Source organism: Floridaenema flaviceps BLCC-F50, from assembly GCF_041929275.2.
Lineage (GTDB): Bacteria > Cyanobacteriota > Cyanobacteriia > Cyanobacteriales > Aerosakkonemataceae > Floridanema > Floridanema flaviceps.
The window spans coordinates 230687-288357 of sequence record NZ_JBHFNR020000003.1; the positions used below are offsets into that span (position 1 = coordinate 230687).

The 57671-nt window shown below is 41.0% G+C and carries 44 protein-coding genes, 5 pseudogenes and 1 riboswitch (2 of these 50 running past the window's edge); of the genes and pseudogenes, 23 read left to right on the plus strand and 26 right to left on the minus strand.

Going from position 1 to position 57671, the window contains the following annotated elements; genetic code table 11:
* Positions 1 to 313, plus strand: partial view of an anti-sigma factor family protein gene (locus tag ACE1CI_RS30115; RefSeq protein ID WP_413262442.1) — the 3' portion only. Its footprint begins 239 nt before the window's first position; 313 of the gene's 552 nt are visible here — the last part of the coding sequence; the start codon falls outside the window, past its left edge; its stop codon occupies positions 311 to 313.
* A gap of 65 nt (positions 314 to 378) precedes the next feature.
* On the opposite strand, the gene ACE1CI_RS30120 is transcribed toward ACE1CI_RS30115, so the two are convergent.
* Positions 379 to 798, minus strand: coding sequence for a gamma-glutamylcyclotransferase family protein (locus tag ACE1CI_RS30120; protein WP_413262443.1), 420 nt, complete (start codon positions 796 to 798; stop codon positions 379 to 381).
* 43 nt (positions 799 to 841) lie between these two features.
* Positions 842 to 1342: a DUF29 domain-containing protein gene (locus tag ACE1CI_RS30125; RefSeq protein WP_413262444.1), complete on the minus strand. Its 501-nt coding sequence runs from the start codon at positions 1340 to 1342 to the stop codon at positions 842 to 844.
* Between the two features lie 137 nt (positions 1343 to 1479).
* Here ACE1CI_RS30125 and leuS point away from each other — a divergent pair, with 137 nt between their 5' ends.
* Positions 1480 to 4041: a leucine--tRNA ligase gene (gene leuS, locus ACE1CI_RS30130; protein WP_413262445.1), complete on the plus strand. Its 2562-nt coding sequence runs from the start codon at positions 1480 to 1482 to the stop codon at positions 4039 to 4041.
* Positions 4042 to 4116: 75 nt separating this feature from the next.
* Positions 4117 to 4758, plus strand: a complete 642-nt coding sequence (locus ACE1CI_RS30135) for a Uma2 family endonuclease (protein ID WP_413262446.1) — start codon at positions 4117 to 4119, stop codon at positions 4756 to 4758.
* Positions 4759 to 5101: 343 nt separating this feature from the next.
* Here ACE1CI_RS30135 and ACE1CI_RS30140 read toward each other — a convergent pair whose 3' ends face one another.
* The 5 genes and pseudogenes from ACE1CI_RS30140 to ACE1CI_RS30160 all read right to left on the minus strand — a co-directional run bounded on the left by ACE1CI_RS30140 (position 5102) and on the right by ACE1CI_RS30160 (position 13507).
* Positions 5102 to 6631 (minus strand): glycoside hydrolase family protein, encoded by a 1530-nt coding sequence (locus ACE1CI_RS30140; RefSeq protein WP_413262447.1) that lies wholly within the window; start codon positions 6629 to 6631, stop codon positions 5102 to 5104.
* A gap of 136 nt (positions 6632 to 6767) precedes the next feature.
* A complete protein-coding gene (locus tag ACE1CI_RS30145; protein ID WP_413262448.1) occupies positions 6768 to 6908 on the minus strand; it encodes a plasmid mobilization protein in 141 nt (46 codons plus the stop codon).
* 619 nt (positions 6909 to 7527) lie between these two features.
* Positions 7528 to 7908 (minus strand): annotated as a pseudogene (locus tag ACE1CI_RS30150) (DUF4912 domain-containing protein); the annotation flags it as partial.
* Between the two features lie 1686 nt (positions 7909 to 9594).
* Positions 9595 to 10590, minus strand: a pseudogene (locus ACE1CI_RS30155) (DUF4912 domain-containing protein); the annotation flags it as partial.
* A gap of 604 nt (positions 10591 to 11194) precedes the next feature.
* Complete coding sequence (locus ACE1CI_RS30160) at positions 11195 to 13507, minus strand: IMS domain-containing protein (RefSeq protein ID WP_413266627.1); 2313 nt, start codon at positions 13505 to 13507, stop codon at positions 11195 to 11197.
* A 314-nt stretch (positions 13508 to 13821) separates the two neighbouring features.
* On the opposite strand from ACE1CI_RS30160, the gene pdhA reads away from it, so the two are divergent.
* A complete protein-coding gene (gene pdhA / locus ACE1CI_RS30165) occupies positions 13822 to 14856 on the plus strand; it encodes a pyruvate dehydrogenase (acetyl-transferring) E1 component subunit alpha (RefSeq protein WP_413266626.1) in 1035 nt (344 codons plus the stop codon).
* Between the two features lie 184 nt (positions 14857 to 15040).
* Here pdhA and ACE1CI_RS30170 read toward each other — a convergent pair whose 3' ends face one another.
* Both ACE1CI_RS30170 and ACE1CI_RS30175 read right to left on the minus strand, forming a co-directional pair.
* The gene (locus tag ACE1CI_RS30170; protein WP_413266625.1) at positions 15041 to 17611 is read right to left on the minus strand and encodes an alkaline phosphatase family protein; all 2571 of its coding nucleotides are present in this window, start codon (positions 17609 to 17611) and stop codon (positions 15041 to 15043) included.
* A 34-nt stretch (positions 17612 to 17645) separates the two neighbouring features.
* Positions 17646 to 17828: pseudogene (locus tag ACE1CI_RS30175) on the minus strand (Uma2 family endonuclease); the annotation flags it as partial.
* 138 nt (positions 17829 to 17966) lie between these two features.
* On the opposite strand from ACE1CI_RS30175, the gene ACE1CI_RS30180 reads away from it, so the two are divergent.
* The 4 genes from ACE1CI_RS30180 to ACE1CI_RS30195 all read left to right on the plus strand — a co-directional run bounded on the left by ACE1CI_RS30180 (position 17967) and on the right by ACE1CI_RS30195 (position 22327).
* Positions 17967 to 18950, plus strand: coding sequence for an alpha-ketoacid dehydrogenase subunit beta (locus ACE1CI_RS30180; protein WP_413266623.1), 984 nt, complete (start codon positions 17967 to 17969; stop codon positions 18948 to 18950).
* A gap of 455 nt (positions 18951 to 19405) precedes the next feature.
* On the plus strand, positions 19406 to 20815 hold the full coding sequence (secD, locus tag ACE1CI_RS30185; RefSeq protein WP_413266622.1) for a protein translocase subunit SecD: 1410 nt from the start codon (positions 19406 to 19408) through the stop codon (positions 20813 to 20815).
* Entirely contained in the window at positions 20812 to 21798 is a 987-nt protein-coding gene (gene secF, locus ACE1CI_RS30190; protein WP_413266621.1) for a protein translocase subunit SecF, read from the plus strand. Before secD ends, secF begins: the two co-directional genes overlap by 4 nt.
* A 103-nt stretch (positions 21799 to 21901) precedes the next feature.
* A complete protein-coding gene (locus tag ACE1CI_RS30195) occupies positions 21902 to 22327 on the plus strand; it encodes a hypothetical protein (RefSeq protein WP_413266620.1) in 426 nt (141 codons plus the stop codon).
* Here ACE1CI_RS30195 and ACE1CI_RS30200 read toward each other — a convergent pair.
* The gene (locus ACE1CI_RS30200) at positions 22311 to 22952 is read right to left on the minus strand and encodes a PEP-CTERM sorting domain-containing protein (protein ID WP_413266619.1); all 642 of its coding nucleotides are present in this window, start codon (positions 22950 to 22952) and stop codon (positions 22311 to 22313) included. The genes ACE1CI_RS30195 and ACE1CI_RS30200 overlap by 17 nt on opposite strands.
* Positions 22953 to 23061: 109 nt before the next feature.
* Between ACE1CI_RS30200 and ACE1CI_RS30205 the strand changes: the two genes are divergently transcribed.
* Positions 23062 to 23598 (plus strand): class I SAM-dependent methyltransferase, encoded by a 537-nt coding sequence (locus ACE1CI_RS30205; protein ID WP_413266618.1) that lies wholly within the window; start codon positions 23062 to 23064, stop codon positions 23596 to 23598.
* On the opposite strand, the gene ACE1CI_RS30210 is transcribed toward ACE1CI_RS30205, so the two are convergent.
* From ACE1CI_RS30210 to ACE1CI_RS30225, 4 genes are all read right to left on the minus strand, one after another.
* Positions 23586 to 24392, minus strand: coding sequence for a Nif3-like dinuclear metal center hexameric protein (locus ACE1CI_RS30210; protein ID WP_459564123.1), 807 nt, complete (start codon positions 24390 to 24392; stop codon positions 23586 to 23588). The genes ACE1CI_RS30205 and ACE1CI_RS30210 overlap by 13 nt on opposite strands.
* A 98-nt stretch (positions 24393 to 24490) precedes the next feature.
* Positions 24491 to 25663 (minus strand): PAS domain-containing protein, encoded by a 1173-nt coding sequence (locus ACE1CI_RS30215; protein WP_413266616.1) that lies wholly within the window; start codon positions 25661 to 25663, stop codon positions 24491 to 24493.
* 287 nt (positions 25664 to 25950) lie between these two features.
* Entirely contained in the window at positions 25951 to 27903 is a 1953-nt protein-coding gene (locus ACE1CI_RS30220; RefSeq protein WP_413266615.1) for an ATP-binding protein, read from the minus strand.
* A gap of 658 nt (positions 27904 to 28561) precedes the next feature.
* Positions 28562 to 31720, minus strand: coding sequence for an MFS transporter (locus tag ACE1CI_RS30225; RefSeq protein ID WP_413266614.1), 3159 nt, complete (start codon positions 31718 to 31720; stop codon positions 28562 to 28564).
* Between the two features lie 384 nt (positions 31721 to 32104).
* Between ACE1CI_RS30225 and ACE1CI_RS30230 the strand changes: the two genes are divergently transcribed.
* Positions 32105 to 32308 carry a chlorophyll a/b-binding protein gene (locus ACE1CI_RS30230; protein ID WP_413266613.1) on the plus strand — a complete coding sequence of 68 codons (204 nt, stop codon included), beginning with the start codon at positions 32105 to 32107 and terminating at the stop codon, positions 32306 to 32308.
* 267 nt (positions 32309 to 32575) lie between these two features.
* Entirely contained in the window at positions 32576 to 32836 is a 261-nt protein-coding gene (locus ACE1CI_RS30235; RefSeq protein WP_413266612.1) for a hypothetical protein, read from the plus strand.
* Here ACE1CI_RS30235 and ACE1CI_RS30240 read toward each other — a convergent pair.
* The 5 genes from ACE1CI_RS30240 to ntrB all read right to left on the minus strand — a co-directional run bounded on the left by ACE1CI_RS30240 (position 32792) and on the right by ntrB (position 38240).
* On the minus strand, positions 32792 to 34129 hold the full coding sequence (locus tag ACE1CI_RS30240) for an ArsB/NhaD family transporter (RefSeq protein ID WP_413266611.1): 1338 nt from the start codon (positions 34127 to 34129) through the stop codon (positions 32792 to 32794). The genes ACE1CI_RS30235 and ACE1CI_RS30240 overlap by 45 nt on opposite strands.
* A 97-nt stretch (positions 34130 to 34226) precedes the next feature.
* Positions 34227 to 34931, minus strand: a complete 705-nt coding sequence (locus ACE1CI_RS30245; RefSeq protein ID WP_413268303.1) for a universal stress protein — start codon at positions 34929 to 34931, stop codon at positions 34227 to 34229.
* A 25-nt stretch (positions 34932 to 34956) separates the two neighbouring features.
* Entirely contained in the window at positions 34957 to 35796 is an 840-nt protein-coding gene (locus ACE1CI_RS30250) for a nitrate ABC transporter ATP-binding protein (RefSeq protein WP_496615926.1), read from the minus strand.
* A gap of 23 nt (positions 35797 to 35819) precedes the next feature.
* Entirely contained in the window at positions 35820 to 37250 is a 1431-nt protein-coding gene (locus ACE1CI_RS30255; protein WP_413268305.1) for an ABC transporter substrate-binding protein, read from the minus strand.
* Positions 37251 to 37391: 141 nt separating this feature from the next.
* On the minus strand, positions 37392 to 38240 hold the full coding sequence (ntrB, locus tag ACE1CI_RS30260) for a nitrate ABC transporter permease (RefSeq protein ID WP_413268306.1): 849 nt from the start codon (positions 38238 to 38240) through the stop codon (positions 37392 to 37394).
* Between the two features lie 85 nt (positions 38241 to 38325).
* Positions 38326 to 38481: riboswitch (cyclic di-AMP (ydaO/yuaA leader) on the minus strand.
* A gap of 253 nt (positions 38482 to 38734) precedes the next feature.
* Here ntrB and ACE1CI_RS30265 point away from each other — a divergent pair.
* The gene (locus tag ACE1CI_RS30265; RefSeq protein ID WP_413268307.1) at positions 38735 to 38992 is read left to right on the plus strand and encodes a DUF1830 domain-containing protein; all 258 of its coding nucleotides are present in this window, start codon (positions 38735 to 38737) and stop codon (positions 38990 to 38992) included.
* On the opposite strand, the pseudogene ACE1CI_RS30270 reads toward ACE1CI_RS30265, so the two are convergent.
* Positions 38975 to 39124 (minus strand): annotated as a pseudogene (locus ACE1CI_RS30270) (RNA-guided endonuclease TnpB family protein); the annotation flags it as partial. The gene ACE1CI_RS30265 and the pseudogene ACE1CI_RS30270 sit on opposite strands and share 18 nt — an antisense overlap.
* On the opposite strand from ACE1CI_RS30270, the pseudogene ACE1CI_RS30275 reads away from it, so the two are divergent.
* Positions 39121 to 39333: pseudogene (locus tag ACE1CI_RS30275) on the plus strand (IS200/IS605 family transposase); the annotation flags it as partial. The pseudogenes ACE1CI_RS30270 and ACE1CI_RS30275 overlap by 4 nt on opposite strands.
* Before the next feature lie 173 nt (positions 39334 to 39506).
* Here the strand turns inward: ACE1CI_RS30275 and ACE1CI_RS30280 are convergent.
* The 5 genes from ACE1CI_RS30280 to ACE1CI_RS30300 all read right to left on the minus strand — a co-directional run bounded on the left by ACE1CI_RS30280 (position 39507) and on the right by ACE1CI_RS30300 (position 46778).
* Complete coding sequence (locus tag ACE1CI_RS30280) at positions 39507 to 42230, minus strand: HAD-IC family P-type ATPase (protein WP_496615927.1); 2724 nt, start codon at positions 42228 to 42230, stop codon at positions 39507 to 39509.
* A gap of 544 nt (positions 42231 to 42774) precedes the next feature.
* A complete protein-coding gene (locus ACE1CI_RS30285; RefSeq protein ID WP_496615928.1) occupies positions 42775 to 43443 on the minus strand; it encodes a response regulator in 669 nt (222 codons plus the stop codon).
* Positions 43436 to 44638, minus strand: a complete 1203-nt coding sequence (gene rnc / locus ACE1CI_RS30290; protein WP_413265221.1) for a ribonuclease III — start codon at positions 44636 to 44638, stop codon at positions 43436 to 43438. Before rnc ends, ACE1CI_RS30285 begins: the two co-directional genes overlap by 8 nt.
* A gap of 101 nt (positions 44639 to 44739) precedes the next feature.
* Positions 44740 to 45318, minus strand: a complete 579-nt coding sequence (locus ACE1CI_RS30295; protein ID WP_413265220.1) for a Uma2 family endonuclease — start codon at positions 45316 to 45318, stop codon at positions 44740 to 44742.
* Positions 45319 to 45350: 32 nt separating this feature from the next.
* Entirely contained in the window at positions 45351 to 46778 is a 1428-nt protein-coding gene (locus ACE1CI_RS30300) for a sensor histidine kinase (protein ID WP_413265219.1), read from the minus strand.
* Between the two features lie 122 nt (positions 46779 to 46900).
* Here ACE1CI_RS30300 and bchD point away from each other — a divergent pair, with 122 nt between their 5' ends.
* The 5 genes from bchD (at position 46901) to ACE1CI_RS30325 (ending at position 52829) form a co-directional block, all read left to right on the plus strand.
* Positions 46901 to 48877 (plus strand): magnesium chelatase ATPase subunit D, encoded by a 1977-nt coding sequence (gene bchD, locus ACE1CI_RS30305; protein WP_413265218.1) that lies wholly within the window; start codon positions 46901 to 46903, stop codon positions 48875 to 48877.
* Between the two features lie 60 nt (positions 48878 to 48937).
* Positions 48938 to 49438 (plus strand): GNAT family N-acetyltransferase, encoded by a 501-nt coding sequence (locus ACE1CI_RS30310; RefSeq protein ID WP_413265217.1) that lies wholly within the window; start codon positions 48938 to 48940, stop codon positions 49436 to 49438.
* On the plus strand, positions 49413 to 50438 hold the full coding sequence (locus ACE1CI_RS30315) for a DNA cytosine methyltransferase (RefSeq protein ID WP_413265216.1): 1026 nt from the start codon (positions 49413 to 49415) through the stop codon (positions 50436 to 50438). The genes ACE1CI_RS30310 and ACE1CI_RS30315 overlap by 26 nt, the downstream gene beginning before the upstream one ends.
* Before the next feature lie 251 nt (positions 50439 to 50689).
* Positions 50690 to 51688, plus strand: a complete 999-nt coding sequence (locus ACE1CI_RS30320; protein ID WP_413265215.1) for a coiled-coil domain-containing protein — start codon at positions 50690 to 50692, stop codon at positions 51686 to 51688.
* A gap of 40 nt (positions 51689 to 51728) precedes the next feature.
* Complete coding sequence (locus ACE1CI_RS30325) at positions 51729 to 52829, plus strand: coiled-coil domain-containing protein (protein ID WP_413265214.1); 1101 nt, start codon at positions 51729 to 51731, stop codon at positions 52827 to 52829.
* A 38-nt stretch (positions 52830 to 52867) separates the two neighbouring features.
* Here the strand turns inward: ACE1CI_RS30325 and ACE1CI_RS30330 are convergent, their stop codons facing one another.
* Complete coding sequence (locus tag ACE1CI_RS30330) at positions 52868 to 53653, minus strand: RNA polymerase sigma factor SigF (protein WP_413265213.1); 786 nt, start codon at positions 53651 to 53653, stop codon at positions 52868 to 52870.
* A 333-nt stretch (positions 53654 to 53986) separates the two neighbouring features.
* Between ACE1CI_RS30330 and ACE1CI_RS30335 the strand changes: the two genes are divergently transcribed.
* The 5 genes from ACE1CI_RS30335 to ACE1CI_RS30355 form a co-directional block, all read left to right on the plus strand.
* The gene (locus ACE1CI_RS30335; protein ID WP_413265212.1) at positions 53987 to 54715 is read left to right on the plus strand and encodes a Bax inhibitor-1/YccA family protein; all 729 of its coding nucleotides are present in this window, start codon (positions 53987 to 53989) and stop codon (positions 54713 to 54715) included.
* 154 nt (positions 54716 to 54869) lie between these two features.
* Positions 54870 to 55995, plus strand: a protein-coding gene (gene prfB / locus ACE1CI_RS30340) for a peptide chain release factor 2 (protein ID WP_413265211.1) whose coding sequence is annotated in 2 segments (ribosomal slippage) — positions 54870 to 54944 and positions 54946 to 55995 — 1125 coding nt in all. Because the reading frame shifts where the segments join, the coding sequence is not laid out codon by codon here.
* Between the two features lie 394 nt (positions 55996 to 56389).
* Positions 56390 to 56605, plus strand: coding sequence for a DUF3285 domain-containing protein (locus ACE1CI_RS30345; RefSeq protein WP_413265210.1), 216 nt, complete (start codon positions 56390 to 56392; stop codon positions 56603 to 56605).
* 45 nt (positions 56606 to 56650) lie between these two features.
* Positions 56651 to 57142: an rRNA maturation RNase YbeY gene (gene ybeY, locus ACE1CI_RS30350; RefSeq protein WP_413265209.1), complete on the plus strand. Its 492-nt coding sequence runs from the start codon at positions 56651 to 56653 to the stop codon at positions 57140 to 57142.
* A 234-nt stretch (positions 57143 to 57376) separates the two neighbouring features.
* Positions 57377 to 57671: the 5' portion of a diacylglycerol kinase gene (locus ACE1CI_RS30355; protein ID WP_459564077.1), read on the plus strand. 176 nt of this gene lie beyond the right edge of the window; 295 of the gene's 471 nt are visible here — the first part of the coding sequence; it begins with the start codon at positions 57377 to 57379; the stop codon falls past the right edge of the window.

Consider the following 57671-nt stretch of genomic DNA (forward strand, 5'->3'; position numbering starts at 1 on the left):
ACCAGTACCAGCTGCCACCCAACCTGTAGATCTCACCGTAGATCAAGTATTCTCTAAGTTAGAAAATCGTCGCCGCAAACCGATTTTAGTTTGGGGTGGAACAGCAATTGCAGCTGCTTTAATTGCTGCTGTATCAGGAGTTTTCGGCAACCAAAATGCTTGGTCGCCCCAACTCGCTAATTCTCCCACTAAACCTGATTCGGAAGCTTTGACGATCGCCTTAAGCGAACCAGTAATCCAAATTCCTCAAGGATCAGCTAGCGAATACAAATATCACAAATCCCCAGTAGCTTACCCACACTCGATTAAATAGGCACTGGGGACTGGGGACTGGGGACTGGGGACTGGGGACAAGGGGACAAGGGGACAAGGGGAGATTTAATGACCTGTCCACCAACCGGAAGGGATTAGTACCCCGCCAATTTGTTCAACTTGTTCTAAAGTCATAAAATAAGCCCAAGCTAGACCCAGAGGTTCTGCTTCGGGACTGTAAACTTCTAATTGCTTGCGATCGTAAAAATTTTCCTCTGGGGGACGCTGGGGGTTATATCCTTCCAATAGGTCGAGATGTTGGAGAATATTTGGTGTATTAAAGGTCAGCAAATAACCTTGAACTACACCTTTACCTAAAACCATTGCTGGATAACCTAGAGGTAAAGCAAACAATTGACCTTTAACAGTGGCTCTTGTGGCTGCAACTACTTTACCACCACAATAATATTGATAGTTGGACTCTCCCGGTTTGAGAGTTCCATAAACAAAAACTTTGACTAACTCTGAATCTAGTTGCTGAATCATTCAATTTTGGATTTTCGATTTTCGATTTTCGATTTGCCTCTGGTCAAGATTCAGTTGAGATGCCATAGATTGCCAGTAAATCTCTGTCTGAATCTGTAATATCACCTGGGAAAAAGTTCGGATTTTCTATTTCTTCCCATGAGTAAGGACAGAGTTTGGGAAAAATATCTATAAACATTCCTGTTTCATCAATAGCTAGGTCAACTCCAGATGAATAAGCTGCATTTTTGGCATCATTGAGAAAAGGTTTCAGACTGGGGTTTTCCCGAATTATATTTTTAATTTCATTTCGCTGTTCTCGAATTGTCCTAATCCAACTTCTCGATCGATGAGTAGGTTGATATTGCCACTTTAATAAGTGTCCAATGAGAATTTTTAACCGATTTACTAATTCTCTTTTTTCCTGTCTACCTAAAGATTCTATTTCCTCAATTAAATTCTCAATATCCAGATTGTCTATATCACGCTGACGCAACAACTGAACTTGTTTTTGAGTCCAAGCGTAAAAGTCAGTATTATACAGATCGATGAGTGGAAGGTTCATTATCTCTTCCTCTGATGGCTTGATACCTGTTTAATCTATATCACGATCGCTAAGTATTACAATTGTAATATAAGCGGATATGTCAAAATATTGAGGCAGACGCGATACGCCAAATAAATGCAGTTAGGAGAATTAAAGTGGAATCTCGATATAACCCGACAGCAATAGAGGAAAAATGGCAGAAAACTTGGGCTGAACAAGGTTTAGACAAAACCCCCACAGAGAAAGACAAACCCAAATTTTACGCATTATCCATGTTTCCCTATCCATCGGGCAACCTGCACATGGGGCACGTCCGTAACTATACAATAACGGATGTGATTGCCAGAGTATATCGGATGCAGGGTTATCGCGTACTACATCCGATGGGATGGGATGCTTTTGGACTTCCAGCGGAGAACGCCGCGATTAAAAAAGGGATTCATCCGGCGAAATGGACTTATAGTAATATTGCCCAAATGCGATCGGAATTAAAACGCCTTGGGTTATCTTACGATTGGGATTGCGAACTCGCCACCTGTTCCCCCGACTACTATAAATGGACACAGTGGATATTCTTACAATTTTTCCAAGCTGGATTAGCATATCAAAAAGAAGCCGCAGTTAACTGGGACCCAATCGATCAAACAGTTTTGGCAAACGAACAAGTTGACAGCGAAGGACGTTCTTGGCGTTCCGGCGCAATAGTAGAAAAGAAAAAATTGCGCCAATGGTTCCTCAAAATTACCGACTATGCCGAACAATTACTGCAAGATTTAGATAAATTGACAGGTTGGCCTGACAGAGTAAAATCAATGCAGGCGAACTGGATTGGTAAATCTGTTGGTGCTTATTTAGAATTTCCGATTGTGGGAATGGATGAGAAAATTGGTGTATTTACCACTCGTCCAGATACTGTTTATGGTGTTAGTTATGTAGTACTTGCACCAGAACATCCATTAACACCAAAAGTCACCACATCAGACAACAAAGAAAAAGTTGAAAGCTTCATCAAAGAAGTTGCCAGTCAAACCGAATTAGAACGCACTGCGGAAGATAAACCAAAACGAGGAATTCCCACAGGCGGAAAAGCAATTAATCCCTTTACAGGTGAAGAAATCCCCATTTGGATTGCGGATTACGTATTGTATGAATATGGCACAGGTGCGGTAATGGGTGTACCCGCCCATGATGTCCGAGATTTCAAATTTGCCAAAGAACAAAAGTTGCCAATCAAAGTAGTAATTACTCCAGCAGAAAGTGCCGAAGAACAAATCACTGAAGCATACACAGAACCGGGAATAATGATTAATTCCGGTGAGTTTAATGGGATGAATTCTACTGAAGGAAAACAGGCAATTATTGACTTTGCAGAAAAGCAAGGTTTTGGCAAAGCGAGAATCCAATATCGGTTAAGAGATTGGTTAATTTCGCGTCAACGTTATTGGGGTGCGCCAATTCCAGTAATTCACTGTCCGAATTGTGGAATTGTACCAGTTCCAGAAGCAGAATTGCCCGTAGTTTTGCCAGAAAACGTCGAATTTAGTGGTCGTGGCCCTTCGCCTTTGGCACAATTAGGAGAATGGGTAAATGTGTCATGTCCGAGTTGTGGAACTGCGGCGAAAAGAGAAACCGATACGATGGATACTTTTATCGATTCATCGTGGTATTATTTGCGCTTTACTGATGCGAAAAATGAGAAACAGGTGTTTGATTCTGCGAAAACAAATGATTGGATGGCAGTCGATCAATATGTGGGTGGAATTGAACACGCAATTTTACACTTACTTTATTCTCGCTTTTTTACTAAGGTGTTGCGCGATCGCAAACTCCTCAACTTCGACGAACCCTTCAACCGCCTATTAACACAAGGCATGGTACAGGGATTAACATATACAAATCCCAAAAAATCAGGAAATGCTAAATACATTCCTTCTGCTTTAGTTAATCCGAACGATCCAAAAGATCCAGAAACAGGAGAACCTTTAGAAATCTCCTATCAAACCATGTCTAAATCCAAATATAACGGCGTAGCGCCAGAAGATGTAATTAACAAATATGGTGCAGATACCGCCCGAATGTTTATCCTTTTCAAAGCACCACCGGAAAAAGATTTGGAATGGGATGATGCAGACGTTGAAGGACAATTCCGCTTTTTAAATCGTGTTTGGTCTTTAGTGACAGAGTATAGTGAAACTACACCTGCAAAAACCCAAAAAGGCGAATTAAGCAAAGCAGAAAAAGATTTACGTCGCGCCATTCATACTGCAATTGATGAAATTTCCAAAGATTTAAACGGAGATTATCAATTAAATACTGCGGTTTCTGAAATGATGAAATTGAGTAACGCACTCAAAGATTCGACTTGTAAAAATTCCGCAGTTTATACCGAAGGAATCGAAACTTTAATCTTGCTTTTGGCACCTTTCGCCCCTCACATTGCCGAAGAATTATGGCAGATAATTGGCAATAAAGAATCTGTCCATAAACAAACTTGGCCTAAACTTGATGAATCAGCTTTAGAAGTTGATGAAATTACCTTGGTAATTCAAATCAATGGCAAAACTCGCGGCACAATTGGAGCACCTGCTAACTTAGATAAACAGGAATTAGAAAAATATGCCCGTGAATCTGATGCTGCTAAGCGTTATCTTGAGGAAGGAAAGGAACCGAAAAAGGTAATTGTAGTACCTGGAAAATTGGTAAATTTCGTAGTGTAAAACCAGCAAAATCATTAGTCATTTGTTGTTAAGTCAGCAAATGGCTAATGATAAATAACCAAGGAAAATCAAGCCATGACTAGCTTATTAACTAAGTTTCAAACTAATACCTGGATAACAGTAAATTGGGAAGAATTTCAGCAATTAATTGACGAACCTGAGTTTCAAAAAGCCAAGTTTTACTATCACAATGGACAGTTGAGGATTGAAATGGTTCCTATTAGTAATGACCACTCATTAGACCACACAATTGTAATTGTAGCGGTTAGTTTATATGGTATGGTCAAACATATTGCCATGAATGGGAGAAATACCTGTAGTTACAGAAAACCAGGTATTCAAGAATGCCAACCTGATGCTTCTTATTACATTGGGGAAAATGCAGATATTGTTCCTTGGGGAACTTCTGTGATTAATTTAGAAACCTATCCACCGCCAGATTTAGTAATTGAAGTTGCGAATACTTCTTTAGCTGATGATATGGGAGGGAAAAGGTTACTTTATGAGGATTTGCAGGTTAAAGAATATTGGATTGTTGATGTTCAGAATGTGCGGATAATTGCTTTTGCGATCGCAGATGGTGGAAGTAGAAGAATTACTCAATCTCAAGTGTTAACAGGTTTAGAAATTGCTGTTTTAGAAGAAGCTTTGCGGCGTAGTCGTCAGGTGAATCAAAGTCAAGTTTGTTCTTGGTTAATGGCGGAGTTTCAAAAGTAATTTTTTTGAACCGCAAAGGACGCATTAGGCGAAATGCTTCCCGAAGGGTAGGACGCGAAGGAAGAAAGAAGAAACAAGAAAGAAAGAGTTTATTAGAGTTGCATCCCAACTAAAACTTATTTGTATTATTAAGTAGGTGCAAATAAATAAAGTGAAAATAGTTATCTATCAATGGGGCGGGCTCTCCTGCCCACCCCACAAGAAAGCTGAAAATATTGTGGGGTGGGCAGGAGAGCCCGACGAGAGTTTCACTTTATATAGATCTACCTACTTATCTGCTTTCATCTGTGGTTAAAAAAAGCCTTTGCTAATCATGATTAACAAAGACTTTCTCAACTAATAACTACTGCATTTTACAGAACTTTCTTTCTCGATCGCTCTCCGGTTCTTGCCAAGAATAAGCGAAATGACTCACAGTATTAATTTGGGGTGCGATTTGGCGAATTGCTTGCATTTGCACTTCTAATGAGGGACGATTACCAAAAGATTGACCCCAATTTCCGGCGATCGCAGGTCGAATATCAGTACTATAAGGAGCTAGATTGATTACCCTTTGCAACTCTTCCAAAATACAGCCAGTAGTCCCACAATCTGCATAAATCATCGGATGCCATTCAATATTAGTGGGAAACCTGTCCCAAGGTTGTACCCGCGAATCATAACCTTGACCAACAGCTTTATTTCCACCTGGGAAAAATACCGCACCAGAAGGTAAACCTAATCGTTGCACGGGTTCAACTGCTGCCGAGAGGAAGTCTATCACACCTTGGGCAGCATGAGCTACACTTAATTGCCAAAGTTCAGTTTGTAAATAAGGTTGACGTTGAGCAGGAGGCAGGATATCTTTACTTAAATCGGCAATGCGTCCTTGCCACATTGGTTCCGCTTCTTGGGGATAAAGTTCATCGATTTGAGCAATATCACCACTATTGACAAATCCCTTACTTAAAAACCTGCGAATTAATTCCAAACCTTTAGAGTTTAGCGCTCTTTGCAACAAAACTTGTTGAGCAGCATCACCATAAATCCACAAATCTTGCACCTTTGTTGCTACAGAAGCTTCTCCCATACCTCTGGGATAACGAATATAATCAAACAGCATTCCATCAGGTTTACGTTTGAGTATTGCCTGAACTAGCCGATTGTAATCCTGTCGAGCTTGTAAATTATAAGGATCGACAAAAGCCTTAGTAGCATCACCCTTGGTTAAATCAGTGTCTAGGCTAGTGTCATTTACTACATCCAAACTAGTTTGATTTCGACCATTCCTCGCCATTACTTGTCTGCGATCGGACCGTTGAGCATAAGCATAGCCGAAATTCATCGAAAATAGCCAAGCATAAACCTTTAATCCTCTTTCTCTACCTTTTTGAATTGCTTGTGCCAACAAATCAGCTTTTTCTGATCCTGGCAGTTGGACAACAGATTGCCAAGGAGTCGGGTTATCTGCTTGAGGTAATAATACTTGTGCGTCGTAAAAGACTTCTACATAAACTTGGTTGTAACCTTTATTGACAATGCGATCCATAATGTAATCTAAAGAACCTGGTCGCAAATCACAAGGGTACAAACGTAGCCAAATCGCTTGATTGCGGGGCCAATTTTGCTCCCGACACTCTTTTAATTGTTTTGCTTGTTTAGAAATTAAGTCTTTGTAACGTCTTTGTGCATCTTGATTCCCTGCTAAAGCCGTCTGTCGTAGGCTTTCTTTTTGCTTAATCGTTTCAGCTGATAATTGACAAGGTATTAGGCTTTGAGCCTCTGTTGGTTGAATTCCCAAATTCTGACTAACTAAGCCAGTGGTGAAAATTCCGGCTAAAAACCCACTACAGAAACGCATTTGGCGGCGTGTAATTTTTGGTAGAGATGTCATCAATCTGAAATAACCTTTCATGCTATCAAGCAAAAAGAAAATCAACTACAAAACTGAGAATCTTGCACCCATATTTGGTTCCTCATGCAGGATACTCCTTTTTTGACCAAAAAAATGGGATACAAGCCCCGTCTTTTTAGGACGGCTTTTTCTTCAGCTTCTTAATAAAATCTCGAATCACTTCGGATATCATTCTATCCGTCTGTTTAGCGTGTTGCTTTAGCGCTTCGTACTCATCGTCCGAAAGCCTTACTCTTATCGTCTTTTCTCTGGGCATTGTAGGCGTTTTTAGACTACAATGCTAATTGTAGTTCAGCACGGGCGAAAATTCGCGAGTATCGCCAATCGAGCAATCGAATTCTATCGCGTAAAGTGATGCTGATACATGAGGCGCGATTAACCTCAGCAAAACGCATGGACTCTAACGAGTGCCGATACCAGAAAAGTGCAGCAATGCGTAGTCGTAAGACTAGAACAATGTACGGCGGGGCACGCCGGAACATGGGGAAAGAGAGGGAACGCAAGTCTAAGACACTCTCAATAAGTACCCGAACGCTAAGGGAGACAAGCCCTCTGGGGTTATCTAAGTTAGACTCGATACTTGGTAGTTTTCTACGGGTATTTAGTTTAAGTATTGCCGCAAGGATAGATAGCTATAAGGTGTGTCTTTGAACTAAGAATCTCCGCCCTGGAAGTGCGGAGAGTGTCAACGAATAGGTAGAACTGAGATCTTGCATCAGGAGGCAGAGCCTCTATTTTTCGTTCCATTTGTTGAACCTGGGAACGAGATGTGGGAGGTTCCACCTCCATTGGTGCAAAAGTTGCCAAAATAAAACCCCGCTACTGGATAGCACATAGCGGGGAAAGATTAGCTTTTTTCGCTCAAAGTTTTACATTTACACTAGCCATTCTTCGATCGCTTCTTCCTTAGTATTAGTGTGCCGTGACGGAGTTTCGCGAGTAAACTTCATGTGAATCGCTCTAGTTTGCTCACCATCAGCCGCTACCGCCATAATCGGATAGTCAATCAAACCATCTTGGAACGACATCTGGAAGCGGAAAGTTCCATCTGGATTCAACTTAATCGGACGACCACCAATAGTAACAGTAGCATCCGGTTCAGTCGCACCGTAAACAATCAACTCCGCATCAGCAATCAACCAGAACTTGCGCGGACGAATCGGAGGCGCAGAAGCCGAAAAACCAAGTCCAGAAACCGTAGGCGCTGCCCACAATCCTACCCCAGAAGGAATGATATAGGAACTGAGTGCCTGTTCGTAAGAACTCACCGCATAAGAACTCACCGCGTAAGAACTTACTGGAATTTGATAGGAACTAACAGCGTAAGAACTCAATGCGTAAGAACTTACCGCTTGTTCGGCAGAACTTAACCCATAAGAACTAATCGCGTAAGAACTGACTGGGATTTGGTAGGAACTAACAGCGTAAGAACTCAATGCGTAAGAGCTCATCGCCTGTTCGTAAGAACTTAACCCGTAAGAACTAATCGCGTAAGAACTGACTGGGATTTGGTAGGAACTAACAGCGTAAGAACTCAATGCGTAAGAGCTAATCGCTTGTTCGTAAGAACTTAACCCATAAGAACTAATCGCGTAAGAACTGATGGGAATTTGGTAGGAACTAACAGCGTAAGAACTCAATGCGTAAGAGCTCATCGCTTGTTCGTAAGAACTGACTCCGTAAGAACTAATCGCGTAAGAACTGACTGGCATTTGATAGGAACTAACAGCGTAAGAACTCAATGCGTAAGAGCTCATCGCTTGTTCGTAAGAACTGACTCCGTAAGAACTAATTGCGTAAGAACTTACTGGAATTTGATAGGAACTAACAGCGTAAGAACTCAATGCGTAAGAGCTAATCGCTTGTTCGTAAGAACTGACTCCGTAAGAACTAATCGCGTAAGAACTGACTGGAATTTGATAGGAACTAACAGCGTAAGAACTCAATGCGTAAGAGCTTACCGCTTGTTCGTAAGAACTGACTCCGTAAGAACTAATTGCGTAAGAACTTACTGGAATTTGATAGGAACTAACAGCGTAAGAACTCAATGCGTAAGAGCTTACCGCTTGTTCGGCAGAACTTAACCCATAAGAACTAATTGCGTAAGAACTTACTGGAATTTGGTAGGAACTGACTGCGTAAGAACTCAAGGCATAAGAGCTAATTGCTTGTTCGGCAGAACTTAAGCCGTAAGAACTAATTGCGTAAGAACTGATGGGAATTTGGTAGGAACTTACTGCGTAAGAGCTAATTGCCTGTTCATAAGAACTTAACCCATAGGAACTAAGTGCGTAAGAACTGACGGCGTAAGAACTTACCGCTTGTTCGTAGGAACTTAGTCCATAAGAACTAATGGCGTAGGAACTAAGTGCGTAAGAACTTACCGCTTGTTCGTAGGAACTTAGTCCATAAGAACTAATGGCGTAGGAACTCAGAGCGTAAGAACTTACCGCTTGTTCGTAGGAACTCAGAGCGTAAGAACTGACGACTCCGTAGGAGCTCATTACTTCGTAGGAACTGACTACTCCGTAGGAGCTCATTACTTCGTATGAACTGATTACGCCATAAGAACTAATGGCGTAGGAACTCAGAGCGTAAGAACTGATCGCTTGTTCGTAAGAACTTAACCCATAAGAACTGATGGCGTAAGAACTTAAGGCGTAAGAACTGATTGCCTGTTCGTAAGAACTTACGCCATAAGAACTGATGGCGTAAGAACTGATTGCTTGTTCGTAGGAACTTAACCCATAAGAACTGATGGCGTAAGAACTCACGGCATAAGAACTCATTGCCTGTTCGTAGGAACTCATCGCGTATGAGCTTACGGCGTATGAGCTTACGGCGTATGAGCTTACGGCGTATGAGCTTACGGCGTAGGAACTCATCGCGTAAGAACTGACGGCGTAAGAGCTTACGGCGTATGAGCTTACACTGTAGGAACTCAGGGGTACGGCGTAAGAACTAACAGAAAAGGAACTAACTGCTGGTACGTAGGAACTGACGCTAAAGGAACTCAGTTGTACAGAGTAGGAACTGACAGCATAAGAGCTAACGGAGTATGAGCTAACAGCTTGTTCGTAAGAGCTAACTGCGTAGGAACTCACTGGCTGCATGGAGCCTGGTACTTGCTGCATGGAGCCAAAGACGGAGCCTGCGATGCGTTGTGCTTCGGCTTCTTCTGCTAATTCAAAAATTTCTTTGGTGGCAACGCTGGCAACTTCTAACGTGCGCTTTTCTGGGGGAACTAGTTCAAAGAAAGTTTTGCCTGTGAGTTCTTCATCCCAAGAAACGGTGATAAATTGGTCTTCAATCCAGTCTGAGGGATAGATGGGAGGGATGCGGATGGCAGCGGAACGAGCTAAGAGTAGCCAGTAACCGTCAGTGCGTCTGTAACCGATTTCTACTACGTAGTCGCGATCGCTCACTGGAATTGGCAAATACCATTCCCTTGCTAGCTCATCACAGGGATATTCCTGAATGCTATGTGGACTTTGGTAATCCAGGAGATCTGTAACATCGTACAATCGCAGCGCTAGCTGTTGTCCACCTTGGCGGCGCAATTCTTCTTTTGCTTCGTTGGGGATATCCCAGTAAGCATAAGCCCATTGTGGATCGCGTGGCATTAAAACTATCCGGCATTCCCCGTAACCAGCCGGAAGATCGGGCAGTCCATCGTCTACTGTGGAAAGAATTTCTTCGCTCATTTCTTCTTGACCCAGGTCATATTTTGCGGCTTCCACTACTTCTTGTGCCTCCATTTTTGTGATTATCAGTTGAGCCGGAGCTTCTTCTACTTGTAGGTGTTGTTGTACTTCTAAAATTGCTGCTAACAGTTGCGATTTCCGCATTCGGCTATAACGAGAAATGCCGTACTCACTGGCGACTTTTCGCAATTGCCGCAAGGTCATGTCTTCTAAAGGGGGGCGCTCTTTCGTCATCTGTTGTTTCTCCAGTGGTTGGGACGACTTTTAAATTTGCTACTTTTTGAGCAATTAAGTTTGTTCATTTTCAGCCTGTTAACACCTCAGAACTCTGGTTTTTCATCTGCTTTTCCTTAACTTATTCGTTGATACTCTCCGTTTTTTGTTAGTTGCAAATTTTTCTGTATTTCCGATGTATTTTTCTCAAACCAGCCACTCCTTGTTTGAACAAATTAGATTATTTTTTTGAGTTCCATTCCTAGTGCTGTCTCTGGTAGTTCACCTAAATAAGTCATTGGGAATTTGGGTAAGAAAACATTTTTTCAATCATTCATACCTAAAAAATCACTTTATTTTTGGGATCGTGGGGATCGCTTTCTTCACCTTATGTTGCAAAAACTTTTGCTTAAGGTCAAGGGGTTTCCACGATTATCCTGAGTATATTTACGTGATTATCGGGTGCTGACGAGATTTTTGTCAATATTTCATGACATTAGCTATTACTGCCTCTTCAAGTTATGTCAAAATTTCCTGACATTAGGTTTTTAGATAATTCAATTAACCATCAGGCACCAGCCAAGATGATCGTTAAACCCTATTTTTCGATAAGTTTTTTCGATAACTATCTTTTAATTGCCGTGATACTTCTAATTTTCCACTGACCATTTTGACGCACTAAATCATATCTCACGCGCAGGTTAGGACTCTTATAAGACTCTCTTGCAATTGCTTGATTTCCTTGGAGAGTTTCTACTGACTCACTTACTTGTGCTTCTACTCTGGCTTCGTTAGCCGTTGTTCTGACGACTTTGACTGAATCTTCCTTAACGTTGTGTTCATACCTGCGATATTTGTTTTGGCTTTGGGTTGCTTGTGCGAGTTTGCGCCAGCGGGATAAAGCTGGGTCAACTAAAATATTGTCGAGTGCATCAATTTCATGTTGGGGGCTAAAAGCTTTAGATTTGGTATCTAGCCAGGTGGCGATCGCAATTTGAGCCACTGCGGGAGTGAGCGGGCCTGCTGTGCTTAAAATGGCGGTATTATTTTCTGGGGTAGGTGCGGGAACAGGTTCTACTTGTTCCACTGGTTTTTGTACTTGTGGTGCAGGTTTGGGGTTCAGAGCTTGAATAATCCAACTCAGCAGTAGTATGGAGAGTCCGATTCCAAATAAGCCAATTAATGCTAAAACTACCAAAGGCACTTCTTGATCGATTGCGCCTCTACGTCTGAGTGGCAACCAATCTTGCCAATTTGCCCATCGGTTAGCTCGTTGAGCGCGTCTGTTACTTACGGGAACGGATACTCCCCGATGTGATGGCTCGGTTTCTGCTGTAGTTTGAGTGTTAGCTGTTCCGCTTCCTTGAATTACTGTTCGTTCGCTCACTTGGCTGATGGAAGGTTCTGGGCTACTGTTTCCCTGTACTACTCGCTCGGCGGTGGGTACAGCTTGTAAGTTGTAAGCGCTGGGATTTTCTAGATTAGTAGCGCTCTTCAAGCTTCTGACGTTGGTATTTTCTCTGTTTGCAGCCCGGTTAGATACTTCGCTTTGGTTTGTGGAGTAGGTTAAGGTGCTCCTTCCCCCAGCTGCGGTACTTGCGCCGAGAGTAGCGACTCTGGATAAGCGATCGGATGCGATCGCTTCCCAATCAGTTACGCTTTCTGTTTCCGGTGGTAATGCTTCTAAGCTACTTTGTAATTGTTCATCAGCAAAGTATTCTTTCAACGATACTTGTTGATTTACCAAGTCGCGGAAATGAGGGAAAACTTCTGACTGTAACCAATGTTCGCTATATAAACAAAGTCCGGGTAATAGATCGGGATCTCCTTGGGAATGTTCCCGAATAAAAGCGAGAGATTGGTGTTCGCCAGATAATTCTAAAGCTTGGGAAGCTTCTTCTGTTTGTCCCAATAATAACGCCGCTACCGCCATTTCCAAATAAACATCTTGGCGCTTCAATAGCCTGGTTAGCAATAATTTAGCACGGCGAATTAAGCCTGGTTCTCTTTCGGTAAATCCCCTTGCTAAAAGTGCGTAAACTGCCAAATAGGTGGCGACTGCGGAAGGACGACGCGCTTCTTGCTCAAATAAACCTTGTTGTTCTGCAACACTCAGATAGGCGCGTAATTGCTGAATGAATCGCAAGAATTCATCTACATTTAATCCTGACTGATCGTTGCCATTGCCATCTATTCCTCCCCGTTCTTGCAGCATTTCTCGTAATAACTGCAATCCTTGATTACGATATTCATTACTTTCTTCTGGCAAGGCTAATAATTCTAAAATTCTGTAGGGTCGCAGTTTATAAACATCTGCTTGAATTTCTCCCCTAATGTTAGGAAATAGCCCTTCTCGCAACAATAAATCTTGCCCAATATTTAAACTTGTAGCAGCATTTTCATAGCGCCGTTGTTTCCATTGTTCGCGTCCTAATTCTAAGCAAGCTTGAGCAACGGTTAAAACTATATCTGGTCGAACAATTTTAGCCTCGCCAAATCGACCGTTTTCAATGTCTGTATTGCTACTTGTCAGATAAGAACGTCCGAGTTTCAGGACTAGTTCATATTCTCCTAACTCTGCCAAAATTAGTAAAGCACCCAGAAATTGATCGTCGTTAATTTCAATACTAGGGGAGTTAGGGTCAATGTTAATATTAAGGCTTTCTGTGGAATCAGTAGTTACTGATTCAGTTGATGCCTCTGTTTCTGGTTCGTAGGATTTGGTAAGAAAGGTAGCGTCGTAAGATTGTCGCTGTTCTGGGTTAGCAAGAACGGCGTAGGCTTGATCAATAAGTTGTTTACGACTTGCGATCGCCATTTCCGAGTACTCCCGCCTTGGCAGTTGCATAATGCGATCGCGATACGCCTGTTGCAACTGTTCGGCTGAAGCCTGAATAGGCAAACCTAGAATTCGATAATAGTCTAGTGGAATACGCACAGGCCACTTCCCTACCAGCAAAGAACTTTAAGTTAGCTTATGTTATCTAAATTCACGCCACTAAGAAACAGTTTATTTACTTTTCGCAGCTTTGGTGGCGATCGAGTTTATGATATCTCTTCTGTCAAGACTCTGCATGAGTCAAGGGATTTTAGATTTCAGATTGCCGATTTTAGATTGGATTGGTTGATGATCCTATCAAATCTAAAATTGGTCAAGCCAATTCTACCAGTTTAGGGGGTTTACAGCGCTTATTATAAAAGATACTGCGAAAATATTAGTTTCGGGTTTTGCTGCGAGGATACAACAAATTTATGGTTCAGGAAAGAACTTTGCCCAATTTTGATACTGCTTCAGCGCAAATTGACAAGTCAGAGGGTTTGCGGCTCTATGAAGATATGGTTTTAGGCCGCTTTTTTGAAGATAAGTGTGCTGAAATGTACTATCGGGGTCGAATGTTTGGTTTTGTCCACTTGTACAACGGTCAGGAGGCTGTGTCTACTGGCGTTATTAAATCTTTACGTCAAGATGAGGATTATGTTTGCAGCACTTATCGCGATCACGTCCATGCTTTGAGTGCGGGTGTTCCGGCGCGAGAAGTAATGGCAGAGTTGTTCGGCAAGGCGACTGGCTGTTCTAAAGGTCGCGGTGGTTCGATGCACATGTTTTCCAGCGAGCATAATCTTTTAGGTGGTTATGCGTTTGTCGCGGAAGGTATTCCAGTGGCGACTGGTGCGGCTTTTCAATCTAAGTATCGTCGGGAAACGATGGGAGATGCCAATGCCGATCAAGTGACAGCTTGCTTTTTTGGCGATGGTGCTTGTAATAATGGTCAGTTTTATGAGTGCTTGAATATGGCGGCGCTGTGGAAACTGCCGATTCTTTATGTGGTAGAGAATAACAAGTGGGCGATCGGTATGGCTCACGATCGCGCCACTTCCGAACCAGAAATTTACAAGAAAGCCGCTGCTTTTGGTATGGCTGGTTACGAAGTTGATGGCATGGATGTGCTCGCAGTACGCCAAGTGGCACAAGAAGCAGTGGCGCGTGCTCGTGCTGGTGAAGGCCCAACTTTAATTGAAGCATTAACTTATCGTTTCCGGGGTCACTCTTTGGCTGACCCAGATGAACTTCGCACTAAGGAAGAGAAGGAGTTTTGGTTCCCTCGCGATCCCATTAAGAAGTTGGGAGCTTATTTAATTGAGCATAACTTGGCAAGTGAAGAGGAACTAAAGGCGATCGAACAAAAAATTCAAGCCGTTGTCGATGATTCCGTGAAGTTTGCTGAATCTAGTCCTGAACCAGATCCTAGCGAGTTACATCGTTTTGTATTTGCGGAAGATGAATAATTTGCTAATTACTAATTAGTGTTTAAGGAATGGGAAATTATTTAGTTTTCCCATTAGACATCTCCAAAAATAAAAGGTACATTACCTGAAAACCTTGTAGAGACGTTATATATAACGTCTCTACAAGGTTTTTTGGAGATGTCTATTCCTTTTTTCTTGACTAACGATCGCTTGATTTTCCCGCTTATTTTGCAAAACTAGCATATCTTTGCTTATCCGCATCCATGAGGTAATTAGAAGGAGTAGGTGGTAAGAAAGCAGAATTATTGGGTTTATCGCTAAATATGCCAAACATTGGTGCTGCTAGTGCATCATTCATGTTGAGGGGATCGAGACCTAAAATTAGCTCTATGGTACGTAGCATACTCAATTGGTCGTAGCGATCGCTCACTACTACCCCTCGTTTCACATAAGGACTAATTGCCAGTGCTACCGTCCGCGTTGCATCTACGTGATCTGGCCCATCCTGAGCATCATCTTCTACCACTAAAATCAAACTATTTTGCCAAATTGGACTGCGGGAAATAGTTTCCACAATTTTACCCAAAGCCGCATCATTTTGAGCCACTAACTGATAAGGATTAGGGTAATCTTGATTTTCCCCAGCCGTATGATCGTTAGGCAACCAAATATAATTAAATGATGCTACTTTTCCAGATTTTAACTGTTTGTCAAAATCGGTTTTCCAATCCTGAAATCGCTGTAGATCGGAATATTTCAAATCATAATAATGATAATTAAGGGGATAGTGATAGATAAATTCGCCAAACTTTTGCCTAAAGGCTGAATTTTTCTGCCATGCTTTAGCAAGGCTATCATCCCCTACAAATACTTTCGATAAAACATTAGCTATTTGTGAATTTGCCAATAAATTATTTGCGCTTTGGGGAGTATCAGCTTTGCCATAAAGACTTTGAAAAACTTCACTAGCTGCTTTACCTCGGTCTATTTGAGCAGCTAAAGCCTGGGTTTGAGTATAAAACTTTTTGGCTAATTCGCTATTTGCTCCGTAACTTTCAGTAATAATTTTGTAGGACTGAGTAAAAATGTAATATGGTTCGCCGTAAATTCGGTAATCTATATTTTTAGCTTCCAAAGCATTCCAAAGATAGGTAGGTGAATAGGTGGATGGTACAATGCCAAAAGGATAATCATTGTATCGTTTGGAATACTTCATATTACCTAGCCATTCTAGGAATGGACTGGCATAACCACTGGTGGTAAAACTATGTCCGAGAACGCTAATTTCCCCATTGGCGAAAAAGTTATCTAGGGTGACGAAATCTTCTGCTAATTTGTGGATGTTGGGAGTAATATCCCGTCCGAAAAGGGTAAGAGATGGGTCGCCGTTCCCGCGTCCTAAATCACCTAAAATTTGGTCGTAGGTGCGGTTTTCTTTGATGATGTAGAATATATGTTTTATCGGCAATTTCATGCCTTTGGAAGGACTGTAAAGGGGGGAACCTTCTTCTATTTGTTGGCGGTATTTAGCTAGGTTGGGTGCGATCGCATTTTGTGGCACAATCGAAACCGCACCCTTGAGCAAACTTAGTACATATTCTTTACCACCTTTTTCTTTAATTGGTTGTGGACCTTTAGGATTAGGACGACGGGTATGGATACCTTTCGCACTTACGATCAGCATTTTTCCTTGGTTTAATAATACTTTAGTCGGATACCATCCACTAGGAACAAACCCTTGTAATTGTTTGGTATTCTTATCAAAAATACTCACAGCATTAATTTCGGCTTGGGTAACGTAGAGGCGGTTTCCATCTATTACACAAGAAGTCGGCGAACTACCAAAGCGAAATCCTTTATGGCGCACATCAATTGTATTAACTACAGCATCTTTTTTGGTATCTATAACTGAAATGTTATCGGAAGTTGTGTTGACAACATATAATTTCTCTCCGTCGATGCAGAAATTTTGCGGATTTTTACCAACAGGAAAAGTTTTCAGGGGTTTTAGTTTTCTATCATAAACTAAAATTTTGTCTTCTCCCAAGAGAGTAATATAAAATTTGTTATTTAAGTATTGTACTGCATAAGGAAAATATCCGACAGTAATTGTCAGTTCTATGGCAGCAGTTTGAGTGTTTAGAATAGCCAGTTTTCCCTTAACATAACCTTCTTGTTCTCCTTTTTGTTCTCTTTCTGTGACTAGATAAGCAACGGCGATATGTTGAGCATCAACTGGAACAATTCCTGCTGTATAACCCTTCATTGAATACTCGCGGACAGGAGCAAATTCTTTGTTAATGCGATAGATTTTTTGGTCAAAACCTCCACTGATATAAAGGTCGCCATCTAATCCTTGTTTAGCACTAGGAAAAAGGGATGGATAGGTGAGGGTTTTGACAACTTTATTGCTTTGAGGATCTATAATAGAAACTTGTTGTGGTTCTGCACCATACCAACCATTATTAATAACTACCAATTTGCTATTATAAATAGTAGCTTCGTAAGGCAGGTTTCCCACTTCTACTTGCGTACCAGCAGGGGCAATTTTCCAACCATTTGGTAAGCGCATTTCTGCTGTTGGGAGTATACTTTGTTTTTTTGTACCTGGATAAGGACTTTTTTTAGCGAAATGCCATAATTCCTGGTTTAAATCTTCTTCTTCACCGGGTTGATCGGGGGCTAATTCTCTAGCTGCTTCTTTTTCTTTATTTTCTTGGAAATAGACGATCGCCCCTACTAGTACCATAGTAACTAAGCTAATTCCAGCTAAAGCTATCCATTTAAGTTTCATAGTTTTTTTCAGGATTGATTTGTGGATTGTATTGTCAAGGATGAAAAGAGTCCGATCGCTCCCGGACAAAATCTGCGTGTTCTGAAGAATTTAAACCGGATTGTAAAACAGTTAAAACTTCAGCTAAATTACCTTGAATTAAAGCAGGGACAGCCAACCATAGACCAGGAAAAACTTCACTTTTAATTATCCCATTAGCATCGGGTTCTAAAGTTAAAGATTGGGGATGACAGGCTGACAGGCAAGATGCCTGTTCTACGGGTTCGTAACTGGACTGTCCGATCGCACTCCCAAATCTTTGCCACAAAAGGGTAAGATGAAGGTTTGACGAAACCAAACTCCTCTCTTAACACCAATGGCAGACACACTACTTTTTAATGCACTCCGGGAAGCTATTGATGAAGAAATGGCGCGAGATCCGGCTGTATTTGTCTTGGGGGAAGATGTAGGTCACTATGGCGGTTCCTACAAAGTTACCAAAGACCTGTATCAGAAATATGGCGAATTGCGGGTGTTGGATACCCCGATCGCAGAAAATAGTTTTACTGGGTTAGCAGTTGGGGCAGCAATGACCGGACTGCGCCCAATTATTGAAGGCATGAACATGGGTTTTCTGTTGCTTGCCTTTAACCAAATTGCTAATAATGCCGGAATGTTGCGTTATACTTCGGGCGGAAATTTCAAGATTCCAATGGTGATTCGTGGTCCGGGTGGTGTAGGTAGACAATTAGGTGCGGAACATTCTCAGCGTTTAGAAGCTTATTTCCAAGCAGTTCCGGGTTTAAAAATTGTCGCTTGTTCCACTCCTTACAATGCGAAAGGGTTACTGAAATCTGCTATTCGTGATGAAAATCCAGTGCTATTTTTTGAGCACGTTCTGTTATACAACTTGAAAGAAAATTTGCCAGAAAAAGAGTACTTGCTGCCTTTAGATAAAGCGGAAGTAGTGAGAAAAGGTGAAGATGTGACAATTTTGACTTACTCGCGGATGCGTCATCATGTGTTGCAAGCGGTAAAAACTCTGGAAAAAGAAGACTTCGATCCAGAGGTAATCGATCTAATTTCTCTTAAACCTCTAGATATGGAAACAATTGGTGCTTCTATCAAGAAAACCCATAAGGTAATTATTGTGGAAGAGTGCATGAAAACTGGCGGTGTTGCAGCAGAGTTAATTGCTTCAATTAACGATCGCTTTTTCGATGAATTAGACGCGCCTGTATTGCGGCTTTCTTCCCAAGATATTCCTACTCCTTACAATGGAATGTTAGAGCGTTTAACCATTGTTCAACCGGAACAAATTGTTGAGGCTGTGCAGAAAATGGTGGCGCTTAGAGTTTAAGTTTTTTAACATAACACCCGCAAAAGAAAGCTATCATGGCATTAATCTGCGCGGGTTTTGTTATGGAAAAACCAAGTAGTTTATCGGCTCTGAGTCGGAACTGCTGAATGTGAGTTGCAACACTAGATAATAACTCAAGTTGCTAGTTACAAGTCTGGCTCTTTCTTAGCCCCCCTTGAGTAAGGGGGGTTGGGGGGATCTAAACCTAGTAATCATAAGCGAAGATCTTAACACTACCCCCCTTACTCAAGGGGGGAACAAGAAAGAATTAATAACTAGCAACTTGCGTTAATAGTAATCATTGGTGGAATGTAACAATTGAATTCGATCGCGAAGGAGCCCAAAAGTTTGCTCAATTAACTAAAAGTGTGGTGCGAATTCAACAATACCATAAGTTTTTCGGACAAAATTAACAAAAGAACGCTATTATAGCATTTATCTGTGCGGGTTTTGTTATGGGTAGTAAACAACGTCCCTTATTAGCTGTTATTTTTGTTCTTGTTATCGCTGCGATCGTAGTTCTGGTGCAGTTTCCTCTCCGTTTGGGGTTAGATTTACAAGGCGGTTCGCAACTGACGCTGCAAATTAAGCAGACCGATCAGAAAAGACAAATTACTGAGCAAGACCTAGAAGCGATCCAAAATGTAGTAGAAAAACGGATTAATGCTTTAGGTGTTTCGGAAGCTGTGGTACAAACTGTGGGTAACAATCAGTTATTGGTGCAGTTACCAGGCGTGAAAGACCCCCAAGAGGCGGAAAGGGTTTTGGGTGGTACGGCGCAGTTAGAGTTTCGGCAACAGGCGAATAAGCCAGAAGTTGAGGCGCAATTACAGGTAAGACGAATTGAGCTAGCTGCGCTACAACAAAAACAAGCTGAGTTGGCAAAAGGTAACGATTCAGCGGCGAGATCTCAAGCAGCTGCTCAGATTAAACAAAAGACAGCAGAAATTCAAGCCCTACAATTACAAATTTATGAATCTGTAGGATTGACTGGGAAAAACTTAACCAATGCTGCACCACAAACTGACCAAGCTAATCAGTGGAATGTGGCGATCGAGTTTGATAATGAAGGGGGAGAAAAGTTTGCTAAATTAACTAAAAATATTGCGGGAACTGGACGATCAATTGGTATTTTCTTAGACAATCAATTGATTAGTAACCCAATAGTAGAAGCTCAATATGCTAACACCGGAATTGTTGGTGGTCGAGCGGTAATTAACGGCAATTTTAATACCAAAGCAGCTTATGAATTGGCTGTACAATTACGAGGCGGTGCTTTACCTTTCCCTGTGGAAGTAGTCGAAAACCGGACGGTAGGCGCAACTTTGGGAAGAGACAGTATTCAGAGTAGTATTTACGCTGGGGTTGTCGGTTTAGTTTTAGTGTTAATCTTCATGGTGGTTTACTATCGATTACCGGGAGCGATCGCAGATATTGCCCTAATGATTTATGCTTTGCTAACCTTAGCAGCTTTTGCTTTATTAGGCGTGACTTTAACTTTACCAGGAATTGCTGGTTTCATTCTCAGTATAGGCATGGCAGTAGATGCTAACGTGCTAATTTTTGAAAGAACCAGAGAAGAATTACGGGCTGGTAAAACTTTATATCGCTCTGTAGAATCAGGTTTTTATCGAGCATTTTCCAGCATTTTAGATAGTAATGTCACAACTTGGATCGCCTGTGCTGCCTTATTTTGGTTAGGTACTGGTTTGGTAAAAGGTTTTGCTTTAACGCTGGCAATTGGGGTGGCGGTGAGTATGTTTACAGCTATTACTTGTAGTCGCACCTTAATGATGTTGGCAATTACAATTCCTGAATTTCGGAAACCAGAATTGTTTGTGCCGAAAACTGAGGTGGTGCGATGAAATTATATGTAAGTAAAAATCGGAATAAATGGTGGTTGTTATCTGCTATTGTCCTGATTAGTGGACTAGTTGCCATGTTGATTTCTTGGGCAACAATTGGCGCACCACTGCGTCCAAGTTTGGATTTTGTTGGTGGGACAAGGCTACAATTTGAGCTAGATTGTTCCCAACCAAATAATTGCGATAAACCAATTAATATTGCAGATGTTCGACAAGTTGTTGAGTCGCAAGGTTTACCATCTTCAAGTAGTATTCAGTTAGTGGGAAGCGATCGCAATGGCTTTTCCATTCGCACTAAATATCTAAATGTAGATGAACGGACTAAACTGCAATCAGCATTACAAGAAAGAGTAGGTAGATTTGACCCGCAAAAAACCTCGCTCGATACCGTTGGGCCTACAATTGGTAGACAACTTTTTGCTTCTGGTTTAATAGCGTTACTAGTCTCTTTTGCCGGAATTACTGTTTACCTGAGTTTTAGATTTCAGTTTGACTACGCTGTATTTGCTTTAGTGGCGTTGGTACACGATGTTTGGTTAACTTGTGGGGTTTTCGCCATCTTGGGTTTAGTTTTAGGTGTAGAAGTCGATAGTTTATTCTTAGTAGCTTTGCTGACAATTATCGGCTTTTCAGTTAACGACACGGTGGTAATTTATGACCGAATTCGAGAGATTATTGCTAAAGATGGAAATCGTCCGATCGGTGACATTGTAGATGATGGCGTAAATCAAACTTTAACCCGATCGATTAACACCACATTGACCACTTTGTTAACCTTGTTTGCTATCTTCTTGTTTGGTGGTGAAAGCCTGAAATACTTCGCTTTAGCCTTAATTATTGGCTTTAGTACAGGTGCTTATTCCAGTATTTTCATTGCTAGTACTCTATTAGCTTGGTGGCGAGAAAGAACTGGCAGAGGAATTCCGGCTATGGCAACAAGTGGCAAACAAATTGATACTACGCCTAATTCGGAAGAAGTTTAAATTAGGTAAGTACGTTGTTGTGCTTTAGCACTCTTATTACCCATGTCGATAAGTAGCGCCCAAGCGCAACAACGTACCCTAAGTAGCTACTTGAGTTAATAGAATGATGAAAAAAGATGAAGATAACTTAGAAATAATAAATGCCCAAGCCGATCCAAATTTTGCGGCACAAGTAGAACGACTATTAGAACTTACAGTTTATGGTAGATGGTTATTTGTAGTTTTTCTGTGGCTAACTGTTGGTAGTTTAAGTTTGTGGGCTTTGCGTGACGAAATTGCCCTATTACAACAACATTTTACTTGGGTTGCTGTTAGATATGGTTTAGCATATAATCGCTTACCTGCGATGGGGTTGGCTTTATGCGTGGGAATGACTGTGGCAGTAATGATTTGGCAAAGCCGCAATATGTTAATAGGAATGCCACCAATAGAAAAACGACGCTTAGAACAACAAGTGTTCCGCATTCGCCAACAAGGGAAAAGCCATCCTTTATGGAATTTCGTTTGTCAGCCTAAGAAGGGCGGTTAATTTGACGCAAGCGAGTTGTTAACATTATTCCACCAACTAAGATTAAACCAGCGATCGTTGCAGGTTCAGGAACAGAAGTAGTTGCTTCATCAGTAGAAATCCTAACTTTAAAGTCATTGAAATCAATAAATTGAGTTTCAGAACGGTCTTCAAAAGCAACCAATACGGGATTAAGATTTGGATTATTTCCACTAAATTGTGCTTGAGTGCCAAATCCTAAAGATGTATCATTTAAGGCTGTGGTGGAATAGACGGTAGGTTCACCTTCACTTAAAAGCGCCAAAGAATATTCCGTATCTTTGAGGAAGGTAAAGGTAGCATTACAATTAGGAATAGCTGAACTACCTGTTCCACAAGTGCTGGTAAAATCGTTAGCTTCCGAGTCGAATGGTTGGGTTTCTTGGAACAGGGAAGTAAAATTTTGACTCGCTACATTATACACACCCAAGTTTGACAAATAACTACCTTGGGCGCTAACAAACTGAAAATTTGCGTTAGTATCTCGGTCAAATTTAATGCCTGCGGTGCTAAATTCTATCACTGCGGCTTGGGTGGGAGATGCAGCCAGAGTGAGGATGCTTCCTGTTACTAAACTGAGGTAAGTTAAAGTGGATTTTATGGGCATGATTTTCCATTTTGAGATAAGTCGATGCCCTACAAAGTCTATAAATTATTGATGGGCTTCTCCTCTGCCTTTTGGTAGATTATCAAATCGCTGTTTTTTCATCGAGTTTATGAATAGAAAAGCTATTAGAAAAGAATATGAAGAATATAGCGTGCAGGGTTTTTATGAAAGGTTTGGTGATGAATATAGAAACCCGCATGAAGCTATAATTAAGCGGGTTATAGAAGAGTCTGTTAATCAATGGCAACTAAATTGTCAGCAAGTTTTAGATTTGGCTTGTGGGAGTGGCGAAGTTACTCTGGCTATGCAAAGTTTGGGTGTGACTAATATTGATGGGATCGATCCTTATACTTATAACGCTTATTTTGAACGCACAGGTAAACAGGCAGAAATTTATACTTTTGAGGATATTGCGGCTGGTGTTTTAACGGGCAGAAACTACAGTTTAATTGTGTGCAGTTTTGCTTTGCATTTAGTCTCCCAATCCCGTTTACCTTTGCTACTTTATCAATTGAGTTTGATTGCGGATACAATGGTGATTGTTACACCGCACAAGCGCCCACAGTTAAAGGCAGAATGGGGTTGGATATTTTTAGATGAGATTACGATCGAACGGGTGCGGGCTTGGTTGTTTCAAACTCCGTAAAACCAGCGAAAATCTTCATCCTTTTCACTCAGTTTCACCCATTCTACGCCTAAGTTTTGGAATTTTTGCACTAAGCGATCGCAAGCTGGTCTTTCTGTGGCATAATGTCCAGCATCGATTAATATTAAATTGCGATCGCGTGCTTCTTGAAATTGATGAAACTTGCAATCCGAAGTTAAATAAACTTGCGCCCCTGTTTTCACCACAGCAGAAATAAAACTCGCACCCGAACCGCCTAAAACCGCGACTCTGCTAATATTTTGCTGCAAATCTACCCCAGGGGAAAAGATTAAATCTGGCGGCGAAAGGCGAGTTTTAATTTGCGACAGTAACTCTTGCAACGTTAAACTTGGTGATAAATTTCCTACTCTTCCGTAACCTAATCCTTCTTGAGTTGGCGTAATGGGAGTTACTTCTTTTAACTCTAAAATTTGCGCCAAAACATCAGCTGTGCCATCATTAACTTGATCGAAATTTGTATGAGCAGTATAAACACCAATTTGATGAGTAAAAGCTAATCTCACCATTTCCGAAATTGGGTTTCCGCTGCGAATTGATTTTAATGGACTGAAAATTAATGGATGATGAGCGAAAATTAAATTAATATCAATACCTTGGTTACGCAGCGAAATAGCTTCTTCCATCACCGCCAAAGTTGGAGTTAAACATATCAAAACCCTTGCTGGTGCATCTAAAACTCCTGGTTCAATTTGCCAACCGCAATTATCCCAATTTTCTTGCCATGCAGGGTTAGCCCAATTTTCCCACCAATTGATTAATTCCGCAATTTTCATAGTTGACATCGATCGTTGGTCATTGGTCATTGGTCATTGGTCATTCGTCAATGGTAAACAGGTTAGCAATTGACAAATGACAAAGGACAAATGACCAGTTAAAAGTTAGGATTCTTAATTATAATATGCGATTTACAGTCAAAGGTGATTTCTCCTTGTTGTTGCAACATACTAAGTAAGCGGGTGACAGTAACTCTGGTGGTACAGCAAGCACTAGCCAAATCTTCATGGATTAAACGCACGCTTAAGCGTATTCCTTCGGCTACGGGTTCACCAAATTCTTGTTGTAAAAGTCGTAAAAGATTACGCAATCGGTCCTTGACTAATTTTTGACCGGAAATTGCTAACATTGTTTCTGTTTGTTTCAATCTCTGACTGATTTTAGGAAATAAACTTTGGCATAAGTTGGGATAATTATTAACATCTGATAAAGAAATAGAAACTAATTCCACTGTTTTGGATAAAGCAGTTGCTTGGTAAGCTTGTAATGAGGTGAGACTGGAACCAAAAACCATTTCTCGTCCAGCAAATCCAATCAACACTTCTTCGCCATTTTCGGTTATTGTGGTTAGTTTGACTAATCCTTCTGTGACTAGCCAAATTACGTCCTTGGATAGAGGAATAACTTCTCCTCTGTTGTATATAAAGGAACGGCGATCGAATTGGATATCACTATAATTGGCTGGTATATGGTTAAGCGATCGCTTTTCTTGAGAAATATCGCGCAACAACCAACGCAATTCGATTAAATTACCAAGATGATCGAACAAAGGTGCTAACCGCAAAGCTGCGTCAAACTTTTCCCCGTTACGCGGCTGAATGCTCACTTCTATTTCTTGAATGCGGTCTTGATTTTGTAATTTATTCAGTTCGCTACGAAATCTCAAACGGTCTGATTCGACAACGAAAACTACTAAAGGTTTCCCAAGTAAAAACCTCTGCGGTACATTAAAAAACTTGCAAGCTGCACGATTAGCCTCTCGGATCGTTCCCCCTAAATCAGTGACTACCTGAGCATCGGGTGTAAAATCAAACAAATTTTCATACCGCTGCCTTTCTGCCTCTATCCTCATCCTTGTGGCAGCAAGTTCTTCATTTTGAATCATTAGTTCATCTACAGCTACTTGTAATTCTTCGGAAATCACTCCCAGTTCTTTTAAGGCTTGGGCTAACATCTGTGATTGTGATGAACCAACGCCAGCATCTCGAAAAAGTTGATGTAGTCTGCTATTGACTGTTTCTACTTGCCTGGTGAAAATATCAACGTTCATAATTCTGGTTAGCTTAATCGACTTAGCCTTACAAACAATATAAATTGTATTTTTTCACTTAAAAACTAACTATTGGTAGATGTGCTAGCAAAGTTTATTTTGCAAAAAAAAAATAGATAGAGGTAGTCTCAAATGCTCTAACAGCCGACTATACAGCCGTTTATCACTAAATTTTAAAATGTTTCCTTTTGCTAAATTCACCCCATTTTCTTAAGGTTTTTTTAACATTCTCTCTACTTTAATTATTCACATACGAAATATTTTATAGAGGGGTTATACTCAGCAAATTATTCAGATTGGCTGATGGGTAGCTCAATTAAAAACTTTGCACCTTCGCCTAATTTCGAGTGACATTCTATTTTTCCACCATGTTTTTCGGTGATAATTTGCTTACTAATAGATAACCCCAAACCTGTGCCTTTACCTACGGGTTTGGTAGTATAAAATGGTTCAAACAGTTGGGGCAAGTTTTCTTCAGCTATACCTTGCCCATTATCAGCAATGCAAATTCTTACTCTGTTTTTATCGACAACTTCTGTACCGATCCAAATTGTTGGTGCTGGTAAATTTGGATCGTTTTGTTTGATTCTTTTTTCTAAAGCATCAATGGAGTTACCTATTAAATTGATAAATACTTGGCTAAGCTGCCCCAAGGCACATTTAACATGAGGTAATTCCCCGTAATTTTTAATAATTTGAATTTCTGGAAACTCGCCTTTTGCTTTCAGCCGATGATGTAAGATTAACAGTGTACTATCAATTCCTTGGTGAATATCTGCCAACTTCTTTTTCCCTTCATCCATGCGGGAAAAGTTGCGTAAACTCAAAGCAATTTCCCGAATGCGTTCCGAGCTAGCCGACATTGCTGACATAATTCGTGGTAAATCTTCTTGGATGTAATCAAACTCTATTTCGGATTTTTTAGCAATTATTTCTGGTGTTTCTTCGCTAAGAATTTGCTCGTAAATAGCTAATAATTCTAATAAACCTTGCACGCATTGAGTCAGACAAGGTAAATTATTAGAAATCGAGTTGACTGGGTTGTTAATTTCATGAGCTACACCAGCTAATAATTGCCCCAAAGTTGACATTTTTTCGGTTTGAATTAATTTCGCTTGGGTTTGTTTGAGTTGGTGCAAAGTTGTTGCTAATTCAGTTGCTTGTTTTCTCAGTTTAGCTTCTGAGTGACGCAAAGCTACTTCGGCTTGTTTACGTTCTGTAATGTCTTCAACTGTACCTTCGTAATAAAGCAAACTGCCTTTTTCGTTATAGACGGCACGGGCATTTTCCGAAATCCAAATAATGCTACCATCTCGGCGATAAACTTGCGATTCAAACTGTGATACTGACCCATTTTTTTCTATAGCAGCTACAAATTCCTTACGGCGATTAGGCTCAATATAAAGTTGTCTATCAATATTAGTGATGCTGTGAATCATTTCCTCTGGGGAGTTGTAGCCATAGATACGTGCTAGGGCAGGATTAACACTTATATATTGACCATCAAGTGTAGTTTGAAAAATTCCATCGACAGCATTTTCATAAATACAACGATACTTAATTTCAGCTTGCATAAGTGCTGCTGTTAATGATTCATGAATTTCTGATTGTGCTGTCATTAAATTATGTACATCTAATATTTGGTATTCGCCTTGTTCGTTTTCCACAGCTATAGGTTCGTAAAGTAATTCTGGCGATCGTTGTAAACTCTGCTTGGCAGCTTCTACGATCGGAGTATTAATTGGTAAGATTATAGTCGGTTTTTTAATTAACTGGTAAATGGCATTAATGGGAAATTTAGAAAATAACTGCCAACTATGAGGACGACTCATATATTCAAAAAAGAGCCTGCGGGAAATTATCCCGACAAACTGACGATCTTGAGTAATAATTACTCCCGGAAGTATAGCATTAGCCTTAAAAATTTTCACTGCTTCCCCTACGGGACAATTCCATTCAATTTGAGAGGTGTACAGCTTTAATTCTTCTAAAGTAGACTGAGGAAGCAACATCCCTTTTTGGTTAGCTAAAATATTTGGCTGCGGAAAAACAGGCACCTTTTTTCGATCGTTAACTACTTCTTTCATCTGCTGGTGCCGATAAATAAGGTTTTTATATTCTAGGTTAGCGTTTTCCGCAGTTTGATTATGAGTTTTTTGGCTCAATTCTAATTCTTTCGGTTGCGTTATCTGATAACTGTCATCTTCTTCATAGCTGTGATGCAGCCTTCTTCCCATCATACACCCGAAATTATACTTATATGACGAAACAATTATTGATTTGAAGACCCAAAATTTGTGTGATCTAGCTCACTAATAGGTTGTGACTTAAATCTATTTAACTCTAAATAAAAGTAGTAGTTTACATCGCAAATAATTATCTAAATATTTTCCCAATTTCTCTGGAAATCTCCCGGATTTAATATCAAATTAATTGAAGATAGCTAGTTTACCTGCGATGTAAGATACAGAAAGAAATCAGTGTTTCACTGCTTACAACCGAAAAACTCCTCAATTTAAAATTAATACCTGAAGGAATCATCTATCAAAGGACAGATAAGAGGCTATTCTCTCAGCAACAATATAGTGAAGACAGGGCAACGAGAAACTCAGATTTTGCTCCACTTTTGCAGGTAGAACCTCCCTCTCCCTCGTTGCCAGGTTCAACCAGGCAACGAGAAACAGAGGCTCCGCCTCTTACCTCTCCCTTGTTCTATGGTTGAACCATAGAACGAGAAATGGTACGTTACGTTAACACTAACGCACCCTACAAATAGAGGCTTTGCGTAAGTCCTATAACTAATAAAAATGCCTCTCTTTGGGAGAGGCATTTACTTATTCAAATTGGTTTTTTGGTAAAGAGGAGAAAATTGATTTCATCTTCTCCTGTGCTCCTCTGCTAGAGAGAGGGAACGGCGATGAAGCCAGCTACAGCGGCGCAAATGGCGGAAACAAAGGCGGTGCCGAATAGCCACCAAGCGGCGTTGCGGGCGGCTTTGCGGGTTTCTTCGGCGCTTTTGGCGGCTTGTCGCTTCACGTCTTCGACGCGGCGTTGCGCTTCTAGTTGGATGCGTTCAGCGCGTTGCAGGACGGTGTTACGTGCGCCTTCAATTTGGTCGATAATGCGGTTAGCGTCGGCTTCGCTGATATCTTCGCGGGAACTGAGGATGGCGACTGCGGTATCGCGGTTAAAGTGTCCTAGTCGATCGCGAATCGCATCAAATCCAGCTTGCGGGTCGTCAAACAATTTCCGCACATCTCGCTTGATACCGTCGTAGTTGAGTTCTGGACGATCGAGCGAGTTTAAATAGTTGCGAATGCGAGCAAAAATGCCATCAATCACATCTTGAATCCGGCGTTGAATACTCCGCACTTGTTCGACAAACTGATCGCGAACGGAGATAATTTGATCGACAATTCTGGTGGCTTCCGCTTCCGAAATATCGGGACGTTGCGACAACAATCTAATTAAGGTGTCGCGATCGATCCGAGAAATGCGATCGCCTAAACTATCGATTCCGGTGCGCGGATCGTGCAGCAACAAAGAGAAATCTCGCTTGATACCTTCGGGATTTAAAGCATCTTTGCCAGTGTTCCGCAAGTAATCTTCCAAAGTATCTTGAAAATCTTGAATTCTGGCTTGAGTTCTTTGTGCTAATCGGCGCGGTGCTCTGATAATGCTGCGAATATTATCTTGGATTTGATCGATAACTTGATTTACTTGTTCTTCGCTCAAATCTTGACGTTGACTGAGCAATTTTACGAGTGTATCTCGATCGACTTGAGATAATCTTTCGCGTAGTGCGATCGATCCTTCTTTCGGATTAGCAAATAGTGTCTGCAAATCCCTTCTGATGCCTTCGGGATTGAGCTCATCTTTGCCAGTATTTCGCAGATAATCTGCGATCGCAGTTGTGACGCGATCGTATTGTTCTTTAGTTTTATCTGCTGCGATTTGCGGTGCATGAGTTACACCACTCCAAATAGACTGCACTTGATCGATAATTTGATTGGCTTGTTCTTCGCTCAAATCTCGACGTTGACTGAGCAATTTTACCAGCGTATCGCGATCGAAACGTGACAATCTAGCACGAATTAAAGGTAATGCAGCATTGGGATTACTTAACAGAATAGTTAACTCGCGTTTGATCGAGTCAGGATTCAATTCTTCCTTACCAGTATTCCGCAAATAAGATTCCAAATTCAGCCACAATGCTTCCGCTTGCGCCTTAGCTTGATCTTGAACTTTTTGTGCTTGAGAAAGTACACCATTACGGGTATTTTCTAAATCACTAACAATTCTTTCTGCTTCCTCTGGCGTAATATCTCGTCGCTGACTGAGGAGTTGCACAAAGGTATCGCGATCGAAGTGAGAAAGGCGATCGCGTAATTGATCGTATCCCGCTTGCGGATCGTCAATTAAAGTGCGGAAATCGCGCTTAATTCCTTCTGGATTTAACTCATCTTTCCCAGTATTTCGCAGGTAATTTTCTACTCTGGTACGGACATCTTGATTTTGTTCTGTTCCCTCTGCTGTTTGCACTTGGGTAAGAACTTCCAGACGAATTGCTTCTAATTGATCGGCAATTTCATTTCTGCGAACGGGAGTGATATCATCTCTTTGTTGCAGTAAATTCAAAAAGTCCGATCGACTCAATCTTTCCAATTGACGACGCACTGCACCCGGATCGGCTTCAGGATCGTAAATTACCTGTCTAAATTCGTGGTTAATTGTTTCCCGATTAAGGTGCCAGGGATAGGAATTTAACAAGTAATTTTCCACATCCAACCTAATAGTATTAGGTGTGCTGGGAGGAAGTCCGGGAACGTTGTCTCTTACCTGAGAAGTAATTTGACTTGCGCCACTGGCAACTTGATCTCTAGCGTTTTTTAACCGATTCAAAATGGCTTCAATATCCAAATCTGAAAGGTCGGTTCTGCCTAATAATACTCCCATTGCGGTGTTCATGCCATATTGCACTGCTTGCTGCATGAAACCGGGAGTTTTTTCAGTTTGTTCTTGAGTACTTTGCTTCTGTTGACGCATTTCATCAATTAATGTGTCAAGTTTGGCGTTTAACTCTGGCGATCGCAATTCATTAGTTTGAGCAGATTTCAGATAATTGATTAATTCACCCATGACATCACGTTGGGGATTTAATCTATTAACTGTTTGTTTCCAAGAATCTTCTAATGTATCGACAATCCGATTAACATCTCGCTTAGAAAGTGCTGTATTATTTCCCACCAAATCTACAAAAGTTTGACGGTTAATTCTGCTTAATCCTTCGCTACCTGCGAGCGCTGCTAATCTTGGATCGTTGAGTGCATTTTCAAATTCCCGGCGCAGTTTTGGGATATCTAATTCTGGCGGACGTAAGGTTTGCAAATAATCTTCCAAATTTTCTCTTATGGTGATTGGATCGATCGCATTCCCAATTTGTCTCCCCACCGCAGCAGCAGCGGCTTCTGCGGTGGAAACTACTTGATTAGAAGCAGCTTTTGCACCTAAAGCAGCAGCAGCAGTACCGACAATTGATTGAAAACCAGAAGTCGCAGTATTAATTACTGAACCAATTAAAGAACCTACCGCACTAGAACTAGCCCAAACCAGTAATAATAAGTAAGCTCCCCAAATTGTTAAGCCAATAATTGCTCCCAAAACTGGGCTAGTAACTAGGCTTAATTTAACTGCTAAGAAACTAGCAATTAGCACTGCTAAACTGACAGTTATTAATGTGGCTAATCCCAGCCACCAACTAATTTTCTTAACTGTAGTGCCTAAGCTGTCAGAATCATCATTACGACGGCGATCGGAATCGGAATCTGTTTCCCGACCTAATAAATAAGCTACGCCAAAGTTGGTTAATAGAAATTGAAAAGCAAAAGCAATTAATACTCCAGAAATTAAAGCTGCAAAAAATTGTGGCCCGGAAAATACCAATGCTGCTCTTTCTGGGGCAACTACTGGTTGAGTAGGTCTAACTGGTACTACTATTTGAGCCAACCAAAATGGCAGCTTATTTAATCCGGGCTGCATATTCAAAAATTCAATCATAGATAATTTACCTCTTCTTATGAATGCTATTACATCGAATTTTAGATGACACAGCTAAAAGCTTTATACTTTAGCAAAAACTTATGTCATATCGCTTAGATTCGCTGAATACCAGTATCAAAAGCATCTCTCTCAGGTCTGAAATTTTATATCGGAAGTGAATATAGAGACAAAATGCTTAACCTTTAATCAACAAATTGTAAATTCAAATACCAGGTGATAAACTTTCTATTTTCTCACTTTCTATAGATAGAGTTTTCTATTAAGAAATAACTCTTTAAGATCGACCTTGAGATAGTCTAATCTCTGTATCTAAAGACAGACTACTTGGTATTTTGCGATCGCTACTATGAGTGTGTAAGCAATTGTTAAGGACTGTTAAGCATGGAAACTCGCACTCCTACCGATTTACCACCCGTAGCTACCGCTTATAACGGTAAAGACCGTAACGCTTTCTTGTTTGGCTGGAATCCTCAAGCCGAACTGTGGAATGGTCGTTTAGCTATGATTGGCTTTTTAGCATATTTACTCTGGGATTTAGCCGGATACAGCGTATTGCGTGACGTACTCCACTTTGTTGGATACTAAGTTACATTTGCGGCGTGTCCTGTTTTCATAGACTCATTAAAATCTAACCTCCTCTCTTTTACTGACGACTAAATTATATAAGTCGTCAGTTTTTTGGCTTATTTGGTCTATCGTGTAATCCATAAATCCTAAAAATCCCGATCGAGTTGGGGTTGTAATTTTGAGAATTTATATCCTCTGCAAGTCATATAACTGTTGATAGTTTTATTACAGTTGTAAATTAATAAAAATTGTTGTGTAGGAGGTAGATTAATGAGGTAAGGTGAGGTGAAATTTCCTTGGCACAATTCATTACCAACAAAGGAGTATGCCAAAAGTAGGGTAGTTGTTTACTATTATCAAGGGCAATGGGTTCCGATTATGTTTCATCAATTAGGGGATGCGATCGCTCTCCATCGCAAAGCCAAAAAACAGGGAAAAGAACTATTTATTTTCCCTCCTGATGTTAACCCTAAAGATATCCAAGACACTTCTTATTTAGACTTAAATCAAAAATCGGATAATTACATACAAACTCGCCGCAATTAACTGTAACATCATCACCGGAATGCCATAATGTAAAAACCTTTTAAAAGAAATGCGACGACCATGTAATTCCGAAATTCCCGCAGCCACAATATTAGAAGAAGCGCCAACTAAAGTACCATTTCCCCCTAAAGTTGCGCCAAACATCATCGCATAAAATAACGGCAAAACTTCGCTAGGAAATTGTCCAGTAAAATTTTGTGACAACACTTCTGGCGCAGCTAAACCCACATTAACTACATATTGTTTCAGTAATGGTACCATTGCCACTACTAAAGGAATGTTAGGCACAACGCTAGAAAGTAGACCGACTAAAAACAAAATAACTATTGAACCAAGAGCAATATTTTTGCCTAAAACTACTGCTAATACTCCTGATAAACTGCTCACAACTCCGGTTTTTTCCAATCCTCCAATTAAAACAAAGATACACATGAAAAATATCAACGTACTCCAATCTACATCTCGCAAGATGTTATTGACAGTATCTATTTTGCTATGGTGAGAAAGTAGCAAAGCTAAAGCCGCACCCAACAAGGCAACTGTAGCAGGAGAAAGGGGAATTGGTAAACTTTCCCCAATTACGAAAAATATTAATACAAAAGCTATAATCAAACTTCCCACAGCTAAAATGCGGGGATGATTAATTTGTGGGTGCGGTAATTGTTCTAAATTATCTAACTTTTTTTGCCAAATTTTACGGAATAAAAATGGCAAGGTTGCTACTACTGTAAGTACAGCAATTACACCACCTAAACTTAGGCGAGTTAGGTAATCTGTAAAGCTAATATTTACCGCATCACCCACAATAAAAGTTGCTGGATCGCCAACAAGAGTTAATAATCCTGCACTATTAGCAATGAACACCATTAAAATTAACAAAGGAACAAAATCTACTCCTACTTCCTGTGCCATTGGTGGCACTAAAGGTGCTAGTAACATTACTGTGGTAGCGTTTGGTAAAACGGCACAAATAGGAGTAGTAATAGCAACAATACCCAACAACAAACGATTTCCTCTACCTTTAGCTAATACCACTATTTGCGTAGCTAAATAATCAAAAACCTTCGTGGGTTCAAAGGCTCTTACTAATACCATAACGCCAAAGAATAAACCCAAAGTACCGTGACTCTGGCTGATATATCCAATGGCTTCTGTTAAAGTCATGACATTAAATAATACTAGTATCAATGCACCTAAAAATGCAGCAATTGTTAGGTGCATCCACTCTGTCATAACTAAGAAAATTACACCGACAAATGATGCGGTGGCAACTATAGCTTGCCAGTTTTCCATAAATTACCTCTGTCTTAACAGTATGTTGTTGCGCTTTAGCGCTCTTAGTAAAACTAGGATAAGAGCGCTAAAGCGCAACAACGTACAATTATATAATTTAGCAACTTGCGTTAATAGAATCGGGAATTCCTAGCACAGGACAACGGAATTTAGCACCGAGTTTATGCACAAGGAGGTGCTTGGTAGAGTGACAACCTAAAAATAGTAAATCCGCTGCTTCAGATTCCACAACTTTTGCCAATTCTTCAGCTACAGAACCGATGCGTAAATGCGCGATGAAATCATCTCCCCATTCTTCTACTAAATAACGCGCTTGCCATAAAATTTGGTCTGCTTTCTCAAAGATAGAAGTTCGGGAACAAGTGATTGGTATCGGGCGAGATTTTGTGGTTGTTTGCCGATCGCTCATTGCCAAAGCCTGAATTTTTGGTTTAGCTAACTCAGTGGTGACAGATTTTAATACTGACTCTGTAGGAAATTTCCAGGAATTACTACAAATTGTGTAATTACTAGTAAAGTTTTTTAACTTACTGTTTCCTTCGTTATCAATCACATAGACAATTTTTACACTCACTTGTTTGTTTGTTGCCAAACTAGTTTGATGAGCCATCAACAGGCTAATATCTAAAGCTGTATGACTGCTGGGAGAACCGCTATAACCAACAACAAAAGTTAAGGAATTATCAGATTTAGTTGTTGATGCAGCTGAAGACTTTCTCCCTGGCAGCAATATCATTTGCTCAACCAAATCATCTCGACCAACTGCGCTTTGAAAGCGGACTAACATTGGTTTGATATTCACCAGCTTTACCTCTCGTAATGAATTTCTACTCGTCTTGGGTGAAATAACGATCCAAAAAGTTTAAGGCGTGATTTCGCAGTTCAAAATATTCCTTTGTTTCGCGGATTTCTTGTCGATTACGTGGGTGGGGAAATGGTACCTCCAAAACCTCTCCTATTGTAGCAGCAGGGCCATTAGTCATCAAAACGATGCGATCGGACATATAAATCGCTTCATCCACATCATGGGTAATCATCATTACCGCTTGTTTGTGGTTTTCCCAGATATCAAGTACCTGCTTTTGTAACTTACTTTTAGTTAGAGCGTCAAGGGCTCCAAAAGGTTCATCCATCAGTAACATTTTAGGGCGAGTAGCTAAAGCTCTTGCAATACCAACTCTCTGTTTCATTCCCCCAGAAATTTCATCAGGATATTTATCTGCTGCGGCAGTTAAATTCACCATTGCCAGATGTTCGTTGACGATGCTAATCTTTTCAGACCTTTTTGCATCTTTCAGGACTTCATCCACTGCTAAACGAATATTTTCCCGTACAGTTAACCAAGGAAGCAGTCCATAATGTTGAAAAATCATCATGCGATCGCTACCTGGTTTGCGAATTTCTCTCCCTTCCATTCGCACCGATCCAGATGTTCCTCTTTCCAAACCAGCAACTATTTTTAGTAAGGTTGATTTGCCACAACCAGAGTGTCCAATTACCGAAATAAATTCATCTTCTCCGACTGTTAAATTCACCCCATTAAGTACGACAAATTCACCGCGATCGGCAGTGGGGTAAGACTTAACTAAATTGCTAATTTCTAAAAATCCATAATCGGATAAAGAAGGTTCGTAAGCATTGCTGTAAACAGAGTTAGACCTAACCATTGGATGCTCCTGAAATTGATTAATTAGGACATGAAAATGTTAGTTGGACTGTTAGCTCGAATGTCAAAACTATTGAGATAACCAACCGGATCGCTGGGGTTGAATTCTTTATTGTCTATAAATACAGCGGCTGGCTCAACCTTGTAATCTTCCTGGGGACATTGAATTCCCATTTCTGTTGCTATCTCCCGATAGAGGTCGGTTTTCCAACCTTTACGGGCTAATTGTTCGGCGTTTTTGGGAAACTCTTTTATCTGTCCCCAACGTGCTGCTTGAGTCATTAACCAAATACTTTCTGACTGCCACAAAAAGGTTGAATGATCTCCGGTAATTCGGGCAAGATTAGCAGGTAAATCGAAGAAAATTGTTGTATCTTCTGAGTTGACAATTCGCTGTTTATCATCAAAACCGCCGTAATTATAATCGCCCACAATTGCGGGTCTGGTAAATTTATCGATCGGTCCCTTTTTAGGTTTCGCCCCCGTAAAAGATCGGTCTGTAATTAATTGAGCAACTTCCTGGCGATTTTCCGGTTTACTGCAATATTGACAAGCTTCAATCATTGCTTTTACCAGCGATCGATAAGTCTTTGGGTAATTGGTAATAAAAGATTCCATTACCCCTAAAAGGCGATCGGGATGTCCTTGCCAAATTTCCTTACCTTGAGCAAAACTAAAACCGACTCCTTCGTTACCTTTAATTGCCCTAGTATTCCAAGGTTCCGCTACCATGTAAGCTTGCATTGCCCCAATTCTCACATTAGTCACCATCTGCGGTGGGGGTACAATAATAATCCGAAATTCTGCCAGAGGATTTACTCCCGCAGCTGCCGATAAATAGCGAACAAAGTATTCGTAAATCGCAGAACTTAACACCACAGCCCAAACTTTATTTTCGGCAGATTGACTTTCAAAATATCTGCGAAAATCTCGTCCAAATGTTTGCAAGTCACCGTTATAATCGCGCCAAGGACGAATGCCAAAATCCCACATCGATCGATTCATTGTCATCGCGTTTCCGTGACGATGAATTGTCATTGCGGCGCAAAGTGGGGCGTGACGTGCGCCTTCTGCACCAATTCTGGCATTAGTTACCGCACCAGATACCACAGGTGAAGCGTCAAGTCTGCCAAAAATAATGCCGTCGCGGGAAGTTGCCCAACTAGCTTCGCGGTTGAGGGTGACGTTTAAACCATATTTGCGAAAGAAACCTTTTTTCCAAGCGATCGCAAATGGCGCACAATCATTTACGGGAACATACCCAACCGTAATATTTGGTTTTTCTAAGCTTTTAGGATCGACAACTGGTTGAACTGCTAATGCTTCTTCGGTTAATCCTTTCGCAGATCGATCGCCCGAAATTGCACAAGAAGACAACGCCATTCCCGCAGCAGTCGCACCCATTCCCAACAGAAAATCTCTGCGATTCCATGAGAACTTTTCGGTGTTACCCATAACTCAACTCCACCGATAATTAATTGATTTGTTATTTGTTATTTGTTATTTGTCATTTGTCATTTGTGAGAATTTTTGAGTCATGATAAAAACCAATGACTAATGACCAATGACTAATGACCAATGACTAATGACCAATGACTAATTTGCCGTTCTAGGACGATGCGTAACTAATTCCTGAATTTTGCTCAATGCGAAATCTAGGAGTAGTCCTGTTACACCAATTACTAACACTGCGAGAAACACAGAACTCAGGTTTAACCGACTCCATTCATCCCAGACAAAGAAGCCAATACCAACTCCACCTGTGAGCATTTCCACTGCCACAATTACCAGCCAAGCAATCCCTAAACTGATTCGCAATCCGGTAAAAATGTAGGGCAAACTTGCTGGCAAAATAATCTTAGTAATCCGTCGCCAACGGTTCATTTCTAGCACTCTTGCCACATCAATATAATCTTTAGAAACGCTAGAAACTCCCAAGGCAGTGTTAATAATTGTCGGCCACAAAGAGGTAATGAAAATCACAAAAATCGCTGATGGATCTGCCAAGTTGAAGATAGCTAAAGCGATCGGTAGCCAAGCTAAAGGCGATACAGGTTTAAAAATCTGAATCAACGGATTGAGGGCTAACATTGCAGACTTAGACATTCCGATTAAAAAACCCAAAGGAATCGCCACTACTGCACCTAATAAAAATCCCCACAATACCCGTCTTAAACTTGCCAATAATAACCAACCAATCCCCAAATTTCCGGGGCCACGCTGATAAAAAGGATTGAGTATGTAATCTAAATTCGCCACCAATGCTTCCGGTGGAGTGGGCATTAATTCACGGTTGAAAAGTGCCACAATCCACCATAAAATAATTACGCCGAGAAATCCAAGGGCAGGCAGTAAAACCACATCTCGCACGACGATCGGTTTAGCGCGTCGCCAAGCTGCCTGTCCAGCGACTGCGATCGCAGACAGATTTAAATTTATAGCCATAGTGTCACAAGCGGGTACAAAATTACTGAGCAGTACCAGCCAAGAACACTGATGAGTTCAGAAAACTAAAAAAATTTCTAACTCTTCAGTCTCCTCTCGTTGCCTACGAAGTTAGCTGACGGGCTAGGAATGAGAGTTATCCTTCTCTGCCTATCTCCTCACAAAAAATGGCAGAAATGCGCCCCAAAATTTGGTTCCTCCGCTCCAGGCTTACTAGCCTTAGATTAGGCTGACTTACTCAAATCTTCCGAATTTTAGCATTGCAGTTGACAGAATGCAAGTCTACCTTTGGTATTAAATCAAACAAAAACAATCATTCTAAAGCTGGATGATTTAAATTAAGAATCTTTATGTTTTCCGGGATTGTATGCCTGGTTACTGTTTAATTCAATATTGACCTCTATCCCTAGCTAGATTCTGGGTTCACAGCCAAGTTGTTAGGTTAGCTATAGGGTGTTTAAATACTCTTTTCACCTTTTTTTGTGCCAAAAAATATGATAGAAACTTTTGAAGCAACGTTAGCAAATACAGTCGAAGAACTTTTGTGCTTTTATACCAATGATAGTACAGAAATGCAAATTATTCGCCTTGAAAATAACCCAAACTCTAAGTTAGAGCGTATAGTTTTTCCTAGTGAAAAATTGTTATTTGTCGGAGAAGAAAAAGCCCAGCTAGAAATTTACACTGGCAATAAGGGCAAGGAAATTTTGTTTGATACTATCCCTTGCGCTAGCTTACGAGTTGAGAATTGACACTCTCACCGCTAACCGCTCCAGCGGTGTAGCGGGAGATTCTTGCTTCTCAGAAACACGCTTTTTGGTACAAGTACCAGCGAGTCTTACTGTTTCTCCACAAGCTTGAATTTCTGCTTGTCCAGCAGTATCTACTAATTGACTACAAACCAGATAAACCGCTTTCAACACTAATCGGAAATATCAAAACAGTGAGTAGTAGATTAATCCGCAAAGAGTTCCCTTGGTTGGCTAAAAAATACTTCTACAACAAGCCTTATTTTTGGACTGGTGCGTATTTTGTGGCTAGTTGTGGTGGTGTCACGGTTGAGCAATTAAAGAATTACGTTGAGAACCTTTGAACTTCCAAAACAATGATTCGCTACGCTCAATTTTATATTGGTCGCAATTCATCTCCCGTTACAGCTTCGCTGTAACGGGAGATGAATTGCTCCATTAAGATAGAAATGTACGTTGTTGCGCTTGGGCGCTATTACCTCTAGGATAATAGCGCCCAAGCGCAACAACGTACTCATTAGTTTGGTGGATCGAAGCGGTTGACAAAGGCAGCGATCGCAATCATTGGTAAACTCACGCCCAAACAAATCAACCATTGATCTAAATTCATTGGTGCAGTCTTAAATACATTGTTGATAAACTCAGAATTGGCGAAGATAATTTGCAAAATTACAGCGACGATAATCCCAGCAGCTAAAGCAGGCGCACCGCTAACCTTTTCCTTCGATCCATTGAATTTAGCCATCAAAGAAGGCACTAATTGACTAATACTGAGTAGATAAAATATTCGTCCCATTACTAACGATTGAATTGCCATAGTCCGAGCTAATTCTATACTACCCCAAGGTGCTTGACGTACCCATTCAAACATACCAAAAATCAGCGTCCAGTTGTAGAGAGAAATTGCCAAAATTCGCTTAATTCGATTTACCGTCAAGAAAGGTTCATTAACCGGACGTGGTGGGCTTTTCATCACACCTACTGACTTTGGTTCAAAGGATAAAGGCACAGTCATTGTGATGGAGTTGAGCATATTTAGCCAGAGAATTTGTAGCGATAAAATGGGCAATTCTCTACCCAACAAAGTACTAATTAAAATTGTCATTGATTCCCCACCATTCACCGGGAGGATAAAGCAAATTGCTTTCAGGAGGTTTTTATAAACCGATCGCCCTTCTTCAACCGCAGATCCGATCGAGGCAAAGTTATCATCAGTTAATATCATATCTGATGCTTCTTTTGCCACTTCCGTACCACTTCCCATCGCAATACCGATGTCTGCTTGCTTCAAAGCGGGGGCATCATTTACCCCATCTCCTGTCATAGCGACAATCTCACCTTTTGATTGCAAAGCTTCAACAATTCGCAGCTTTTGTTCGGGTGCAACACGGGCAAATACACTACCTTCTTCTACCGCATTTGCTAGTTCCGAATTGCTCATTTCTGCAAGTTGGGCACCCGTGTAAGCAATCACTTTTTTATTTTTGCGAAATCCCATTCTGCGGGCGATCGCTTGGGCGGTAGTAATGTGATCGCCAGTAATCATTTTTACTTGAATTCCGGCACCTTGACAAGCGTGAACAGCTGCGATCGCTTCCGGGCGAGGCGGATCGATCATCCCTTGCAAACCAATAAAAATTAACCCCGTTTCAATATCTGGATGATCCACCTTTTCTTGAGTTGTTGGCACAGGTTTTTTAGCAAAAGCTAGCACCCGCAAACCATTTTTCGCTAAGTCATTAACTCGCTGTTCAATAAGTTCCTGATTTACAGAAGTTTCATTTCCTTCTGCATCTAACGCTGAAGTACAACGCTTGAGAATTGACTCTGCTGAACCTTTAATAAAAATCACATTTCCAGTGCGGTTTTTATGCAGCGTTGCCATATATTGAAACTGCGATTCAAAGGGAATCGAATCTAAGCGCGGATACAATTTTTCCACAGCTTGCTGAATCATTCCTGCTTTCGCCCCAGCACTAATTAACGCCCCTTCAGTTGGATCTCCAACTACTACCCAATTACCATTTTTCTGTTCTAAATGCGAGTCATTACATAACAAACCAGCTTTCAAACATTCTTCCAAAGTGGGATTTTTCTTTAAATCAACTGGTTGTTGATTCAACAGAATTTTCCCATCTGGATTGTAACCTCTTCCAGAAACAGTGAAGGGTAAACCTCCAACCAAAACTCCTTGCACTGTCATTTGATTTTCAGTTAAAGTTCCCGTTTTATCCGAACAAATGACAGTTGCGCCACCCAAAGTTTCCACTGCTGGCATTTTCCTCACAATGGCATGACGACTCGCCATTCGGTTTACTCCAACCGCTAATGTTACGGTAATTACTGCTGGTAAACCTTCAGGAATTGCGCCAACAATTAAAGCAACTGCTGCTTCTACTGCATCATTAAAACTTCTTTGCCCTAACCCAACTGCAAAGGTTAAAGTTGCCATAAACAACACAAAAAACAACCAATTTTGGCTAAATTGATTGAACTTGCGAGTTAAAGGTGTAGTCAGGTGAACTCGTTCATCTAATAATTGGGAAATCTTGCCAGTTTCGGTGTTATTTCCAGTAGCGATAACTACACCAGTTCCTTGCCCAAAGGTAACAAAACCGCCTGCATAAGCCATGTTGTCCCGTTCGGCTAAAGGAGTTTCGGGTGGTAAAAGTATTTCGGAAACTTCCTTTTCTACAGCTACAGATTCCCCAGTTAAAGCTGATTCATCAATTTGTAAATCCCTGATTTTCAGTAAACGCAAATCAGCCGGAACTTTATCACCAGATGTAAGTAAAACAATGTCACCAGGAACTAATTCTTCTGAGGAAATGCGGAGTTTTTTCCCATCCCGAATTACAGTAGCTTCGGTTTTTACGGCGGAAGCTAATGCGGCGATCGCACCCTCCGCCTTCGACTCTTGCACAAAGCTAATTATCGCGTTAGTAGTTGTAACCCCCCAAATTACTCCCGCATTTATCCATTCACCAAGAATTGCTTTAATTGCCCCCGCACTTAATAAAATAATTAATAGGGGTTGATTAAACTGCAAAATAAACTTTAACCAAGCAGGTTTTCCTTTCTTCGCAGTTAGTTGATTTAGCCCATATTCAGCTTGTCTTGTAACTACTTTTTCATTACTTAAACCATTTTCTAAGTCTGTATCTAATAAATAGAATATTTTATCTTCTGGTAAACTATGCCACTGTTGTTGAAGTAATTCCTGTTTATCGATCGCCAACATACTGCCCTCTTTAAAGCTTTATAAATAGCTTCAAATCTGGCATTAAAGCTTATATGAAACTGAAATGAGAAACTTCTTAAGTACTAAACAACAAAAAAACAGGGTTTTTCCCTGTTACTTGTCAACGGCTGAAAACATTTTTGGTGGAGTACTAGTAAACTAGTTATTTGTCCATGTACGCTTGCATTTACTTTTTCATGGTCAAACTTAAGATTACATAAGCAAAAACGAAGTCTGCCTTTGCGCTTCGATATTTTGCTCTAGCCATCATCAGCAATGCTGACATTTTGGTAGTGATGATAGATTTCCCTCTCAGAGTAGCCCTCTCCGATCGGCTATCATCTTTAATTTTGCGCTTGGTTTTTAAGATATATATGAGAACTACATGAGAAAGTTCTCATGAAATTTATCACCAAACAACCTAAACTATTGCTAGAGAAAACTTTGTAGGGTGCGTCAGAAAAGCCAAAATTTCCTTATATTTAAAGATTATAGCTCTGAAACACCTCAATATCGTGTAAATTGCTTAAATTCTGCGAAAAATTCAAGTAGAGAAGCGATACCCCATTCCCCGAACCGTTTCAATTTTGTCACTGCCTAATTTTTTGCGAAGATAACCGACATAAACATCGACAATATTAGAATTTGGGTCATAATCGTAACCCCAAACGCGACTTAACAGTTGTTCTCGAGTTAAAACTTGTCCGGGATGACGTAAGAAAGTTTCTGCCAAGATAAATTCACGGGCGGATAATTCGACGTGGCGATCGTCTACAGTTACTTTTCGGGAACGCAAATCTAACAAAATATCCCCAACTTGTAATATTAAATCATCTTTTTTGGCAAAAGTGGTGCGATCGCGCAACCTAACGCGCACTCTCGCCAACAACTCCTCAAACCGGAAAGGTTTAGTCACATAATCATCCGCGCCACCTTCTAACCCCGCCACCTTATCAACCACATCATCACGCGCCGTCAGAATAATTACCGGAAGAGTTTCACCCCTTCCCCGCAACTCTTCTAAAACTTCTAAACCATCTTTCCCTGGTAAACCCAAATCCAGAATTAACAAATCAAAATCTTTACTATCAGCCATTCTAGCTGCGGCTTGTCCATCATCTACTATTACAGTAGTAAAGCCATTAGCCTTTAAACCTTTCTCCAAAAAAGACGCAATTCGCGGTTCGTCTTCAGCGATGAGAATTCTATTCATAATTTTCAGCAAACCCCAATTTTTCCAGCGCCGCCTCCGCCGCACGTTTCTCAGCATCTTTTTTGCTGCGACCCGTACCTTTGCCATAAACTTTGCCATTCACATACACTTGAACAGTAAACTCTTTAGCGTGTGCTGGCCCATCTTCTCTAATTGTGGAATATTTGGGGATAATTGGGCCAACGTTTAACTGTACCCACTGCTGAAATCGATTTTTAGGGTCTACGAGATGAGACGAGTTTGTGTCACATTGAAAAGTAACTAGTTCTTGAACAGCGTCAGTAAACAATGGTTCCAAAAAAGCCCGAACTGCTTCAATCCCGGAATCAAGGAAATATCCACCAACAATCGCTTCAAAAGTGTTACTTAATAACAAATAATTTGTATATCCTCTATCTGCAATAGCACCCCTGCCTAAGCGCATCCATTTACCTAAATCCAAAATTTGGGCAAATTTTGCTAACTGTTCCTCATCTACTAACTTGGAACGCAGACGGGTGAGATCACCTTCATTAATTTCTGAATCAAGATTATAAAGAAAATCACTACATAAAAAATTTAGTACAGCATCCCCCAGAAATTCCAGTCGTTCGTTGTCATCCCTTACTTGTTTAGGGTTTTCGTAAAGATATGAACGGTGGGTAAGAGCAAGATTTAAGAGACAGGCATCCTGGAACGGTAGTTTTTGGAGAAGTTCTGCTAACTTTTCTCTAACCCTGGTTTCTTCAATAGAAAAACGCCTGGTTTCTTGACGAGTTTGTTCTTGAGATAGAATTTTCAAAACTTCTTGTTTCTGTTTTTCTACACTATCTATCTGGGGTGCAGAAACAGCTTTGAGGAGTCGGGTAATACTGTCAAGGGCGCGATAAGTATCATCTGTAGAAAAGCGAGTTTGATGTGCCCATTTGTTACGGACTTCGATCAGTTCTCCCACCAAAGAACGTTCAGCATGACCGAGCTTTTTTTTGAAGACGCTTTCCCACTGCTTTGACATAATCATTAACACCGCAGAAACATCTTCACGTAGAATATCTCCTATGTCACGCTTTGAGGTTTGATGCTCTGGTAAATTGGATACTGCAACTTTTACCCAATCATTATGAACTGTCCGCATTTGACGTTCAACATAAGGATACAATCCCTGACATAAAAGATTGAGAGCTTTGCCAATTCTTTCGTGATTGCTGATAGCCATTGCTATAAACTGAAATTTTACTTAAGGCTATTATGTCATTCTCATAGGCTAAGTTTCCTCAGTAGAATTAACGATAAGTTCAAAGCTGAAGTTGGCTACTTCTACTTTGGCGGAAACACCCTACTTAAATCCAAAGATAAATCAGGAAAACAAGGTAATGCGATCGCTCCATTTGGTAAAACAATTCGCCTGATTTTATATCCAAAATTTCCTTGACTATTCTGAAAAGGTTCGCTATGAGCTTCTAATTGATTATCGAATAAATTAAAAATCCAATAATCGGGAATACCCACCTCAGCATATAGAGGTAATTTGACATCTCGATCGTAATTTAAAGTAGAGTCGGAAATTTCAATAATCAGCAACACATCGCTTGGTTCAGGGTGAGCAGATAAATATTCGTCTGTAGTGTTTTTTACGATCGCAAAATCTGGTTCTGGTTCGCTGCTGTTTAGTAGTAAGATGGGAGATTGACAACGAAGAGTTGCTGCATCTCCTAACAGTCTAACTAATTCTCGAAGCAATTTTGAAATACAAGTTTCGTGAGCCGTACCCTTTGCTGCCATTTCAATAATTTCTCCTCTGATTAACTCAATGCGATCGTCCTCATGAAAAAAGCCAATTTCTGTGAGTTTGTGGTATTCTTCTAAAGTGAAGCGTTTAGCCTGAGTCATCTTCATAAATTTTTCCCTCATTTAGCAAATTACTATTATTATTTGAGATTAGAACTAAATTGAATCGGTAAAATCAACATGAAAATTGCACCTTTACCCAACTCACTTTGTAATTCTACTCTTCCTTCATGAGCCTCCACAATTGCCTTAACAATTGCCAAACCTAAACCGTAACCTTCCGATCGTCTGCGACTATTCGCCACCCTAGCAAACCTTTCAAAAATTCGCTTTTGTTCTGCTGGAGGAATACCTTCCCCAGTATCGCGTACCCAGAAATAAACTTCGTTATTTTTAACCGCAGAACCTAAAATAATTGCATCTTCTCGCTTAGTATGTTGGACAGCATTTTGAGCTAAATTCATCATCGCTTGAGTTAGTCGTTGGCGATCGGCTATAATTCGACACAAAGCTTGAGATTCGATTTGCCAATGGCGATCGCCCAAAGCTTTCGCCTTCGCAAACAACTCCTCAGTAAACACCTCAACATCAACAGTTTCTAAATTTAAAAAATCTGGTCTTTCCGCCTTTGCCAATAACAACAAATCATTCACTAACCGACTCATTCTGTCCAATTCATCAGTGACGATCGCTAAAGTTTCCTTTTGTTCTTCAGGATCGTCCCCTAATAATTCTAAATGACCGCGAATAATTGTAATTGGTGTTCTTAATTCATGACCTGCATCATTAATAAAATTGCGTTGACTAGTAAAAGCTGCCTCCAATCTATCCAACATCGCATTAAAAGTAATAGTCAATTCAGCAATATCATCCTCACCTTGCACCGCTATTCTTTCCCCGACATTAGAACCACTAATTGAATGTGCAGTTGCAGTTAATAACCGCAAAGGTCTTAATACCCTTCCCCCTACCGCCCAAATTACCACAGAAGCAACAACCAACACCATTAATGTTACCAACACCATCACAACTGTAACTTCATTTAGCTTTCGCAACTCGCTCTCTGTAGAGTGTATGACAACAAAAACTCCTGGCTTTTGACCATCAATATTAACGGGTTGAACAAAATATCTAATATTATCTTTAGGAGTAAATTTTTCACCTTTTTCTGGTTTTGTTAATCTAGACCAACGTTTGAGTAATTTCTTATCCCGTATCAGTGCATCCGGTAAAGCTGTAGGACTAGCTTTGTAAAATTTACCGTCAATAAAAGTTACCAAAAATTCACCATCTACAGGAATATTCCGGGAGAGGAAATCATCAAATAAACTATCGACTTCACAACAACCAAATTCGCGGTATCCTTCTAATAATTGCCGGAACTCTGTGACCTCTTGCACCAAAATTTGTTTGCTGCGTTCTTCTAACCTGACTGAAAGCACCTGACGCACAGCAAAAACAGTAATAGTTGTAGAGCAAGTCATAAGCACTACGTACCACATAATGATTCGGGTACGGAGTCCGTAGAAAAATCGCCGCCATCCCGCAAAATTTTGAGTGTTAGTCACGACTGGATCAAGGGAAATTTATTTGTTGCCACCAAAGTAACCCCCCAACCCCACTAATTACAAGGGAATAAGTTCTCATTTGCTGCTATGCTAAAAGATCTGGATGTGCAAACTCGGAAAAAATGCCTGCGTCAACTCTGCCCCAAATTACCGCTTTTCCCTTAACTGCTGTTGTCGGACAAGAAGCAATCAAGTTAGCATTGCTGTTGGCAGCGATCGATCCGACATTGGGAGGTGTGGCGATCGCAGGTCGCAGAGGAACCGCAAAATCAGTAATGGCGCGTGCGCTGCACTCACTTTTACCGCCAATTGAAGTCGTTAAAGGTTCCTTTTGTAACGAAGCACCCTCAGCAATTGAGTCTCAAGAAACTCAAATCATCCCTGCGCCTTTCGTGCAAATTCCCTTGGGAACTACCGAAGACAGATTACTCGGTTCCGTAGATGTGGAAAAATCTGTGAAGCAAGGAGATACCGTCTTTCAACCAGGGTTACTCGCCTCCGCACACCGAGGAGTTCTCTACGTCGATGAAATTAACCTCCTCGATGACCAAATTTCCAACCAACTTTTAACAGTATTATCCGAAGGACGCAACATCATAGAACGGGAAGGAATTAGCTTCGATCATCCTTGCCAACCTTTATTCATTGCCACTTATAATCCAGAAGAAGGGCCATTGCGCGAACATTTGCTCGATCGCATCGCCATCACTCTATCAGCTGATGGGGTTTTAGGGTTGGACGATCGCGTACAAGCAGTCGAACAAGCATTAGAATTCTCTCGTTCCCCCCAACAATTCCTCTCCCAATACACCGAAGACATCGACAACCTGAAAACCCAAATCATCCTAGCGCGAGAATGGCTTAAAGAAGTTACCATCTCCAAAGAGCAAATCACCTATTTAGTAGAAGAAGCAATTCGCGCCGGAGTTCAAGGACATCGCGCCGAACTCTTCGCCGTCAGAGTCGCCAAAGCAGCAGCAGCATTCGACGGACGAAACGCCGTCAACGCCGAAGACTTACGCCGCGCCGTAGAATTAGTAATTGTTCCCCGCGCCACAGTCGTTCAAACACCCCCAGAACAACAACCACCTCCACCACCTCCACCACCACCCCCACCAGAAGATCAATCTGAAGAAGAACAGGAAGAAGACGAAGAGGAAAAAGAAGAACCCGAAGAACCTCAAGAACAGGAAATGAACGTTCCTGAAGAATTCGTTTTCGATCCTGAAGGGACAATACTCGATCCCAGCGTGCTTTACTTTGCACAAATGGCGCAACGTCGCGGAAAGTCAGGAACTCGCAGCAAAATCTTTTCTGACGACAGAGGTCGTTACGTTAAACCCATGTTACCCAAAGGTCGCGTGCGCCGCATTGCAGTAGATGCGACTTTACGTTCAGCTGCACCTTATCAAAAAGCAAGGCGCGAACGTCAACCTGACAGAAAAGTAATTGTTGAACAAGGAGACATTCGTTCTAAACGCTTAGTCCGCAAAGCTGGATCTTTGGTAGTTTTTGTAGTAGATGCCTCTGGTTCAATGGCATTAAATAGAATGCAATCAGCAAAAGGCGCGGTAATGTCGCTACTGACCGAAGCTTACCAAAACCGCGACCAAGTGGCGTTAATTCCTTTTCGAGGAGAACACGCCGACGTGCTGTTACCGCCGACTCGTTCCATTGCTTTAGCAAAGCGGCGCTTGGAACTTTTGCCTTGTGGCGGTGGTTCACCCTTAGCGCATGGTTTAACTCAAGCGGTAAGAGTGGGAATAAATGCCCAGATGTCGGGAGATATTGGTCAGGTTGTTATTGTAGCGATAACAGACGGTCGTGGCAATATCCCTTTGGCACGATCTTTAGGTGAACCAATTCCTGAAGGCGAAAAACCGGATATTAAAGCGGAATTGTTGGAAATTGCGGCGAGAATTCGCGGTTTGGGAATTCAGCTTTTGGTAATTGATACGGAAAACAAGTTTATTTCTACTGGTTTTGCTAAGGAGTTGGCAAAGAATGCTGGTGGAAAGTATTATCATTTACCGAAAGCGACGGATCAAGCAATTGCTGGGGTGGCGAAAAGTGCGATCGCAGACCTAAAATCTCGTTAGCTTTGCTATCCGTAGGGTGCGTTAGTGTTAACGTAACGCACCATTATCCCAATTAAATTGATGGATGAAATGAGCTTTGCTTTACCAACCGGATGTATTCTCCGCCCAGCTAGCGCCAGCGATATCTGGGAGATTCGGAAGTTAGTTTTTAGTGCGAAGTTAGATCCAACGCAGTTACGTTGGCAACAGTTTTCGGTGATTGAGTGCGATCGTAAAATCGTCGCTTGTGGGCAGTTGCGTTCTTTTCCTGGGGCGCAAGAATTAGGTAGTTTAGTAGTTTTACCTGCTTGGCAAAATCGTGGTTTAGGAAGTTATTTAGTCAAACATTTAATAGCACAATCAACTCAACCTCTTTATTTGGAATGTGCTAGTAGATTGGAAGGGTTTTATATAAGGTTTGGTTTTGTTTCTATTTCTTGGCGAGAAGTTCCCTCACCTCTGAAATGGAAGTTTGGTTTTACTCAATTTGCTACGAAACTAGTTCCTAAGATATCTGTGAAAGTTATGCACTATCGTGGAGTTGAAACGCCGACAGATGAAAAACAAACTCCCCTATCTTGATTTTATTGAACAAGAACTGAGACTTTCTGCAAATCAGCAAAATCAACCTTTAGTCATAGATTTATTTGCCGGATGTGGAGGAATGGCGCTTGGTTTTGAAGCGGCAGGTTTTCAAACAGTTGGTTATGAAATTTTAGAAGATGCTGGCGCGACTTATCAGCTAAATTTACATAATTCATGTCATCAGATTAATCTTACACCATCATCTGATTTAATTGAAGGAGCAGAAGTAATCATTGGTGGGCCACCATGTCAACCTTTTAGTGTCGGTGGAAATCAACTAGGATTAAAAGATAGTCGTGATGGTTTCCCAACTTTCATTTCTGCGGTAAAACGTTACCGTCCAAAACTTGCTTTATTTGAAAATGTTCGGGGAATGCTTTTTCGCAATCAGGCATATTTTCAAGAGATTGTTTATGCTTTAGAATCACTCGGTTATTTAGTTGAATGGCAACTTTTAAATTCTGTCCATTATGGTGTACCACAAAAAAGAGAACGTCTTTTTTGTGTGATACATCAAGGTGGTTGGGAATGGCCTAAAAAAACTCATCTTAACTCACCCTATACTGCTGGAGATGCTTTGGGAGAATTGGCATTGTCTGTGCCAAATAACTCAAAATTTCTCACTCCTAGCATGGATGAATATATTAAAAAATATGAGTTAGCATCCAAATGTATTAGACCAAGAGATCTACATTTAGACGCACCTTCTAGAACTGTTACTTGCCGAAATTTAGGCGGTGCAACTGGCGATATGTTGAGGATAAAATTACTCGATGGGCGCAGAAGAAGATTGACAGTTCGTGAAGGTGCGCGGTTGCAAAGTTTTCCTGATTGGTTTCAATTTCAAGGGTCTGAAAATAGTCAGTTTAACCAAATTGGTAATGCTGTTCCTCCAATTTTAGCAAAAGCTTTAGCTCTTTCCGTAAAAGCTTATTTAGATAACTATTTAGCAAAATTATTACCAGAAATTTCTCGACCTACTCAATATATTTTTTAGGTAGGTTGTCGCGCTTTAGCGCTGAAGCGCAACAACGTACCAGTGCCGTATGTGACATTTTTTTTACATACCGCTGACAAAGTAGGACAAATGTACTATAATAGATTCCAGATTCGATCGAGCTAGACAATTCTCTGGAAAAAAGCTCATCCCCTGTTCAGCATTTGTGTTCCCAATCAAATAAAAATGGGCATTCTAACTAAAAGCAGTGCCTAGCCTTAGCTTGTTAACCTAAAATCAGGAGAACCAGCATGAATAATGTTGCCGTAAAAGACAGCAAAACCAAAATTTTAGAAGCATTTCAACGCCTCCTTGCAGAAAAGCAAAAGATTGATTCCAAAGTAGCTACCAAAGAAGAGGAAGCGGAGAAGGAAAAGAGCAAAAGAACTCTGGAAATCGCTTCTACATATACAGTTGATAGCATTGTCAAAGGTTTAGCAGACTTACAATTAGAATTTGGCAGCATTATTATCGGACTTTCCAGCAAATTAACCGCCGAAACTACCAAACTCGACGAACTTAAAAAGGCGATCGAAATTGAAAATCAGCATTTACAAGAACTTCAGCAAGTGCGAGTTGTAGCTGATGCGCTGCACATTTTAAACCAAGAACATCAAGAAAAACTGAGAACGATCGAAGAAAATGCCACCAATCAGCGAGAAAGCTTAGATAAAGAACTTGCCGAAACTCGCAAAGTTTGGCAGAAAGAACAAGAAGAATTTACTGCAACAATCACAGAACAAACTGAATTGTTAACCGCAGAACGGCAACGTCAAGAAGCAGATTATCAATATGAATTAGAAAGAAATCGCAAAATTAAGACCGATGAATATGAAGAGTTTCGTCGCAATTTAGAGCGAGAATTACAACAATCTAACCTAGAAAAAGAGAAAGATTGGACAGAACGGGAAAGAATTTTAACTGCCAATCAAACCTTATTTGAAGAATACCGGAAAAAAGTCGAAGCTTTTCCCGCCGAAATGGATGAAGCGACTAAGAAAGCTTATGGCGAAGGTATTTCAGAAGTTAACCAAGAAGCGAAAGTCAAATCCGATTTATTTGAGAAAGAATGGGAAGCTACCAAACAATCTTACGAATTAAAAATCCAAGCTTTAGAACAAAAGATTCAACGCCAAACCGAACAAATTACTGAGCTTACCAATCAACTACAAAATGCCTTGAGACAAGCTCAAGACTTGGCAATGAGAGCTTTTGAAAGTTCTTCTGCTAAAACCAACAAAGCTCAATAAACTAGACTCTTCACATTCACAAATCTTTTGGAGTTGAATAATGGCAGTAAGAAAACCTAACGAGAAAAATACCAAAGCGGAAATTCTGATAGCTTTTAATCAATTGTTGGATGAGAAAAAAGCGATCGAATCCCAACTGACACAATTAGCGAAAGAGCGAAAGTCATCAGAGGAAAAACAGGTAATTGCAGTTAAGTCAGCGGAAGAAAAAACAACTATGAATTCAACATTAAACGGTGCCGGAAAACAAAAAATTCAGCAAACAATTGATAGTCTCGCTAATCTGCAATTATCCTTTGGTGGTGCTGTTAGCGATCTATCGGAAAAACTTACCTTAGAAGCTGCTAAATTACAAGAAATTCAGCAGTTAGTAACTACAGAAATTCAAGAACTGCAAGAATTACACAGTTTAGAAGAAATTAATGACGATACTCTCGACGGATTAATAACTCAATATCAACAAAGTGCTAAAGAATTTGCGGAGGAATTTAGTCAACGACGAGAAACTTTAGAACAAGAAATCCTGGAAGCGAAAAAAGCTTGGACAAAAGAACAAGAACAGCATCAGCGAAATATTAAAGAACGCAACGAGACACAAACAAAAACTAAGCTTCGGGATGCGACTGAGTACAAATACGAATTAGAATTGCAGCGCAAGTTAAATATTGACGAATACGAACAAGCGCAGAAAGCTTTGTATAGACAATTAGAAGATTTACAGCAAACTCAAGAAAAACAATGGGCGGAACGAGAAAAAACCATTTCCGAACGGGAAAAACAATTTGAAGAATACAAAATTAAAGTAGAAGCATTCCCTAAAGAATTGGAAGCTGCTGTGAAAAAATCTAAAGAAAACGGCAGAGGGTTGGGACTTTATCAAACTAAGGTGAAAGCAGATTTACGCGCTAAAGAAGTGGAAGGGGAAAGACGAGTTTATGAGTTACGGATTCAATCCTTAGAAGAAACAATTCAAAACCAAGAAACCCGGATTAATAATTTGGCGAAACAGCTTGATTCGGCGTTGAAACAAGTGCAAGATTTGGCAGTGAAAGCGATCGAAGGTTCTTCTAACATTTCTTCATTCCAAGCTGTTAAAGAAATTGCCTTAGAACAAGCTAAAACCAAAACTAACAATAAGTAAAATTTTCTCAACTTAAGGTGGGGTAACACCCACCTGATTTAGCTTGCTAAACCAGCAGTTTGAGGATGTAACATAGAAACTAATTGATCTAGTCCTTTTTGTAAATGTCTGCTTACTGTCATAGGGCTAACGCCAATAGTTTTAGCTGCTTCTTTGCGGGGTAACTCGCGGAGAAATACGCACTCAATAGCGGCTCTAGTTTTTTCTTCTAATTGACTCATTGCACCTTGTAATTGCTGACGATCTTCTTCCAAATATTGTAAATTTTGGTAGTGAGCATCAGCTAAAGTATCTCCTAAACTAATAGGAACATCTACTTGATTACCAACGGTAGCATCTAAACTCAAAGGCTGACGATTTTGGGCAGCTAATTTGCTTTGTTGCCATTCTTGTAGAGGAACATCAAGTGCTTTGGCGATTTCTGCATCACTTGCCGATCGCCCAAACTTAGTTGTATATTCCTTTTGAAACTTTTCTCCGTCACTATACAATTCTTGCCAGCGACGAGGCACTTTTACCACACTACTTTTATCACGTAAAAAGTGGAGCATTTCCCCGCGAATATAAGGAATAGCAAAAGAGCTAAAAGCACAACCTTGATTGGGATTAAAACGTTCGATCGCCCGAATTAAACCGAGATAGCCAATCTGTACTAAATCTTCATAAGGTTCAGCACATTGATGTCTAAATCTATGGGCTACCTTACGCACTAATCCAGCATGAATTTGTACTAATTTATTTCTTTTGCTAACTGAGGGATTATTGTAGTAGGAAATTAAAAGTTCGATTCCATAAGAACTAAGATCGATTTGAGTTGCTGTCATAATAATCCTCTGCGGAAAACCCTTTGTTTAAGTACAGTTCTTAGGCAAGATCTCGTAGGGCAAGAATTTGAGTATTAACCCTATCTGAATTTATTGTCTTCAGTTCCGTTAAGATTAACCATCGTTCTTCCACTGAATTCTGTGCAAAGTTGATCCCAAGATTCCGCAGAAATACGTATGCGTTAGCGCTAAAGACGCGCTAAAATGCAATTTATTTTTCTTCAAAGCTAAACCACCCGCGATGCCCCTCCTAGTTGATTAAGGAAAATCTGGGTAAAAATGGAATTAAGTGGTACTTATGGCTGACTAATCAAGAAACATAAAACTTGCCCTATGAGCAGTACTAGCAACTTCCGCGAAGCAATTCGCCAATCTAAAAGCCAAGCGCTTGTTGGCCCTAATGTGATCGCTAACGCCCTCCCTTATGTCGGCGCTGGTTTGGTTTTAACCGCATTAGGCACTTATGGCGGTTTGGGAGTGATCAAAACCTCCCCAAACTTATTCTTCCCAACTTTCATCGGCGCAGTTATCCTGGAGCTAATTCTTTTTTTTGTAGCCCAGAGCGTTGCTGAAAAAGGCAACAATAGTGTGGCGCTGCCCCTGCTGGCTCTCTACAGCCTGCTAACTGGCTACACTCTGAGTGGCTTAGTTTTTGTGGCACTAAGAACCCCAAATGTCGGCATTCAAGGCATTGGTATTGCTGCCCTTGGTTGTGGCGTTACCTTTATTGCCGCCCGTCAAATTGGTTCTAATTTATCCGATCCTGACGGGATGGCTTTGGCGAAAACTGTCAGACTAGGCATCATTGCCTTAGTTGTAGTTTGCCTTGCCCAATTCCTGTTTGCCATGTTTGGTGTGTTCACACCCTCTTGGCTAGAAATCGCTATTTCCGGTATCGGTGTATTTCTGTTTGTCGGTTGTGCTGTAGTAGACTTCTACGTTCTACCTCGCAGCTATCGCGACGATCAGTATTTACCCGCTGCACTGTCAATGTACCTAACCTACATTAACCTGTTCATTTTCATCCTGCGGTTAATTATCGCTATCAATGGGCGCGACTAATTAAGCAGGGGTGCAGGGGTGCAGGGGTGCAGGGGAGTTTTTCCCTAACCCCCAACCCCTAACCCCTAACCCCTCCCCAGTCCCCAGTCCCCTTTCTGCCTTGGAGCCTTTTTACAGTTAAGATAAAAAATAGTCGATCGCCACGCACAAAACCATGCTCGAACTAGTAGACATTAAACGCGAAATCGAAAGCTTATCTCATCGCCTGGGTAAAACCCAGGACTATCTTTGACATACCTGCTCTGACTGCTAAAATTCAAGACTTAGAGCAGATAGCGTCTCAACCAGAATTTTGGAACGATCAAGACTCGGCTCAACAAACTCTGCAAGAATTGAATGATTTAAAATCGCACTTACAGCAGTTTTATGGCTGGAAGAGTAGCTTGGAAGATACTAGAGCGATCGTAGAATTGCTAGAGTTAGAAGCCGACACTGCATTATTAGCCGAAGCCCAAACCAACCTAAGTAACCTTAACCGAGAACTAGAACGCTGGGAATTACAACAGTTATTATCCGGCCCTTATGATGATCAAGGCGCAGTTTTGACAATAAATGCAGGTGCCGGAGGTACAGACGCGCAAGACTGGGCAGAAATGTTGCTGCGGATGTACACCCGTTGGGCAGAAACTCAAGGTTACAAAGTGCATTTAGCAGAAATTTCTCAAGGAGATGAAGCAGGAATCAAATCTGCCACCTTAGAAATCGAAGGGCGTTACGCTTATGGTTACTTAAAAGCCGAAAAAGGCACTCATCGCCTAGTCAGAATTTCGCCCTTTAATGCTAACGGTAAAAGACAAACCAGCTTTGCTGGAGTGGAAGTCATGCCAATTCTAGATCACTCCGTAGAATTGGATATCCCAGAAAAAGACCTAGAAATCACTACCTCTCGTTCAGGCGGAAAAGGTGGGCAAAACGTCAACAAAGTAGAAACAGCGGTACAAATTAAGCACATTCCCACTGGTATTGCTGTCCGCTGTACCGAAGAACGCTCTCAGTTACAAAACAAAGAAAAAGCCTTAGCTAGACTCAAAGCAAAACTACTAGTAATAGCCCAAGAACAACGCGCCAAAGAAATCGCCGAAATTCGCGGAGATATGGTAGAAGCTGCTTGGGGCAACCAAATCCGTAATTACGTTTTCCATCCCTATCAAATGGTAAAGGATGTCCGTACCAATGTGGAAACTACTGCAATTACGGATGTCATGAACGGCGAACTCGATCCATTTATTCAAGCTTACCTACGCCAAGAAAATCAATTGGTGGAAAACAACTCTGCTTAGGCAGAGGGGCAGAGGCGCAGAGGGGCAGAGGGGCAGAAGGTAAAAAATTCTCAAGAGTCCCCTTGTCCCCTTGTCCCCTTGTCCCCTTGTCCCCTTGTCACCTTGTCCCCTTGTCACCTTGTCACCTTGTCCCCTTGTCACCTTGTCACCTTGTCCCCTTGTCACCTTGTCCCCTTGTCACCTTGTCACCTTGTCACCTTGTCACCTTGTCCCCTTGTCACCTTGTCCCCTTGTCACCTTGTCCCCTTGTCACCTTGTCCCAAGAGCCTCCGTATTCATTGTCCTAAATAAATTTTGAGGATCGGTAATCCTATGCTGTGAATAGAGTAATCAAACTTGTTACATTTAAAAGGAAAAATGGTAGCTGGTATATTCTCAAGAATTAAAAATCGTTATGAGTAACCCAACTTCACCCACCCAACCACCGGAAGTTTCCCCCAGTGAAACTACTATGCCACCCGCAGGAACTACTGGTGAACCACAGCCAAGTTATGTAAAACTGGCAATGCGTAATATGGTACGTAAGCGGGGTACTTCTCTGAAACACTTTTTTCTGACGACTATTAGCTTGTTAGGGGTGCTGATAGGTCTTTCTTATCTAACTCGTTGATAAATAGAAAAATTTGGTTGGGAATTCGGAATTGGAGGATTTGGCGTGGAAGTAGAACTGAATGTACAGGATTATTTTTCGGAGTCATCCCTAACCACTGGGGTTGATGAGGAAACCTGGCAGAACTGGTTCTACGCTTGGCTAGAAACTTTGCAACCCAACAATTTTGCAGCAAAAAGCTATGAACTTAGCCTCCGCCTCACTGACGATGCGGAAATTCACTCACTTAACGCTCAGTATCGTCAGCAAGATAAGCCAACAGATGTTTTAGCATTTGCGGCTTTAGAAGTTGATATTCCTCAGCCAGATGAAATGCTAGAGTCTTTGCCGCTCTACCTGGGTGATATTGTAATTTCTGTTGATACTGCTCAACGGCAGGCAATACAACAAGGTCACTCTTTGCAAACAGAGTTAGCTTGGTTAGCTGCTCATGGCTTACTTCATCTTTTAGGATGGGATCATCCTGATGATGAGAGTTTGAGGCGGATGCTACATCAACAGACTAGCTTGTTGGAATCTATTGGCCTTGCTATTTAGACAAAATAAGTATTTCTTATGTCTGTGCAGGCAGTAGAACGGGTTGATTTTAATTTATTCTTTTCTCTGTGTGTGCTAGACATGAAACTGAATCAACAGCTGATGCCCTCAAAAAATTCTAAGTCCTCAAATCGCCATATCGTAGCTACTACTTCCACTTCTGTGTCTGGTGACGCTTCGCCATCTAATTCCGTTTCTGTGTCTGGTGACGCTTCGCCATCTAATTCCGTTTCTGTGTCTGGTGAGGTTTCGCCGTCAAAGAATAATCAAACGGAACAGGTAGGACAGCCAAAGCGTGACCTGGCTTGGCAGGTTGCCTCTAATTTACTGGTAAGTTTTAAGTATGCTTGGGCGGGACTGAGATACGGTTTTGGTACCCAGCGTAATTTTCGCATTCATGTGGCGATCGGAATTCTGGCAATTTCACTAGGCATCTTTCTCCATCTGAGTCCAGTGGAAATGTCTCTGATTGGAATTACGATCGGATTAGTTCTGGCAATGGAGTTAATCAACACCGCAATTGAATCAG

Excerpts from the sequence above, each read along its gene's own strand:
- ACE1CI_RS30320 (WP_413265215.1), top strand. The coding sequence starts at position 50,690 with ATGAATAATGTTGCCGTAAAAGACAGCAAAACCAAAATTTTAGAAGCA.
- ACE1CI_RS30280 (WP_496615927.1), bottom strand. The coding sequence starts at position 42,230 with ATGTTGGCGATCGATAAACAGGAATTACTTCAACAACAGTGGCATAGT.
- ntrB (WP_413268306.1), bottom strand. The coding sequence starts at position 38,240 with ATGGCTATAAATTTAAATCTGTCTGCGATCGCAGTCGCTGGACAGGCA.
- ACE1CI_RS30170 (WP_413266625.1), bottom strand. The coding sequence starts at position 17,611 with ATGAAACTTAAATGGATAGCTTTAGCTGGAATTAGCTTAGTTACTATG.
- ACE1CI_RS30310 (WP_413265217.1), top strand. The coding sequence starts at position 48,938 with ATGGATGAAATGAGCTTTGCTTTACCAACCGGATGTATTCTCCGCCCA.
- ACE1CI_RS30325 (WP_413265214.1), top strand. The coding sequence starts at position 51,729 with ATGGCAGTAAGAAAACCTAACGAGAAAAATACCAAAGCGGAAATTCTG.
- ACE1CI_RS30225 (WP_413266614.1), bottom strand. The coding sequence starts at position 31,720 with ATGATTGAATTTTTGAATATGCAGCCCGGATTAAATAAGCTGCCATTT.
- ACE1CI_RS30255 (WP_413268305.1), bottom strand. The coding sequence starts at position 37,250 with ATGGGTAACACCGAAAAGTTCTCATGGAATCGCAGAGATTTTCTGTTG.
- ACE1CI_RS30195 (WP_413266620.1), top strand. The coding sequence starts at position 21,902 with ATGATGAAAAAAGATGAAGATAACTTAGAAATAATAAATGCCCAAGCC.
- ACE1CI_RS30240 (WP_413266611.1), bottom strand. The coding sequence starts at position 34,129 with ATGGAAAACTGGCAAGCTATAGTTGCCACCGCATCATTTGTCGGTGTA.
- ACE1CI_RS30200 (WP_413266619.1), bottom strand. The coding sequence starts at position 22,952 with ATGCCCATAAAATCCACTTTAACTTACCTCAGTTTAGTAACAGGAAGC.
- pdhA (WP_413266626.1), top strand. The coding sequence starts at position 13,822 with ATGGTTCAGGAAAGAACTTTGCCCAATTTTGATACTGCTTCAGCGCAA.
- ACE1CI_RS30125 (WP_413262444.1), bottom strand. The coding sequence starts at position 1,342 with ATGAACCTTCCACTCATCGATCTGTATAATACTGACTTTTACGCTTGG.
- ACE1CI_RS30210 (WP_459564123.1), bottom strand. The coding sequence starts at position 24,392 with ATGAAAATTGCGGAATTAATCAATTGGTGGGAAAATTGGGCTAACCCT.
- ACE1CI_RS30285 (WP_496615928.1), bottom strand. The coding sequence starts at position 43,443 with ATGAATAGAATTCTCATCGCTGAAGACGAACCGCGAATTGCGTCTTTT.
- ACE1CI_RS30250 (WP_496615926.1), bottom strand. The coding sequence starts at position 35,796 with ATGGTTAGGTCTAACTCTGTTTACAGCAATGCTTACGAACCTTCTTTA.
- ACE1CI_RS30345 (WP_413265210.1), top strand. The coding sequence starts at position 56,390 with ATGAGTAACCCAACTTCACCCACCCAACCACCGGAAGTTTCCCCCAGT.
- rnc (WP_413265221.1), bottom strand. The coding sequence starts at position 44,638 with ATGGCTATCAGCAATCACGAAAGAATTGGCAAAGCTCTCAATCTTTTA.
- ACE1CI_RS30135 (WP_413262446.1), top strand. The coding sequence starts at position 4,117 with ATGACTAGCTTATTAACTAAGTTTCAAACTAATACCTGGATAACAGTA.
- secD (WP_413266622.1), top strand. The coding sequence starts at position 19,406 with ATGGGTAGTAAACAACGTCCCTTATTAGCTGTTATTTTTGTTCTTGTT.
- ACE1CI_RS30330 (WP_413265213.1), bottom strand. The coding sequence starts at position 53,653 with ATGACAGCAACTCAAATCGATCTTAGTTCTTATGGAATCGAACTTTTA.
- ACE1CI_RS30230 (WP_413266613.1), top strand. The coding sequence starts at position 32,105 with ATGGAAACTCGCACTCCTACCGATTTACCACCCGTAGCTACCGCTTAT.
- ACE1CI_RS30205 (WP_413266618.1), top strand. The coding sequence starts at position 23,062 with ATGAATAGAAAAGCTATTAGAAAAGAATATGAAGAATATAGCGTGCAG.
- ACE1CI_RS30145 (WP_413262448.1), bottom strand. The coding sequence starts at position 6,908 with ATGCCCAGAGAAAAGACGATAAGAGTAAGGCTTTCGGACGATGAGTAC.
- bchD (WP_413265218.1), top strand. The coding sequence starts at position 46,901 with ATGCCTGCGTCAACTCTGCCCCAAATTACCGCTTTTCCCTTAACTGCT.
- ACE1CI_RS30215 (WP_413266616.1), bottom strand. The coding sequence starts at position 25,663 with ATGAACGTTGATATTTTCACCAGGCAAGTAGAAACAGTCAATAGCAGA.
- ACE1CI_RS30265 (WP_413268307.1), top strand. The coding sequence starts at position 38,735 with ATGATAGAAACTTTTGAAGCAACGTTAGCAAATACAGTCGAAGAACTT.
- ACE1CI_RS30335 (WP_413265212.1), top strand. The coding sequence starts at position 53,987 with ATGAGCAGTACTAGCAACTTCCGCGAAGCAATTCGCCAATCTAAAAGC.
- ACE1CI_RS30295 (WP_413265220.1), bottom strand. The coding sequence starts at position 45,318 with ATGAAGATGACTCAGGCTAAACGCTTCACTTTAGAAGAATACCACAAA.
- ACE1CI_RS30180 (WP_413266623.1), top strand. The coding sequence starts at position 17,967 with ATGGCAGACACACTACTTTTTAATGCACTCCGGGAAGCTATTGATGAA.
- secF (WP_413266621.1), top strand. The coding sequence starts at position 20,812 with ATGAAATTATATGTAAGTAAAAATCGGAATAAATGGTGGTTGTTATCT.
- ACE1CI_RS30315 (WP_413265216.1), top strand. The coding sequence starts at position 49,413 with ATGAAAAACAAACTCCCCTATCTTGATTTTATTGAACAAGAACTGAGA.
- ACE1CI_RS30140 (WP_413262447.1), bottom strand. The coding sequence starts at position 6,631 with ATGACATCTCTACCAAAAATTACACGCCGCCAAATGCGTTTCTGTAGT.
- ACE1CI_RS30220 (WP_413266615.1), bottom strand. The coding sequence starts at position 27,903 with ATGATGGGAAGAAGGCTGCATCACAGCTATGAAGAAGATGACAGTTAT.
- ACE1CI_RS30120 (WP_413262443.1), bottom strand. The coding sequence starts at position 798 with ATGATTCAGCAACTAGATTCAGAGTTAGTCAAAGTTTTTGTTTATGGA.